This is a genomic window from Marinobacter sp. R17 (genome assembly GCF_003789045.1).
Taxonomy (GTDB): domain Bacteria; phylum Pseudomonadota; class Gammaproteobacteria; order Pseudomonadales; family Oleiphilaceae; genus Marinobacter_A; species Marinobacter_A mangrovi.
The window spans coordinates 1-57,671 of the sequence record NZ_RHGZ01000011.1 but is presented as its reverse complement, the minus strand read 5'-3'; the positions used below and the strand labels follow the sequence as shown (position 1 = coordinate 57,671).

Annotated in this window: 51 protein-coding genes and 1 pseudogene (1 of these 52 running past the window's edge); 14 read left to right on the top strand and 38 right to left on the bottom strand. The window is 62.0% G+C overall.

All coding sequences use genetic code 11. The features are described from left to right. Positions 1-837 carry the 3' portion of a FecCD family ABC transporter permease gene (locus tag EB809_RS09870; RefSeq protein WP_123634648.1) on the top strand. 213 nt of this gene lie to the left of the window's left edge, so only the last 837 of its 1,050 coding nucleotides appear in the window; the start codon falls outside the window, past its left edge; the stop codon is at positions 835-837. Further along, on the top strand, positions 834-1,598 hold the full coding sequence (locus EB809_RS09865; RefSeq protein ID WP_123634647.1) for an ABC transporter ATP-binding protein: 765 nt from the start codon (positions 834-836) through the stop codon (positions 1,596-1,598). The genes EB809_RS09870 and EB809_RS09865 overlap by 4 nt, the downstream gene beginning before the upstream one ends. Positions 1,599-1,610: 12 nt before the next feature. Here the strand turns inward: EB809_RS09865 and EB809_RS09860 are convergent, their stop codons facing one another. Continuing rightward, the gene (locus tag EB809_RS09860; protein ID WP_223807904.1) at positions 1,611-2,495 is read right to left on the bottom strand and encodes a polyphosphate kinase; all 885 of its coding nucleotides are present in this window, start codon (positions 2,493-2,495) and stop codon (positions 1,611-1,613) included. Positions 2,496-2,526: 31 nt separating this feature from the next. Between EB809_RS09860 and EB809_RS09855 the strand changes: the two genes are divergently transcribed. Together EB809_RS09855 and EB809_RS09850 are read left to right on the top strand one after the other, a co-directional pair. Continuing rightward, positions 2,527-3,342, top strand: a complete 816-nt coding sequence (locus tag EB809_RS09855) for a TatD family hydrolase (RefSeq protein WP_123634645.1) — start codon at positions 2,527-2,529, stop codon at positions 3,340-3,342. Between the two features lie 125 nt (positions 3,343-3,467). Next, positions 3,468-4,676 (top strand): HD-GYP domain-containing protein, encoded by a 1,209-nt coding sequence (locus EB809_RS09850; protein WP_123634644.1) that lies wholly within the window; start codon positions 3,468-3,470, stop codon positions 4,674-4,676. 165 nt (positions 4,677-4,841) lie between these two features. Here EB809_RS09850 and choV read toward each other — a convergent pair whose 3' ends face one another. From choV to EB809_RS09770, 15 genes are all read right to left on the bottom strand, one after another. After that, on the bottom strand, positions 4,842-6,023 hold the full coding sequence (choV, locus tag EB809_RS09840) for a choline ABC transporter ATP-binding protein (RefSeq protein WP_123634643.1): 1,182 nt from the start codon (positions 6,021-6,023) through the stop codon (positions 4,842-4,844). Continuing rightward, positions 6,020-6,868: a choline ABC transporter permease subunit gene (gene choW / locus EB809_RS09835; RefSeq protein ID WP_123634642.1), complete on the bottom strand. Its 849-nt coding sequence runs from the start codon at positions 6,866-6,868 to the stop codon at positions 6,020-6,022. The genes choV and choW overlap by 4 nt, the downstream gene beginning before the upstream one ends. A gap of 73 nt (positions 6,869-6,941) precedes the next feature. Then, on the bottom strand, positions 6,942-7,871 hold the full coding sequence (locus EB809_RS09830) for a choline ABC transporter substrate-binding protein (RefSeq protein ID WP_123634641.1): 930 nt from the start codon (positions 7,869-7,871) through the stop codon (positions 6,942-6,944). Positions 7,872-7,994: 123 nt separating this feature from the next. Then, positions 7,995-9,662 carry a choline dehydrogenase gene (gene betA / locus EB809_RS09825; protein ID WP_123634640.1) on the bottom strand — a complete coding sequence of 556 codons (1,668 nt, stop codon included), beginning with the start codon at positions 9,660-9,662 and terminating at the stop codon, positions 7,995-7,997. Between the two features lie 164 nt (positions 9,663-9,826). Then, positions 9,827-11,290, bottom strand: a complete 1,464-nt coding sequence (gene betB / locus EB809_RS09820; protein ID WP_123634639.1) for a betaine-aldehyde dehydrogenase — start codon at positions 11,288-11,290, stop codon at positions 9,827-9,829. Beyond that, complete coding sequence (gene betI / locus EB809_RS09815) at positions 11,287-11,886, bottom strand: transcriptional regulator BetI (protein WP_123634638.1); 600 nt, start codon at positions 11,884-11,886, stop codon at positions 11,287-11,289. The genes betB and betI overlap by 4 nt, the downstream gene beginning before the upstream one ends. Positions 11,887-12,149: 263 nt before the next feature. Next, positions 12,150-13,058 (bottom strand): lysine exporter LysO family protein, encoded by a 909-nt coding sequence (locus tag EB809_RS09810; RefSeq protein WP_123634637.1) that lies wholly within the window; start codon positions 13,056-13,058, stop codon positions 12,150-12,152. A 142-nt stretch (positions 13,059-13,200) separates the two neighbouring features. Beyond that, positions 13,201-13,515, bottom strand: a complete 315-nt coding sequence (locus tag EB809_RS09805; RefSeq protein WP_123634636.1) for a DUF2288 family protein — start codon at positions 13,513-13,515, stop codon at positions 13,201-13,203. Between the two features lie 24 nt (positions 13,516-13,539). Next, positions 13,540-14,109 carry a hypothetical protein gene (locus tag EB809_RS09800; RefSeq protein ID WP_123634635.1) on the bottom strand — a complete coding sequence of 190 codons (570 nt, stop codon included), beginning with the start codon at positions 14,107-14,109 and terminating at the stop codon, positions 13,540-13,542. A 247-nt stretch (positions 14,110-14,356) separates the two neighbouring features. Further along, a complete protein-coding gene (locus tag EB809_RS09795; RefSeq protein WP_123634634.1) occupies positions 14,357-14,746 on the bottom strand; it encodes a response regulator in 390 nt (129 codons plus the stop codon). Positions 14,747-14,807: 61 nt separating this feature from the next. Next, positions 14,808-15,953, bottom strand: a complete 1,146-nt coding sequence (locus tag EB809_RS09790) for an HDOD domain-containing protein (RefSeq protein WP_123634633.1) — start codon at positions 15,951-15,953, stop codon at positions 14,808-14,810. Next, entirely contained in the window at positions 15,953-17,635 is a 1,683-nt protein-coding gene (locus EB809_RS09785) for a diguanylate cyclase domain-containing protein (RefSeq protein WP_123634632.1), read from the bottom strand. The genes EB809_RS09790 and EB809_RS09785 overlap by 1 nt, the downstream gene beginning before the upstream one ends. A gap of 264 nt (positions 17,636-17,899) precedes the next feature. Then, positions 17,900-20,668: an aconitate hydratase AcnA gene (gene acnA / locus EB809_RS09780; RefSeq protein WP_123634631.1), complete on the bottom strand. Its 2,769-nt coding sequence runs from the start codon at positions 20,666-20,668 to the stop codon at positions 17,900-17,902. Between the two features lie 260 nt (positions 20,669-20,928). Then, positions 20,929-22,845: a methyl-accepting chemotaxis protein gene (locus EB809_RS09775; protein WP_123634630.1), complete on the bottom strand. Its 1,917-nt coding sequence runs from the start codon at positions 22,843-22,845 to the stop codon at positions 20,929-20,931. An 86-nt stretch (positions 22,846-22,931) separates the two neighbouring features. Continuing rightward, on the bottom strand, positions 22,932-24,758 hold the full coding sequence (locus EB809_RS09770; RefSeq protein WP_411711064.1) for an ABC transporter ATP-binding protein: 1,827 nt from the start codon (positions 24,756-24,758) through the stop codon (positions 22,932-22,934). A 201-nt stretch (positions 24,759-24,959) separates the two neighbouring features. Here EB809_RS09770 and EB809_RS09765 point away from each other — a divergent pair, with 201 nt between their 5' ends. After that, a complete protein-coding gene (locus EB809_RS09765; protein WP_223807903.1) occupies positions 24,960-26,408 on the top strand; it encodes a hypothetical protein in 1,449 nt (482 codons plus the stop codon). On the opposite strand, the gene EB809_RS09760 is transcribed toward EB809_RS09765, so the two are convergent. Further along, positions 26,399-27,856 carry a rhomboid family intramembrane serine protease gene (locus tag EB809_RS09760; protein ID WP_123634629.1) on the bottom strand — a complete coding sequence of 486 codons (1,458 nt, stop codon included), beginning with the start codon at positions 27,854-27,856 and terminating at the stop codon, positions 26,399-26,401. The two genes, EB809_RS09765 and EB809_RS09760, sit on opposite strands and share 10 nt — an antisense overlap. Before the next feature lie 447 nt (positions 27,857-28,303). Between EB809_RS09760 and EB809_RS09755 the strand changes: the two genes are divergently transcribed. After that, the gene (locus tag EB809_RS09755; protein WP_123634628.1) at positions 28,304-28,750 is read left to right on the top strand and encodes an OmpA family protein; all 447 of its coding nucleotides are present in this window, start codon (positions 28,304-28,306) and stop codon (positions 28,748-28,750) included. Positions 28,751-28,872: 122 nt separating this feature from the next. Further along, positions 28,873-29,283, top strand: coding sequence for a copper resistance protein NlpE (locus tag EB809_RS09750; protein ID WP_123634627.1), 411 nt, complete (start codon positions 28,873-28,875; stop codon positions 29,281-29,283). Positions 29,284-29,293: 10 nt separating this feature from the next. Here EB809_RS09750 and EB809_RS09745 read toward each other — a convergent pair whose 3' ends face one another. The 6 genes from EB809_RS09745 to EB809_RS09720 form a co-directional block, all read right to left on the bottom strand. Beyond that, positions 29,294-29,695, bottom strand: a complete 402-nt coding sequence (locus tag EB809_RS09745; protein ID WP_123634626.1) for an MAPEG family protein — start codon at positions 29,693-29,695, stop codon at positions 29,294-29,296. 67 nt (positions 29,696-29,762) lie between these two features. After that, positions 29,763-30,005, bottom strand: coding sequence for a GlsB/YeaQ/YmgE family stress response membrane protein (locus EB809_RS09740; RefSeq protein ID WP_123634625.1), 243 nt, complete (start codon positions 30,003-30,005; stop codon positions 29,763-29,765). 133 nt (positions 30,006-30,138) lie between these two features. After that, positions 30,139-30,855: a lysophospholipid acyltransferase family protein gene (locus EB809_RS09735; protein WP_123634624.1), complete on the bottom strand. Its 717-nt coding sequence runs from the start codon at positions 30,853-30,855 to the stop codon at positions 30,139-30,141. A 108-nt stretch (positions 30,856-30,963) separates the two neighbouring features. Beyond that, on the bottom strand, positions 30,964-31,254 hold the full coding sequence (locus tag EB809_RS09730) for a DUF6316 family protein (protein WP_123634623.1): 291 nt from the start codon (positions 31,252-31,254) through the stop codon (positions 30,964-30,966). A 62-nt stretch (positions 31,255-31,316) separates the two neighbouring features. Further along, positions 31,317-31,976 carry a class GN sortase gene (locus EB809_RS09725; protein ID WP_123634622.1) on the bottom strand — a complete coding sequence of 220 codons (660 nt, stop codon included), beginning with the start codon at positions 31,974-31,976 and terminating at the stop codon, positions 31,317-31,319. Then, a complete protein-coding gene (locus EB809_RS09720; protein WP_223807902.1) occupies positions 31,973-34,084 on the bottom strand; it encodes a marine proteobacterial sortase target protein in 2,112 nt (703 codons plus the stop codon). The genes EB809_RS09725 and EB809_RS09720 overlap by 4 nt, the downstream gene beginning before the upstream one ends. Positions 34,085-34,271: 187 nt before the next feature. On the opposite strand from EB809_RS09720, the gene pdsR reads away from it, so the two are divergent. The 3 genes from pdsR (at position 34,272) to EB809_RS09705 (ending at position 37,559) form a co-directional block, all read left to right on the top strand. Then, positions 34,272-34,973 carry a proteobacterial dedicated sortase system response regulator gene (pdsR, locus tag EB809_RS09715; protein WP_123634621.1) on the top strand — a complete coding sequence of 234 codons (702 nt, stop codon included), beginning with the start codon at positions 34,272-34,274 and terminating at the stop codon, positions 34,971-34,973. Positions 34,974-34,979: 6 nt separating this feature from the next. Continuing rightward, entirely contained in the window at positions 34,980-37,034 is a 2,055-nt protein-coding gene (locus EB809_RS09710; protein WP_223807901.1) for an ATP-binding protein, read from the top strand. An 81-nt stretch (positions 37,035-37,115) separates the two neighbouring features. Beyond that, a complete protein-coding gene (locus tag EB809_RS09705) occupies positions 37,116-37,559 on the top strand; it encodes a DUF4124 domain-containing protein (RefSeq protein ID WP_123634620.1) in 444 nt (147 codons plus the stop codon). 9 nt (positions 37,560-37,568) lie between these two features. Here EB809_RS09705 and EB809_RS09700 read toward each other — a convergent pair whose 3' ends face one another. Further along, complete coding sequence (locus EB809_RS09700; RefSeq protein ID WP_123634619.1) at positions 37,569-38,288, bottom strand: spermidine synthase; 720 nt, start codon at positions 38,286-38,288, stop codon at positions 37,569-37,571. A 155-nt stretch (positions 38,289-38,443) separates the two neighbouring features. On the opposite strand from EB809_RS09700, the gene EB809_RS09695 reads away from it, so the two are divergent. Then, the gene (locus EB809_RS09695; RefSeq protein ID WP_123634618.1) at positions 38,444-39,088 is read left to right on the top strand and encodes a hypothetical protein; all 645 of its coding nucleotides are present in this window, start codon (positions 38,444-38,446) and stop codon (positions 39,086-39,088) included. Between the two features lie 49 nt (positions 39,089-39,137). Here EB809_RS09695 and EB809_RS09690 read toward each other — a convergent pair. After that, a pseudogene (locus EB809_RS09690) lies at positions 39,138-39,665 on the bottom strand (DVUA0089 family protein); the annotation flags it as partial. A 337-nt stretch (positions 39,666-40,002) separates the two neighbouring features. Between EB809_RS09690 and EB809_RS09685 the strand changes: the two are divergent. Then, entirely contained in the window at positions 40,003-41,310 is a 1,308-nt protein-coding gene (locus EB809_RS09685) for a DUF3422 family protein (RefSeq protein WP_123634616.1), read from the top strand. On the opposite strand, the gene EB809_RS09680 is transcribed toward EB809_RS09685, so the two are convergent. Both EB809_RS09680 and EB809_RS09675 read right to left on the bottom strand, forming a co-directional pair. Next, positions 41,311-42,279 carry a threonine/serine dehydratase gene (locus tag EB809_RS09680; protein ID WP_123634615.1) on the bottom strand — a complete coding sequence of 323 codons (969 nt, stop codon included), beginning with the start codon at positions 42,277-42,279 and terminating at the stop codon, positions 41,311-41,313. A gap of 54 nt (positions 42,280-42,333) precedes the next feature. Beyond that, positions 42,334-43,644: an MFS transporter gene (locus tag EB809_RS09675; RefSeq protein WP_123634614.1), complete on the bottom strand. Its 1,311-nt coding sequence runs from the start codon at positions 43,642-43,644 to the stop codon at positions 42,334-42,336. 274 nt (positions 43,645-43,918) lie between these two features. Between EB809_RS09675 and EB809_RS09670 the strand changes: the two genes are divergently transcribed. Then, complete coding sequence (locus EB809_RS09670) at positions 43,919-44,323, top strand: DUF4332 domain-containing protein (RefSeq protein WP_123634613.1); 405 nt, start codon at positions 43,919-43,921, stop codon at positions 44,321-44,323. A gap of 33 nt (positions 44,324-44,356) precedes the next feature. Here the strand turns inward: EB809_RS09670 and EB809_RS09665 are convergent, their stop codons facing one another. Then, positions 44,357-45,337, bottom strand: a complete 981-nt coding sequence (locus EB809_RS09665) for a nitrous oxide reductase family maturation protein NosD (protein WP_190294864.1) — start codon at positions 45,335-45,337, stop codon at positions 44,357-44,359. Between the two features lie 246 nt (positions 45,338-45,583). On the opposite strand from EB809_RS09665, the gene nfi reads away from it, so the two are divergent. Next, complete coding sequence (gene nfi / locus EB809_RS09660; RefSeq protein ID WP_411711066.1) at positions 45,584-46,282, top strand: deoxyribonuclease V; 699 nt, start codon at positions 45,584-45,586, stop codon at positions 46,280-46,282. Between the two features lie 52 nt (positions 46,283-46,334). Here nfi and EB809_RS09655 read toward each other — a convergent pair whose 3' ends face one another. The 10 genes from EB809_RS09655 to EB809_RS09610 form a co-directional block, all read right to left on the bottom strand. Further along, positions 46,335-47,201, bottom strand: coding sequence for a DNA ligase (locus tag EB809_RS09655; protein ID WP_123634610.1), 867 nt, complete (start codon positions 47,199-47,201; stop codon positions 46,335-46,337). Between the two features lie 87 nt (positions 47,202-47,288). Next, positions 47,289-48,344, bottom strand: coding sequence for a hypothetical protein (locus EB809_RS09650; protein ID WP_148079179.1), 1,056 nt, complete (start codon positions 48,342-48,344; stop codon positions 47,289-47,291). After that, positions 48,337-48,774: a hypothetical protein gene (locus EB809_RS09645; RefSeq protein WP_123634608.1), complete on the bottom strand. Its 438-nt coding sequence runs from the start codon at positions 48,772-48,774 to the stop codon at positions 48,337-48,339. The genes EB809_RS09650 and EB809_RS09645 overlap by 8 nt, the downstream gene beginning before the upstream one ends. An 8-nt stretch (positions 48,775-48,782) precedes the next feature. Beyond that, on the bottom strand, positions 48,783-49,841 hold the full coding sequence (locus EB809_RS09640; protein WP_123634607.1) for a hypothetical protein: 1,059 nt from the start codon (positions 49,839-49,841) through the stop codon (positions 48,783-48,785). Further along, complete coding sequence (locus EB809_RS09635) at positions 49,834-50,148, bottom strand: hypothetical protein (RefSeq protein ID WP_123634606.1); 315 nt, start codon at positions 50,146-50,148, stop codon at positions 49,834-49,836. The genes EB809_RS09640 and EB809_RS09635 overlap by 8 nt, the downstream gene beginning before the upstream one ends. Positions 50,149-50,183: 35 nt before the next feature. Next, the gene (locus EB809_RS09630; protein ID WP_123634605.1) at positions 50,184-51,167 is read right to left on the bottom strand and encodes a tetratricopeptide repeat protein; all 984 of its coding nucleotides are present in this window, start codon (positions 51,165-51,167) and stop codon (positions 50,184-50,186) included. Between the two features lie 206 nt (positions 51,168-51,373). Next, complete coding sequence (locus tag EB809_RS09625; RefSeq protein ID WP_123634604.1) at positions 51,374-52,354, bottom strand: tetratricopeptide repeat protein; 981 nt, start codon at positions 52,352-52,354, stop codon at positions 51,374-51,376. A gap of 17 nt (positions 52,355-52,371) precedes the next feature. Continuing rightward, positions 52,372-55,566, bottom strand: coding sequence for a hypothetical protein (locus EB809_RS09620; protein WP_123634603.1), 3,195 nt, complete (start codon positions 55,564-55,566; stop codon positions 52,372-52,374). Between the two features lie 89 nt (positions 55,567-55,655). Beyond that, positions 55,656-56,486 carry a DUF4123 domain-containing protein gene (locus tag EB809_RS09615; protein ID WP_123634602.1) on the bottom strand — a complete coding sequence of 277 codons (831 nt, stop codon included), beginning with the start codon at positions 56,484-56,486 and terminating at the stop codon, positions 55,656-55,658. Further along, positions 56,473-57,671 (bottom strand): type VI secretion system Vgr family protein (locus EB809_RS09610; RefSeq protein ID WP_123634601.1); only part of this gene is annotated, 1,199 nt, incomplete at its 5' end. The genes EB809_RS09610 and EB809_RS09615, both read right to left, overlap by 14 nt.

Below are 57,671 nucleotides of genomic sequence, written 5' to 3'. Positions count from 1 at the left end.
CGGCTCAGCCGCGCCATCGTCGCCGCCTGCTGCGGCGCCGGGCTGGCACTGACCGGGGTGGTACTGCAGGCGCTGCTGCGCAATGCGTTGGCGGATCCGTTTCTCATGGGGCTTTCGGCCGGGGCGTCGACCGGGGCGGTGGCGGTCACCGTGCTGGGTTTGGGCGCGGGTGCCATCGGCCTGTCAGCGGGCGCCTTTGCCGGCGCGGCCCTGGCCTTCGGCCTGGTGGTGGTGCTGGCCCACGCCGCCAGGCGGGGCATGCAGGCGGCCGGGGCGATCATCCTGGCGGGCATTGCCGGCGCCCAGCTGTTCAACGCGTTGACGGCCTTCATGATTGCCAAGTCGGCCAGCGCCGAGCAGGCCCGGGGCATCCTGTTCTGGCTGATGGGCAGCCTGTCCGGAGTGCGTTGGGACGACGTCGCCCTGGCGGTACCAACCGCCCTGGTCGGGCTGGGGGTGTGCCTGTGGTACATGCGCGCCCTGGATGCCTTCACCTTTGGCGCAGACAGCGCCGCGTCCATGGGCGTAGCGGTGCGTCCGGTCCGGGGCGTGCTGATTGCCGTGACCGCCCTGGTAACGGCGGTGATGGTGTCGATGGTTGGCGCCATCGGCTTCGTCGGCCTGGTGATTCCCCACGCCATGCGCCTGCTGGTGGGCAGCCGCCACGCCCGGCTGGTACCGGCTTCGGCCCTGGCCGGCGCCGTGTTCCTGGTCGGTTCGGACATCCTGTCCCGCATCCTGGTGCCCGGCCAGGTGCTGCCCATCGGCGTGATCACCTCGCTGATCGGGGCACCGGCGTTCGCCCTGATCCTGGTCCGGGGAGCGGGCAAGGCATGAAACTGACCGCCGAACATCTCGGGACCCGCATCCATGGCCGCACCCTGCTGGATAACGTGAGCCTGACCATCCGGCCCGGCGAAACCTTCGCCCTGGTCGGTCCCAACGGCTCCGGCAAGTCGACCCTGTTGCGGCTACTGGCTGGCCTGCGCCGACCGGCCCGGGGCTGCGTTCGCGTGGACGGTCGCCCGCTCGCCGGACTCAGGCGGCGCACCATCGCCCGGTCGATTGCCCTGGTCGAACAACAGGCCGAGACCAGCGACCGGCTCTGCGTGCGCGATGCCGTTGCCCTGGGTCGCACGCCGTTCCTGTCGCCGCTGCGCTTCTGGACGGACGAAGACGACACCCACGTTGACCGGGCGCTGGACGACGTCGATATGCGGCCGTTTGCCGACCGGCTCTGGCACACCCTGTCCGGCGGCGAACGCCAGCGGGTCCACATCGCCCGGGCCCTGGCCCAGCAACCCCGCATCCTGCTGCTGGACGAGCCCACCAACCACCTGGATATCCAGCACCAGTTGGCCATCCTCAGCCTGGTGCGGCGGTTGCCGGTGACCGTGGTGATCGCATTGCACGACCTGAACCAGGCGATGGCGTGCGACCGCGTTGGCGTCCTGGACGCCGGTCGGTTGGTGGCATTGGGGCCGCCTGAAGACGTACTCACTCCGGAGCGACTGTGGCAGACGTTCAGGGTGCAGGCCGACAGCATCGGCGACCCGCAGGACGGGCGGCGGATCCTGCGTTTCCGGCAGGCTCCCTGATCGCCCTTGGGGTCAATCGCCGCCCAGCAGTTTCCGGTAGGCCTTGAGGGTCTTCTCGTCCTCTACTGGATAATCCGGCGCCAGGGCCTGAAGCTGTTCGTCGACCAGGGCGGCCACGATGGACCGGGCAACGGACTTGCGATCGCCGGGGATGATGAACCAGGGCGCCTCGGCTGTGTGGGTGGCGGCAATGGCCTCCCCGGCACAGGCCAGCAACTCCTCCCGGCGCTCGAAGGCTTCCACGTCGGACGGATCGAACTTCCAGCGCTTGCGCGGTTCGTCGAGGCGCTTGATCAACCGACGACGGTGTTCATCGCCGCTGAGCCGGATCCAGCATTTGATGACCGTTGTGCCTTCCCGGGCGAGATGCGTCTCGAAGCTGCGAATGGCCTCGTATCGGGCCTGCCAGTTGTAGTCCTCCGGAGCATGGATCGGCCACAGGCGCTCGGCAATCACCGCCTCGTGATGACTGCGGTTGAAGGCCGCCAATTCACCATAGGCCGGCAGCAACGGGACGACACGCCAGAGGAAGTCGTGTCGGGTTTCCGCTCCCTGCGGCCGGGCGAAGGACCAGGCGTGGAAACCGGCCGGATCCATGTAAGTCGACAGCGTCCGGATCAGGCTGTCCTTACCGCTGGCATCGAGGCCGTGGAGGACCAGCAATACCGCCCGGGACCGGTTGGCCCATAGGCGGCGCTGGTACTCGCCGATGTTCTCCAGACTGGTATCCAGGGACGGAATGTCGTCGTCCCCGACATCAGCCGGGTAATCGTGCAGTGACGGCCGGGTTGGATCGTATCGCCAGCGCTCGTTGAACGGTGTGGTCATCATGGCATGGGCCTCGTCTGCGGATTGGGAGGGGCACTGTCCAAAATGGTAGACTGCGTCAGAATTCATTCCCAGTGACGCCACAGGCAACGTTCCGCTCATGAGCAAGAAACGACGCGACATCCCCGTTTTCGAGCAGCCGATCATCGAAACCCACTGCCACCTGGACTACCTCAAGGACCGCCCTCTGGCGGAAACCCTGGCCGAGGCCCAGCGGGTGAACGTGGAGCGGGTGATCACCATTGCCGTGGCCCCGGACAACCTGGCTACCGTCCGCAAGCTGACCGGCGAGGCGGACTGGGTGTACGGTACGCAGGGCATCCACCCCCACGAGGCGGAAACCTACACCGACGCCGTCGAGGCAGAAATCCGCGAGCACGTGGGCGGTGAGAAGATGGTCGCCGTCGGCGAGATCGGCCTGGATTACTTCTACGACAACGCCGATCGCACCGTGCAGCGGGATGTGTTCCGCCGCCAGCTGCAGATTGCCTGCGACACCGATCGCCCGGTGGTGATCCACAGTCGCGAGGCCGACGACGACACCATCGAGATCCTCAAGGAGTTCGAGGGTACGCTCAAGCGCCGCGGCGTCATCCACAGCTTCACCTCCGGTCCCGGCCTGGCCCGCTACGCCCTGGATCAGGACTGGTGCCTCGGGTTCAACGGCATTTCCACCTTCAACAAGGCGGAAAACGTGCGGGACATCATCCGCATGACGCCGATCGAGCAGCTGCTGCTGGAGACGGATTCACCGTTCCTGACGCCGGTGCCCTACCGCGGCCGGGAAAATGCGCCGTTCTACATTCCGTTCGTGGCGGAGAAGATCGCCGAGGTGAAGGATCTGCCCATCGAGCAGGTGCTCACCACCACCTACGCCAACAGCCTGCGGACCTTCTTTCCGCGGGCTGACATCTGAGGACGCGCCCAATTTAACCGCATTTTACGACCGGTGCCCCATGACAGTCGTCTAGAATCATAGCGAACGGTCCTGACATTTATTGCGTTTCAGGCAATCAGGTTCCTGCATTCCAGTGGGTGAGCATGATCAAGCGGATTCCTATAAAGGCACTGAGGGTCGGTATGTACATCACCGACCTGAACAACGACTGGATTCCCCACAACAACAACCGGCGCCGCGGCGTGATTCGGCGGGACGAGACGATCGAGAAGATCAGCCGGTTGGGTGTTTACCACGTTTACATCGATACGGACAAAGGCCTGGACTCTCCCGATGCCGTGCCGGCCGCCGCCGTTGACCAGCGCAACGAAACCCTGCTCCAGCAGGCCGGTGGCCTCAAGCCACTGATGAAACCCCGCGCGGCCCTGGACGAGGAAATCGTCATCGCCAAACGCATCCATTCCGAGACCCAGAGCCTGGTCGGCAACGTGATGCAGGACGTGAAGCTGGGCAAAGCGATTGATCTGGCCCCGGTGCATGAACTGGCGGAAAACCTGCAGGGCTCGGTGTTCCGAAACGCCAACGCCATGGCGTGCCTCGGCCGGATCCGCGAGAAGGACAACTACCTGCTGGAACACTCGGTCAACCTGAGTGTGCTGATGTCGATCTTCGGCAAGGCGATGAAACACCCGCTCGATGCCCTGCAACAGACGGTGGTCGGCGCCCTGCTGCACGACATCGGCAAGATCCTGACCCCCGACGCCATCCTGCACAAGCCCGGTCGCCTCAGCCCGGACGAGTTCGAGGTGATGAAGCAGCACGCCGTGCATTCCCACGACATCCTGGCCAGCACCGAAGGCATTGGCGAGCTCACCCTGCTGACCGCAGCCCAGCATCACGAACGTATGGACCGCAGCGGCTATCCCGCCGGACTCAGGGGAAACGAAATCTCCCTTTACGGACGCATGGTGGCCATCGCCGACGTATACGACGCCATCACCGCCAACCGGGTCTATCACAAGGGCATGACGCCCACCCAGGGGCTCAAGAAACTGATGGAATGGAGCGGCGATCACCTGGACCCGGAACTGGTCCGCCAGTTCATCCGCTGTATCGGTATCTACCCGGTGGGCTCCATGGTGCTGCTGGAGAGTGGCCGGCTGGGCGTGGTCGTCGAGGCCAACGAGGACGACCAGCGCCTGCCGCTGGTGCGCCTCATGTATCACACCCGTTTCCGGATGCAGATCCCGGTGGAAACCCTCGATCTCGCAGCTCCGGGCAACCAGGACCGCATCGTCCGGGCGGTGGATCCGGCCACCTACAAGATCGATATCCGGCCTTTTATGGCCTGATCAACTGGCCAGGTCCAGGTGTTCGCCGGTCTGGGCGATCGCTCCTTCTCGGGCGATCACCCAGAACGAGTAGAGATGACGGAAATTGAATGTGTTGAGCATTGACGCCTCCGGTGAGCCGGCCCAGTTCAAGCCTAGGCCAAAGCCACCGGAGGCTCCAACGTCTTAGCTGTCGTCCAGGTGCTTGCCCAGCATCGCGTGGTACAGCTCACGATCGCCGATGGCACCGACGATCGCGCCGCCGTCTTCCACCAACAGGCTGTGGCCGGTGAAATAACGGATCTCCACCGCGTCACGCAGCGGCGTGGACGGGGCGATGCAGGTGGGCTTCTGCTCCAGGCTGTCGATGGCCTGGCCTTCCTGCCAGCTCTGGGTCTGGTAGGTCTGCCCCTGGGTGGTCACCACGGCTTCCATCGATCGTTCCGGCGTATGCAGCCAGGTGTCGTAGCGCTTGTTCAGGCAGCGGTTGCCGTCGGCATCGGCCGGTACGTCGTCGATCGGCAGCATCAGCGAGCGCGCCGCCAGCACGTTGAGCGGGTTGGTGCTGGCCACGAAGCTCTTCACGTAGTCGTTCTGTGGCTGCAGCACGATGGATTCCGGCTTGCCGTGCTGGACGATCTGGCCGTCCTTCATGATGGCGATGTGGGAACCCAGCTTGAGCGCCTCGTCCAGGTCGTGGCTGACGAAGACGATGGTCTTCTGCAGCTCGGCCTGCAGGCTCAACAGCTCGTCCTGCAACTGGTTGCGGATCAGCGGATCCAGCGCCGAGAACGGCTCGTCCATCAACAGGATTTCGGATTCGGTGGCCAGGGCGCGGGCCAGGCCCACCCGTTGGCGCATACCGCCGGACAACTCGTTCGGGCGGCGCTTGGCCCAGTCCTGCAGGCCCACCAGTTCCAGCTGGCGCTTCACTTTCTCGCGCCGTTCGGACTTGCTCAGCCCCTGCAGGTCGAGACCAAAGCCGACGTTCTCCTCGACGGTCAGCCAGGGCATCAGCGCGAAGCTCTGGAACACCATGGAGACCCGGCGGGTGCGGATGTCCCGCTGCACGGATTCACTGGCGTGGGTGAAATCCACCGACTCGCCGTCGTGGTCGATGCGGATGCTGCCGCTGGTGACCGTGTTGAGCCCGTTGATGCAGCGCAGCAGGCTCGACTTGCCGGAGCCGGACAGGCCCATCAGCACGCAGATCTCGCCCTTCTTGATGGACAGGTTGGCGCCCTGGACGCCGACCACCAGGTCGGTCTTTGCACGGATGGCCTCGCGGTCCATCCCCTGTTCGATCATCGGCAGGGCGCGTTGGGGCTGTTTGCCGAAGACCACATTGACGTTTTCGAGTTCAATCATGCGGCACTCTCCCCGGGGTTTTTCTGACGGAAGAAACGGTCCATCCAGATCGCCAGCAGGACGATCGCCAGACCGGCTTCAAAGCCCTTGCCGATATCCACGGTATTCAGGGCGCGGACCACCGGCACGCCGAGACCGTCGGCGCCGACCAGGGCGGCGATGACCACCATCGACAGGGACAGCATGATGCACTGGGTGATGCCGGCGCCGATGGAGCTCATGGCGGCGGGCAATTCCACCCGGAACAGCAGCTGGCGGTTGGTGCAGCCAAAGGCCTTACCGGCTTCCACCAGCTCGGTCGGCACCTGGGAAATGCCCAGGTAAGTCAGTCGTACCGGGGCGGCAATCGCGAAGATCACCGTGGAAATCACGCCCGGCACCACCCCCAGACCGAACAGGGTCAGGGTCGGGATCAGGTAGACGAACGGGGGGATCGTCTGCATCAGGTCGAGGATCGGCTGCAGGCCTTTGTACAGCCATTGGTGATGCGCTGCGTAGATGCCCAGCGGTATCCCGATGACCACACACAGGATGGTGGCGTACAGCACCAGCGACAGGGTCGCCATGGTGTCTTCCCAATAGCCCAGGTTCCAGATCAACAGGAAGCTGATCAGGGTAAAGGCGGTCAGGCCCCAGCGGCGGTGGCGCAGGTGGGCGGCCACGGTGAACAGGGCCACCATCACACCCGGCGGTACCCACAGGAGGCCGTCCGTCAGACCATGGATCAGGCCGCCCAGGTTTTCGGAAACGGCATCGAAGAAGCCGCTGCCGTTGTCGATCAGGAAATTGACAACCTCTTCCATGAAGTCGCCGAATGGCAATTGATGCTCGGTTATCCAGCTCATGGTGTCGTGTCTTTTCAGATTCAAAGGCGTTCCTGCCGCCGGCCTTCATGGCCAGCGGCAGGAGGCGAAAGGCTTACTTGAGGCTGGCCTTGACCGCCGGCAGCGCAGGCTGGCCGTCGATGGTGGTCACGCCGTCCAGCCACTTGTCGAGCGCGGCCGGGTTGTTGGACAGCCACTGGTGCGCGGCATCACGCGGCTCCATGCCGTCGTCCAGGATCAGACCCATCACTTCGTTTTCCATGGTCAGGGAGAATTCCAGGTTGTTCAGCAGTTTGCCGACGTTCGGGCAATCCTGGGTGTAGTTCTTGCGGACGTTGGTGTGCACGGTGGCACCGCCATAGTTCGGACCGAAGTAGTCGTCACCGCCGTCCAGGTATTTCAGGTCGTAATTGGCGTTCATGGGATGCGGTTCCCACGCCAGGAAGACGATCCAGTTGTCGCGACGCACGGCGCGGCCCACCTGGGACAGCATGCCGGCTTCGCTGGATTCGACCACCCGGAAATCCTTCAGGCCGAAGGCATCCTTGTCGATCATGTCCTGGATCAGGCGGTTGCCGTCGTTGCCCGGCTCAATGCCGTAGATGCGATTGTCGAACTGGTCCGCGTGCTTGGCGATGTCGGCAAAGCTGTGGACGCCGGCGTCGTAGACGTACTGGGGTACCGCCAGGGTGTATTTGGCGCCGGTCAGGTTGGTGCGCAGGGATTCCACGTCACCGCTCTCCAGGTACGGGCGGATATCCGCTTCCATGGTGGGCATCCAGTTGCCCAGGAACACGTCGATGTCCTTGTTTTTCAGGGACCGGTATGTGACCGGCACGGACAGGACGTTAGCCTTGGCCTTGTAGCCCATGCCTTCCAGCACTTCGGAGGTGAGTGCGGTGGTGGCGGTGATGTCGGTCCAGCCCACGTCGGCAAACCGCACGGTTTTGCATTCCTGATTGGGCGCGGCGACCGCGGCGCCACTCAGCATGAGACTGCCAAGAGCCAGCAAAAACTTCTTCATCGTTATCTCCTTTCTCCAGCTTGAGGCCGCACCGGAGTCTCCCGGCGTGCCTCTTGGTTTTGAAAGTGCTTCTGTTTTTGAAACATCGTCGTTGTCGTTATCGCGCCACTCCGGGCGCTCTGCTTATCGCTGCTTGTTCTGCCAGTCCGGGTGCTCCCAGACGTCAACAGGCATCGGGGTCAGCGGGTCCCGGCCGCGGATGTGATCCGCGCATTTTTCGGCCAGCATGATGGTGGGGGCGTTCAGGTTGCCGCTCACCACGCTGGGCATGATCGAGGCGTCCACCACGCGCAGGTTCTGCACGCCGTAGACCCGGGCCTGCTCATCGACGACCGCCATCGGGTCATCGGCGCTGCCCATCTTGCAGGTGCAGGATGGGTGGTACGCGCTGTCCGAGTACTGACGTACAAAGGCGTCGATATCGGCATCGGAGGTCATGTCGGCGCCCGGGCGCAGTTCCTGGCCGCGGAAGCGATCGAACGCCTTCTGCTGGAAGATCTCCCGGGTCAGCTTGACGCTCTCCCGCATCTCCCAGCGGTCCCGCTCGGTGCTGAGCAGGTTGGGCTGGATGATCGGGTGATCCCCCGGCTTGTCCGATTTCAGGGTCAGGTAGCCGCGGCTGGTGGGCCGCATGGGGCCGACGTGCACCTGGAAGCCGTGGCATTCGGCGTCCTTGCGGCCGTGGTCCAGCACCTGCGACGGCAGGAAGTGGAACTGGATGTCCGGATGCCGCACGCCGGCCTCACTGCGGATGAAACCGCCCGCTTCCAGGTGCGCCGTGCGGCAGGCACCCCAGTCGTGGTTAAGGAACCACTTCACGCCGGCAATCGTCTTGCCCGGCTGGGTGGTGTACTTGTAGAGCGTGACCGGCTCCTTGCACTCGTGCTGGACGTAGAGTTCCAGGTGGTCCTGCAGGTTCTGGCCGACCCCCGGACGATCCACCTTCACGTCGATGCCGTGCTTTTCCAGGTCGGCCGCCGGGCCAATGCCGGACAGCATCAGCAGCTGCGGCGAGTTGATGGCCCCGCCGCTGACGATCACTTCCTTGCGCGCGGCGACGCGGACGGTCTTGCCGTCCTGCACGTATTCCACGCCCACGGCGGTGTCGCCGTCGAACAGGATGCGATGGGTCATGGCGCCGGTTTCGGCGGTCAGGTTGGGCCGCTCCAGCACCGGGCGCAGGTAGGCCTGGGCCGCGCTCCAGCGCTTGCCCTGCTTGATGGTCATGTCCATCAGGCCGACCCCTTCCTGCTGGTAGCCGTTCATGTCGTCGGTGAACGGGTAGCCGGCCTGCTGGCCCGCTTCGATGAAAGCGTCGAACAGCGGGTTGGGCTCGTCGCCGGTGTGCACGTTGAGCGGACCGTTGCCGCCCCGGTAGTCGTCGGCGCCCTTCTCGCGGGTTTCCGCCTTACGGAAGTAAGGCAGCACGTCCTGGTAGCGCCAGCCGCTGGCGCCCTCGTCGTGCCAGCGGTCGTAGTCGTAGGCGTGGCCGCGGATATACACCATCGCGTTGAGGGCGGAACCACCGCCCCAGACCTTACCGCGCGGCCAGTACAGGCGGCGGTTGTCCATGTGTTCCTGGGGTTCGGTGTGGTAGTACCAGTTGTACTTGTCGTCCATGAGGTTGTACATGAGGGCCGCCGGCATGTGGATCTTCCAGGTGTTGTCCTTCTTGCCCGCTTCCAGCACGAGCACCTGGTCCTGGCCATCCTCGGTCAGGCGGTTTGCCAGTACGCAACCGGCTGAACCGGTGCCCACCACCACGTAGTCAAACTCACGATCAAAATTCAAAACAGACTCCCCTGCGGTTTGCAGTCAATAACCGGGTCAGTGGCGACGGGAAGGCTTGGCCGGGACCGTCCGGGGCCTGGATGGCCCCGGTCGAGCGTACAGGGACGTATTCACAGCGTGTCCCGGCCAAGCCATCCCGTCGGCACGTCTTTCAATGGCTGACGTTAGAACGGCGCTTCGAGCGGCGCCATGCCGACGTAAACGGACTTGGTCTGGGTGTAGTGCTCGATCGCCTCGCGACCGTTTTCCCGGCCCAGGCCGGACAGCTTGTAACCGCCCACCGGCATTTCCGCCGGCGACGCGCCGTAGCTGTTGATCCAGCAGATGCCCGCCTGCAGGCGGTGAATCACCCGGTGCGCCTTGAGCAAGTCGCGGGTCATCACGCCGGCTGCCAGGCCATAATCGGTGTCGTTGGCGCGGCGAACGGCCTCGTCCTCGTCATCGAACGGCAACACCGACATCACCGGCCCAAAGATTTCCTCGCGCACGATGGCCATGTCGTCGCGGCAGTCGGCAAACACCGTTGGCGCCACGAAATAGCCGTTTTCGACGCCGGCCGGACTCAGTTCGGTACCGCCCACAACGAGGCGAGCGCCCTCCTGTTTGCCACTCTCGATAAAGCCCATCACCTTGTCCCGGTGATCGGCACTGATCAGCGCGCCCAGGTTGGTTCGCGGGTCCATGGGATCGCCGGCGACGATGTTGTCCTCGGTACGACGGGCCACCGCTTCCAGGAAGTCTTCATAGACGCCGCGCTGCACGAAAACCCGGGTGACGTTGGTGCAGATTTCACCCTGGGTGTAGAAGTTGCCCAGCATGGCGGCGGACACTGCCTGCTCCAGGTCGGCGTCGTCGAACACCACCAGCGGCGATTTGCCGCCCAGTTCCATGGTGACGGACTTGAGTGACTTCGAAGCATCCCCCATGACGGTCCGGCCGGTGGCCGCTTCACCGGTAAAGGAGACCTTGGCGATGGCGGGATCGGCGGTCAGCATCTGGCCGACGCGATAATCGCCCTGCACCACGTTGAACACGCCCGCCGGCACGCCCGCCTCGATGTAGATTTCGGCCAGCTTGATCGCGCCCAGCGGCGTTTCCTCGGACGGTTTGAAGATCATGCTGTTGCCGCAGGCCAGCGCCGGGGCGGATTTCCAGCAGGCGATCTGCAGCGGGTAATTCCAGGCGCCGATGCCGGCGCACACGCCCAGCGGCTCGCGCCGGGTGTAGAAGAAATCGGGGCCGATCGGCTGGCTGATGCCTTCGATGCTGGAGGCCTGGCCGGCGAAATACTCCACCGCGTCGGCGCCGGTGACCACGTCCACCACGCTGGCTTCCTGCCAGGGTTTGCCGGTGTCCAGCACCTCGACACGGGCCAGCTCGTCGTTGCGCTCACGCAGCAGCGCCGCGGCGCGGTTGAGAATTCGACCGCGCTCCAGGCCGGTCAGCGCCGACCATTCCTGGAAACCGCGCTCGGCGCTTTCCACGGCAGCCTGCATGACCGACTCGTCGGCCTGCTCGACCCGGTAAATCACCTCACCGGTGGCCGGATTCACCACGTCGAAGGTGTCACCGGATTGATTGGCCAGGAAACGGCCATCCACAAAAGACGAATAAACGGGAAGGGTCATGCGGGATCTCCATTGTTCGCGTCGATGGCCTGATCGATGTAGGTCTTGCACAGGGCCACGGCCTGGTCCGGCTCGATGCGGCCCTCACTCATGGCGGCACGCAGCCAGAAACCGTCGATCAGGGCGGCGATGGTCTGGGCCGTGCCCAATACCCGTTCGGCAGGCATCAGGTCACGGAGATAGAATTGCAGGTTGGACAGCAGGCGGCGTTCGTTGACGCGCTGCAGGCGCATCAGCGCGGGGCTGTGCATGGCCTGGGTCCAGAACGCCAGCCAGGTCTTGGCAGACTGGGGATCGGTCTGCACGCTGGAAAAGTTGGCGTCGACGATGGCCATCAGGCGCTCGCGCGGGGTGTCCGGGCGTTCCTGCATCAGCCGCTGCACATCTCCGCCCAACGTCGCCAGCAGATGACGCATGGCCGCTTCGAGCAGCCCCTGCTTACCGCCGAAGTAATGACTCACAATCCCCACGGACATGCCGGACGCCTTGGCGATCTTGCCGATCGTCGCACCCTGGAAACCGTGCTCCTCGATGACCTTCAGCGTGGCGTCAATCAACTGCTGACGCCGGATCGATTCCACATCCAGCCTTGCCATACCCACCTCATGAAACGACTTTGAACACTCATTCAATTCATTGAACACTCATTCAATGCGGATAGCTTAGTCATTCGAGCACTAAATATCAAACCGGCTTTCCGGATCCGAATTTGAGTGCGATGCAGAATCAATCAGCCGATATCGGCCGAATTTCAGCGACAACAAGGCCTTGCCGCCGATAACGGCAACCGCCTATTCGATTAGAACTCAATTGATTTGCGCGCGTCCGGAGAGATCGAAGCGCGCCAGCAAGGCCGGCGTCAGCCGGCGAGGAAGAGGCCCATCAGAACGGGCGACAGGAAGGACAGGATGAAACCCGAGGCGATCGCGACGGGCACGGTTTCCAGGCCGCCGCTGCGGCGGATGATCGGCAGGGTGAAGTCCATGGCGGTGGCGCCGCCGTAGCCGATGGCCATGGCTGGCCGCCGGGCGATGATCAATGGAATCAGCACCAGGGCGATGATTTCCCGCAGGACATCGTTGAGAAACGCCACGCCGCCCCAGGCCGGCCCCAACGCATCCCCCACCACGATGCCCGACAGGGAATACCAGCCAAAGCCCGACGTCAGCGCCAACACATGCATCAGGGGCAGATCATAAAACGGCGCGATCGCCAGGCCCGCCAGCAGCGAGGTCAGCGCCAGGGTGACAGCAATCCCCAGACCCTGCCGGTTCATCAGCAGGCGCCGCAGGGACAGACCGGCATTACGCAACTGCAGGCCGATCAGCAGCAGCAGGAGCATCAGCGCCCCGCTGGCCACGTCCTCGATCCAGCTCACTGCGGGCAACAGCCAGTGGCCCAGCGCCATGCCGGCAATCACCGCCAGCAGTGGTTTTGCCGCACCGAGGAACAAACGCCGGTAACCCACATTGCCCTGACTGTCCTCGGCCGCTGCCAGCGTCATTGGCTGCCAGCGATGCCACAACCAGAGGCCGGCAACGTTGGCGATCAGCAATCCGAAAACCAGGACCAGCACCTGACCGGTCATCCGGTTCAATTGCTCCGCCAATCCCTCAAGCTGGCCCAGGCTGATGCCGAGCAGAGCCAGAATGAGATACACCAACGCTTCCAGCGAATGGTTGATCGTTGACAGTACACGGCGATTCTCGACGTGGAAGGCAAAACCGACAAAGAGAGGCACCAGGATCAGCAGCGCGCTGGCAAGCATAGGGCGTTCCTTGGAAATGGACGATCAGGTGTGGCCGGGAAGGAGGCGGGAGTGTAGCAAAAACCGATCAGAAGGTCAGGTTTCGACCACTGGGTGAAGGGCTGCAGAACGACCGGAATCGCATCGTCCTGCAGCTCGGTCGTCAATTACGGGTAGTGCGATCCTGGATCAGCACCCAGGGGGCAACCACAACAGCCCAGACCGGCGCTTCGGCGTCGTACCAGGACTGGGCACGGTCGGCCGGTACGTCGCCGATCGTGCCGTCCGCCATCCACTGCTGGAAGCGGGCCTTATCGTCAGCGGCCAGAGCCTCGGCCACGGCCAGCAGGTCCAGCGACTCGGCCACGAACACCACCTGCCCGCGGGCAAAATAGGTCTGCAGGTCACGCCAGGGAATCTGGGCGGTTTCCAGGTTGAGCTTGTCGCGCAGGTTCTCGGCGGGCTGTTCAGTGGCCATCGGGTCTCCGTTCGGTGATGCGTATCAGTTGGTCGGCTGCTGTTGCTGCATATTCTGCTGCTTGCGCGCCTGGGCCTGCATGAAGTCCATGATTTTCTGCTTGTTCCGTTCGAGCACTTCGCGGTCGTTGTCCGACACCTTGTCGGCGATGTTGCCGAACTGCTGCTTCATTTTCTGACGCGCCTGCTCCGGCACATTGGGGTTGTTCATCATGGCTTCCTGGGTTTGGGCGAGGAAGCCCATCATCACCCGGGCCTGCACTTCCAGCAGCTCTTCCACGGAATCAAAGCCGTTCTTTTCCGCCACGCGGCGCACGTCGGAATCCGCGTCGACCTTCTCCAGCGCTTCCGTCATGCTCTCGGCCATGGCTTCCGGATCGAAATCCTCGGCCCGGGGATCCAGCCGCGGCGGACGCTCGTCTTCCGGCAGCGATGCCAGACGCTGACTCACTTGCTCCATCACCGGCTGCAGCTCGTCCATGGCCCCCAACAGGTTGTCGAGCCGCTCGTCGGTCAGCGGGGCATCCGCCTGTACGGACAGTGTGACCAGGGCCAGCATGACACCGGCCAGCCAACGTCCCATGATTTGCCTCATTCTGCTCTCCTTTTCGCTGTGGCCGGCCGGGATCTCGTTTCTGCTCCAGCACGCAATGATTAGTGTTCGGGCACGTTCCCGCCTCCGGACGGACGTTCCCTGAATCAGGATGCGGTCCATCCTGTTACGCACGCCGGGCAGTCGGGGATTTGTGGACCTGGACCCGAAATCCGGAATTATCCAGACAATGTCCAAAAATTCCCAGAGTCAGCGTGGCATGATTTCCCGGGGCGAACAAGCGCCCGCGTTACCCGGTCGACTGCTCACGCCAGATCGCCCGGACCGATTCCGCCAGCGTCATGGGGTCGAAGGGCTTGGCGATGGTGCCTGCCGCCCCCAGCGCCCGGTAGGCCGCCTGTTCGTCGGGGTCGGCCCGGGCGGTCATGAACACCACCGGCACCGCCGCGACCGCCGGAATCCGGCGCAGCGCAGACAGGGTTTCCGGGCCATCCATGCCGGGCATCAGCACATCCAGCAGGATCAGCTGGGGCGCGTTTACCGGTGCCACCTGCAGCGCTTCCTCGCCGGACGCGCAAACGATCACCTCAAGGCCACCAATGGCGCCGAGGGCGAGCTCGGCGACCGCCCGGATGTCCGGCTCGTCCTCTACACACAGCACGCGTTCAAGGTCCGTCATTGTCGATCATTCCAGCGGTTGTCGTGAGCGCGGCGCATCCTCCGCCATCGGGCCGTCGGGGTCAATGGTCAGCTCCTTCCGACGCGGGCGGCTCGCTACCCAACCGGCGCATCAACGTGCGGTATTCCGGAGACTCCCGGGCCCCGTCGGCAAACAGGGCCGCGGCCCGCATGATCAGCCGGCTCTGGTGGGTGGCTCCGTGGGGCAGGCTGTGGATCGCGCCCACCAGATCCCGCAGCTGAAGCGGCAGGCGCCACTGGACTTTCAGTCGATTGCCCAGCGGCTGGGCCCAGTCCCGGATCAGATCGTCGATGTCGGCGTCGGACAGCTCGCCGCCGGCGCCCAGGTATTGCTGCAGGACGCTGAGCACCGCCAGTTCACCGATCCGTCCCATCAGCCCCGCGGTGTAGCACAGCACCGGATCCTGGCCCAGCTGACGGGCCAACCGGCTGGCCTCCAGGGCGACCCGGTCACTCAGCTCAGCGTAGGTTTTTGCCTTGTCTTGCAGGCGGGGATCGCTGAGGTCGTGGGCATGATCCAGTGCCATGCCCAGAGCAATGTTCAATGCCATGTCCACACCGAGGGTGTTAATGGCATCCCGCAGGGAGTCGACGGACTCGCCGCTGCGGCGATAGGAGCTGCCGTTGGCGACATCAAGAAGGCGCATCACCAGGGAGGTCTCGTCCCGCCAGCGTTCCGCCAGCTGGCTCGGTGAGATCAGGTCGTCCCGATGCATCAACTCCAGCATGCTGGCCGGGTCCAGACTGGTGGGCAGCAGGATCTGCCCCTCCATGGCGTCGGCGAACAGGGGTTCCGGCCCGCCGATGGCATAGCTCGCAGGTTCACCCTCCACCAGTAGGCTCTTCAGGCGATCGTGCACTACCGTGACGTCGAACGGCTTGGTGATAAAGCCATTGATGTGGTGCTTGGCCGCCATCAGGACGGACTGACGGTCGGAACGACCGCTGATCATGACAATGGGCACCTCGGAATCCTGACGTCGGACATGGCGCACAAAATCCAGCCCGGAACCGTCCGGCAGGTTCCAGTCGCAAAGGATGAGATCAACCTTGCCCGGCTGCCACTCGGCGACGGCATCCTGATAGCTGCCCAGGAGGCGGACGCGGCCGTGGGGATACAGGCTCAGGACGATAGTTTCCAGCAGTTCGGCCACCAAAAGATCGTCTTCCAGAATCAGGATGGCCATCAGTCGTTGGCCGTCCAGACGCGCACGTCCTGCTGGGCATCCGGTTGCCGGTCGGCGAGTACCTGATCGGCGGCGGCCAGCGCGGCGTCGGCACTGGCGAACGTCCCCAGCTCCACCAGACCGACACTGAGTGTGGCGCGGAATGACCGGACACCGGACTGGAATTCCAGCGCCGAGAACTGCTCGCAAATCGCCTCGAAAACCCCGCGGGCCTGCTCATCGGTACAGTCCGGCAGCAGCACCACGAACTCCTCCCCGCCGTATCGACCGATCAGGTCGGAACTGCGCAGACGCTGGCGAAGCACATCCGCCAGGCTGCGGATCACGATATCGCCGGAGGTGTGGCCGTAATCCCGGTTCAACTGGCGGAAATCGTCCAGGTCGAGGATGGCCACTACGGAACGACGGCCGTGACGACGAACCTGCGCATGCTCGCGCGCCACCGCCTGGCGGATGCGCGAGGCGACCAGGGTGCCGGACAGGCGGTCCCGGGAAATCTGGCGGGCCATCTGCCGGGCGCGATAACAGCGGGAGCGGACGGCAGTGATCAGCGATCGGTCGGTCAGCGGGCCGGTCAGGACGTCTTCGGTATCCAGGGCGTCCTGGTCGACATCGCCGGGGCCGGCCGTCAGGAACACCACCGGCAGATCCTGCCACTCCGGCTGCAGGCGCACCATCCGGGCCAGCACGGGTCCACTGCAAGGACCAACCCGGGTTTCCAGCAACAGGATGTCCGGTCGGAACGCGGGCAACTGGGCCAGGATGTCGGCGGGCTCGACCACCACCCGGACTTCCATGCCGGCCGACGCCAGCACCGCCTGGGCATGCATCACCCGGGCACGGTCGTCATCCACCAGCATCACGCGGCTGCGCCGGGCCGACTGAAACTCGCCGACGGCCGCCTCGATCCGCTCCACCAGCGCCGGCACGTCCACCGGCCGCAGGAACAGGCCGCCCGCGCCGCTTTCCGCCACCCGGTAACGCAGCTCGAACGAATCCTGCCCGGCCAGGTAGATCACCGGCAGGATGTGGGGGTGACTGGTCATCTCCAGATCCTGCAGCTGCGGTTGCAGCGCCGCGTCCGCCACGACAACGACGGGGCCGTCGTCCGGCAGGCTGGCGCGAATCGCCTGGATTTCCACCGGGTCCTGCACCCACTGCACGTGATAGCCGTGCTCCTGCAGGCGCGACGCCAGGGGCGAGGCCTGCGCCACGTCCGGGTCGGCCAGGATCACACGGGTTGGACTGACCTGGGGAATGTCCGTGGCAACCGGCTCGTCGTCATCGTCCGGCAGATAGGGCTCGCGCGGGTCACCTGCGGCCAGCGGCGCGGTGTCGTCCAGGAAGTCGGACAGACTGTGGATCCGGGCCAGGAAGGCGTCATCCAGTATCTGCTGCAGCTGGTCCGGCAGGCCGGGCGTGGTGATGTCGGCCTCGACCAGTGGCTGCAGCCGGGTTTCCAGGTCCCGCGCCTCTTTTCCCAAGGCATCCAGGCCAAAGGTGCCGGCGCCACCGGCAATGCGATGCAGGATCTGATAAGCCTCGCGCGCGCGCTGGATACCGGCGGCATCGGCCTGGCGGGGGGCCAGCAGGCGCTGCAGTTCTTCCAGTTCACCTTTGACTCGCGCGGCAAATCGGGTCTTCAGAGCCTGAAGCCGGCCTTGTACATCAGGAGCACTCAAAATATCGCCATCCAAGCAGTTGGAGAGCCCTGGACGATCCGGGCTCCAGCCCGCCGCGCAGAGACTCGTCGCAGAACCCCGAAGCCCGCCGTGTCCGCGACGGGCCTCTTTCAAACTCACTATAGACGGCGATCCTACAGAAACAAACTGTCGAAAGGACCGATATTTACGGGACTTTAATCCGAATCCACCGGATTCCGTCCATAAAAAAACCCGCCCTGGCGTTCACCAGGACGGGCCTTACTCAGCGACAGGATGCCGATATCAGGCCGCCTTGATCATCTCCCGCAGCACATAGTGCAGGATACCGCCGTTCACGAAATAACCGGCTTCGTTGACGGTGTCGATCCGGGAGATCAGCTCGACGGACTGCTCCTGGCCATCCGGGTACGTCACGGTCATGGTGACTTTCTGCCCCGGAGTAACCTTATCGCCCGCCATCCCGGTCAGGCTGATCGTCTCCTCACCGGTGAGCTTGAGCGACTTGCGGTCCGTACCTTCCGGGAACTGCAGGGGCATCACGCCCATGCCGATCAGGTTGGACCGGTGGATCCGCTCGAAGGACTCGGCCACCACGGCTTTTACGCCCAGCAGGCGAGTGCCCTTGGCCGCCCAGTCGCGGCTGGAGCCCGTGCCGTATTCCTTGCCGGCAATCACCACCAGCGGCGTGTCGTCCTCGACGTACTTCATGGCGGCATCGTAAATGGCCATTTGTTCACCGGACGGGATGTGGCGGGTGAATCCCCCTTCCACGCCATCGAGCATTTCGTTCCTGATGCGCACGTTGGCGAAGGTGCCGCGCATCATGACCTCGTGGTTGCCCCGGCGTGAGCCGTAGGAGTTGAAGTCTTTCGGCTCCACCCCGTGCTCCTGCAGGTAGCGCCCGGCGGGGCTGTCCGCCTTGATGGAACCGGCCGGTGAGATGTGGTCAGTGGTCACCGAGTCGCCCAGCAGCGCCAGGATGCTGGCGCCCTTGACGTCCTCTACCGGGTCCGGCTCGCGACCCATGCCTTCGAAGAAGGGCGGGTGCTGGATGTAGGTGGACTTGTCGGACCACTCGTACACCTTGCTCTCCGGTACCTTGATGGACTGCCAGGTGGCGTCGCCGTCGAACACCTCGGCGTATTCCTTGCGGAACATGTCGGTCTTGACCTTCTCCACCGCCTGGGCAATTTCGTCCTGGGACGGCCAGATGTCCTTCATGTAGACCGGGTTGCCGTCCTTGTCGGTGCCCAGCGGATCCTTGGTCAGGTCCAAGCGGACGTTGCCGGCCAGCGCGTAGGCCACCACCAGCGGGGGCGACGCCAGCCAGTTGGTTTTCACCAGCGGATGCACCCGGCCCTCGAAGTTGCGGTTACCGGACAGCACCGAGGCCACGGTCAGATCGCCCTTCTCGATGGCTTTCTCGATCGGATCCGGCAGCGGACCGGAGTTACCGATGCAGGTGGTGCAGCCGTAGCCCACCAGGTTGAAGCCGAGTTGGTCCAGGTCTTCCTGGAAGCCGCCGGCCTTGAGGTAGTCGGTGACGACCTTGGAGCCCGGCGCCAGCGAGGTCTTCACCCAGGGCTTAGTGGTCAGCCCCTTCTCCAGTGCCTTCCGCGCCAGCAGGCCGGCGGCCATCATGACGCTCGGGTTGGAGGTGTTGGTGCAGGACGTAATCGCCGCGATCACTACCGCGCCCGGGTCCAACCGGAATTTCTGGCCGTTGTGCTCGGTGTGCTGACTGGCGGCGTGTTCGTAGCTCTCTTCAACACCCACTGCCGACTGGCCGCCTTCGGATTGCAGCTTGCCGTCCTCGGTGCCGCCGTTATTGGTCGTGTCGCTGGTGTTCATCAACAGCTCGAAGGTGGACTTCATGTTGGTCAGCGCGACCCGGTCCTGCGGACGCTTGGGACCGGCCAGACTGGCTTCCACGTCGCCCATGTCCAGTTCCAGGGTATCGCTGTAGACCGGTTCATGGCCCGGCTCGCGCCACAGGCCCTGGGCCTTGGCGTAGGCTTCCACCAGCTCGATCTGCTCTTCTTCACGGCCAGTCAGGCGCATGTAGTTCAGGGTCTGTTCGTCCACCGGGAAGAACCCGCAGGTGGCGCCGTATTCCGGCGACATGTTGGCGATGGTCGCGCGGTCGGCCACCGGCATGTCTTTCAGGCCGTCGCCGTAGAATTCCACGAACTTGCCGACCACACCGCGCTTACGCAGCATCTGGGTGACCGTCAGCACCAGGTCGGTGGCGGTGATGCCTTCGCGCAGCTTGCCGGTGATCTTGAAGCCCACGACTTCCGGAATCAGCATGGAGACGGGCTGGCCCAGCATTGCCGCTTCCGCTTCGATACCGCCGACACCCCAGCCCAGGATGCCCAGGCCGTTGATCATGGTGGTGTGGGAATCGGTGCCCACCAGGGTGTCCGGATAGGCGTAGGTCTTGCCGTCCTGCTCTTTGGTCCAGACGGTCTTGCCCAGGTACTCGAGGTTGACCTGGTGACAGATGCCGGTGCCCGGCGGCACCACACGGAAGTTATCGAAGGCCTGTTGGCCCCAGCGCAGGAACTCGTAGCGTTCCTGGTTGCGCTCCATTTCGATGGCCACATTGTCCTTGAAGGCGGAGGCGTCGCCGAAATGATCCACCATGACCGAGTGGTCGATGACCAGGTCCACGGCGGACAGCGGTTTGATTCGGGCCGGATCTTCGCCGGCAGCCTTCATGGCGTCGCGCATGGCGGCCAGATCCACAACACCCGGTACCCCGGTGAAATCCTGCATCAACACCCGCGCCGGGCGGTACTGGATCTCGGTGTCGGAATGGCGCTTGTCCAGCCACTGGTGCATGGCCTTGAGGTGGTCTTCGGTGACGGTATCGCCATCCTCGTTGCGCAGCAGGTTTTCCAGCAGCACTTTCAGTGAGAACGGCAAGCGGGATACGTCGCCGAGGCTGTCGCCCGCCTTGGGCAGACTGTAGTAGTGGTAGGTCTTGCCGCCGACGTCCAGGCTGGCAAGGGTATTCAGACTGTCGTGACTGATACCTTCTTTCGACATGTAACGCCTCCTTTCCTTATCGCATTCGAAGTGTCAAAGGGCGTGGCAGGGCGCTTCTGACCATTCCCGGCCTCCAGAACCTGTCAGAAGCTCCCGCGATCTCTCTCATCAGATGGCTTATTAGCCTGCGCCAGATAAACCCGCTTGACCAGTTACTCCTTACTATTGCATTGATTTGGGCGACTTCAACCGCGTTTCCATGAATGTTCAGCATAACGACGGTGAATGCGGGCGGCGCGCCGACACCCCATTGACGGCCTCTATTTATCCAGCCGGAACGCCTTCATCTGGCGCGCCAGATCGTCCGCCATGGCGCGCAATGCCTCGACTTCCCGATTGGCGGCCGTCATGTCCTCGCTGGAGCGTGCGCTCAGTTCCGAGATGTTCTGGACGTTGCGGCTGATGTCCTCGGTCACCGAGCTCTGTTCCTCGGTGGCGGCGGCCACCTGGTGGCTCATGCCGACAATCCGGTCGACGCTTTCGCCGATCTCGTCGAGGGATTCGCCCATGCTTCGGGTGGCGTTCACGGTCGCCTCCGTCGCCTGTTCCCCGGCCTGCATGGCCTTCACCGACCGGGCCGAGCCCTGCTGCAGGCGTTCGATGATGGTCCGGATTTCCTCCGTGGAGCTGTGGGTCTTCTGCGCCAGACTGCGCACTTCGTCGGCCACGACCGAGAAGCCCCGGCCATGCTCCCCGGCCCGGGCCGCTTCGATGGCCGCGTTCAGGGCCAGCAGGTTGGTCTGGTCGGAGATGGCGTTGATCACATCGATCACCCTGCCGATGTCCTCCACTTCCCGCGCCAGCTGCTGAATGGCCGCCGCCGATTCACGAATATCGTCCGCCATGCCGCCCACCTGGCGGATGGATTCAGACATCGTCTCGCGGATGCGGCCGGCATGATGGCCCACCTGCTCCAGTTGATTGGCGGTTTCCGTCGCGTTCTGTGCAATCTCCTGTACGGTGGTTTCCATCTCATAGACCGCCGTCGCCACGGATTCGGTCAGGTGACTCTGCTCGCCGGCCCGGGTGGTGTTGGACGCCATCACGTCGGAAATCTGCTCCACGAACCGCTGCAGGCGCTGGGCGGTTTCCAGCAATCCCCGGATCATATCCCGCTGGGACCGCACGAACCCGTTGAACCCGGTCGCCAGTTCACCCAGTTCGTCCTTGCTGTCGACCGTCAGTTCCTGGGTCAGATCGCCCCCGCCCTTGCCGATTTCGGTCAAGGCTCCAGTGATCCGCTTCAGTGGCCGGGTCATGCGGGTGGCCACCAGCGCTACAATCCCGAGGAACAGCAACGCCACCAGCAGGCCCACCACCAGTGAAATGGTATTGGCCCGGTTGGCGGCGGCGTAGATCTCACTCGCCGGTACTTCGGCGACGATGCGCCAGTCGGTCATGGACAGCGGCAGACTGGCGGCCAGGTAGTCCGTGCCGTCCCGGGAGAACTCGCTGACGGTGTAGCCTTTCCCGGATTGCAGAGCCTTCGCCGTATCAGGTGTCGTGACGGACGACAAGGTCTGTCCGGTCTTGTCCAGATCCGGGTGAATGTTGATATGCCCATCGGACGACACCAGGTAGACGATCCCGGTGTCGGCAAAGCGGAATTTGCGGATGCGCTCGGCCATCTGGTCCAGCCCCAGCCCAATACCCGTGACCGCCACCGGCTGGCCCTGATTCTCCATGCGCACGTTGATGAACAGCATGGGCTTGCCGGTGGTCTTGTCCACGTCCAGCGACAGTGCGCGCTTTTCACCACTGTCGAGGAAGCTGTAGAACCAGTCGTCCTGGCCGCGCTTGATCACGCGTTCAATGCCGTCCTGGGTGTAGTAATTCTGGGTTTCGGCCGAGACGAAGTGAGCCGAGACGGCATTCTGGCGACTGCGGACATTGCCGAGGAAGCGCTTTACCGGGCCCAGGCTGTCTTGCGGCTCACCGGCGGCAATCCAGTCTTTCAGGTAGCTGTTGTCGGCAATCATTTCCGAGGCAGTCAAGGGGGACTGCAGGTCGCGCTCCACCGAGCGGGCGATGGACTCCACGCTGGCCGGCAGCGCCGTGTCCAGCAAGTAGCGGTCCAGCAGACCGCGCATCTGCACGATATTGAGAGCAATCAGGACAAAGGTGCTGACGAGTAATGCCGCGCCCATGCCGACAATCAGCTTCAGACGAATGCCCATCGGTGGCGACTCCTGGAAAACCGTTTCGAGCTTTTTTTGAGGTGAATACTGCCCTTACAGTCTAGCAGGCCTGTGAAAACAGAGGGTTAGTGCTGACGATCCCCGTAGAGCTGGGCGTATAGCCCCTGCCGGGCGATCAGCTCGTCGTGATGGCCCTCCTCGATGATGCGACCATCCTCGAACACGTAGGCCCGGTCGGCCTGTTTCACAGCGCTGAGGCGGTGGGCGATGATCAGGGTGGTGCGCTGTTTGAGGAAATCCTCCAGCGCCTGATGCAGCTGGTATTCGGTTTCCGCATCCAGCGCCGAGGTGGCCTCGTCCAGGATCACCACCGACGGGTCCGAGAGCACCATGCGGGCAATCGCCAGCCGCTGGCGCTGGCCGCCGGACAGACGCACGCCCTGGCGGCCAATCCTGGTTTCCAGCCCCTTGTCCATGGCCTGGATGGTGAGGTCCAGTTGCGCGATCCGCAGGGCATGCCACAGCGCCTCGTCGCTGTGCTCGCGCCCCATGGTCAGGTTCTGGCGCACGGTGTCGTTGAACAGCGCGGGATGCTGAAGCACCGTGGCCACATGCTCGCGCAGGCACTCCAGCCCGATACGCCGAACTGGCACGCCGTCGATCAGGATCTCGCCCTGGGTGGGCGTGTACATGCCCAGGATCACCTGAACCAGGGTGGATTTTCCGCCACCGCTGGCGCCGACAATGGCCACTTTCTCGCCCGGCGCTACATCCAGGTTGATGTGCCGCAGCACGTCTTCTTCGCCGTAGCGGAACGAGACGTCGCGCAGGGCCAGGCTGACGGTGTGGCGGTTCTGGAACGGGTTCTCCAGCGCCGGATAGCGCGGCTCTTCCTTCAGCTGCAACAGTCGGTTGATCCGGGCCAGGGCGGCGTTGGCGGCGTAAAACGCGTACTGCATGTTCAGCATTTCCTGCACCGGCGTCAGCATGAACCACAAGTAGCCGAAGATGGCGAACATCATGCCGATGCTCAGGTCACTCAGCAGCACGGTGATCATGGCGGCGGCACGGAAGCTGTCCACGCCGAACTGGAACAGGGTAAAACTGGCGCGGGTGGCGGCGTCGCTGCGCCACTCGAACTGCACGGCGTGATCGCGTACGCCGCGGGCCCGGTCGACCAGATGGCGCAGATAGTGCCCTTCGCGATTGGCCGCACGCAACTGGTGGATGGCGTCGAGAGTTTCGGTCAGGTCGCCCTGGAACACCTCGTAGGCGCTGTTCTCCCGCCGCTTGAGTTCCTTCACCCGCTTGCCGATCAGCATGGTGCAGAAGATCACCAGCGGATTGAACAGCAGGATCAGCAGGCCCAGCTCCCAGTGGACCCAGAGCAGCACACCCCCCGTCCCCAGCACCGTCAGGCTGGCCACCAGGAAACGGCTGATGGTGGTGCCCAGGAACTTGTCGATGGTGTCCAGATCGGTGATGAAGTGGGCGGTGACGGCGCCGGACCCGAGGGTTTCGTATTCCGACATGGCGATGCGCCCGAGCCGGCCCAGCAGACGTTCACGGATCCGGAACACCACGTCCTTGGAAATGATGGAAAACTCCCGCGACTGGGCCACGTTGAAGGCCAGCGCCAGGACGCGCATCAAAAACGCCAGGAGCACCATGGACGCGATGTAGACCGCCGGCATCTGCCAGCTTTCCGGTAGCACCGAGTTCATCACCGGCAGCACCGGGCCCGGCTTGTCCAGCAGCACCTCGTCCACCAGCACCGGCAGCAACAGGGGCAATGGCACGCTCACCAGCGTCGCCAGCACGGCAATGATATTCGCACGCACCAGCCGGCGCCGGTGGGTCAGCGCGAAGCGGGCGATCTGGCGCCAGGTGTAGGCCTCGTGAGGGGCTGTCGCGGTCTCCACGGACCGGAGGTCGGGCTGGTGTCGGGTCAATCATGCCTCCCGGGCCCGGAGCGGCCTGCAGTCACCGGCCGGGCAAGAATGAATCGTCTGTCTCTGTATTCTAACGGAACCGCGTCGCCCGCCGTGTCCGCAATTTTACGAAAAGCCAACATCCTGAGCGCCACCGGCGCTGGTCCCGTCTCCCGCCTTCTGCCATGATTGTTGGCCAGATCAACACCTTAGCAGCGCGACGTGAAACACTACTGTCATTACCATCCCAATACCGCCGCCAAGTGGCACTGCAATCACTGCCAGCAGGAATTTTGCCTGGTGTGCATGCCCGACGCCGACACCCATCGCCGGCACGGCACCTGCCCGCACTGCAGCCAGACCATGCGCTACCTGGGCGCGGCAACGCAGGTGGAGCCGTTCTGGAACCGGATTCCCGCGTTCTTCCGCTATCCGTTCCATTCTGATCCGCTGATGGTTGTGGGCATCTGTACGTTCGTGCCACTGCTGCTGGATCGCAACCTGATCGGCCTGGTAGTGAGCCTGCTGTTGCTGCTGGCACTGTTCAAGTACACCTACGCGGTCATCCGCCACACCGCCGACGGCCACATGACGCCTCCGCCGCTGGCGACCGCGTTCACCGGCTCAGGGTTCGGCATCGTCCTCCTGCAGTTGCTGGTGTTTATCCTGATGGGGGCGCTGGTCTACAGCGCCGGCCTGGTCGGGGGGCCGTTGCTGTCACTGGTGGCCATGGCCTTCGTCATCCTGGTGCTGCCGGCCAGTGTGATGATCCTGGGGATGGAAGAAGCGGTGGGACCGGCGGTGAATCCGGCCCACCTGATCTCGCTGATTTCCCGCATTGGCTGGCCCTACTTCGTGCTGTACGGGCACCTGGTGCTGATGATGCTGGCCAGCGCCGCCGTGCAGGAGTTTGCCGTTAACCATTTCGCGCCGATCGTCGCCCAGCCCCTGTCCGGCTTTATCAGCAGTACCTTCACCCTGATTTTCTTCCACATGATGGGCTACCTGCTGTTCCAGTATCAGGAAGAACTGGGCTTTGCCAGTGACCTGCAGGACGATGAGACCGTGCGCCGGGAGCCGGACCGCTCGCTGCGGCTGGACGCCGACATCGATATGAACCTAAAGGACGGCAACTACGAGCGGGCGCTGAGCCTGATCAAGTCCGGCCTCAAGAGCCATCCGAGCCACCCCCAGCGTCTGGGCCAGCTCTACCGCTTGTTGGTGGCCCTGAACGATAACGGCGAACTCTACCGGGCCCATCCGCGGCTGCTGCAATGGCTGGCCGATCAGCGCGATGCCGAGGGTCTGGCGGACTTCCTGCAGCGACTGGAGAAAGTGGAACCGGGCTTTCGACTAGACGATCCGGCCCTGGCCGTCGCCTGCGCCCGGGTCCTGAACCACTATGGGCAGCACCGCGAGGTGCTGCGTTTACTGCAGGATTTCCACAAGCGATTCCCGGACAATGACGAGCTGGCACCGGCCTACCTGCTGGTGGCGCAGTCCCTGGCCCAACTGGGGCAGTGGGAAAAGGCCTCGGCCTTTCTCAACTTCATCCAGAAGCGCTGTACCGGCCACGCCCTGCATGCGTCGATCGACACCTACCTGGAGCAGGCGCGCAACCAGCAACCGCTGCGCGGGCCCGCGGCCCGTTTCGGGACCGATCAGGCCTGACCCAATTGCCCCAGCAGATCGCGGTAGTGACGCGCCTTGGGCGTCATCTGCCGCTTCTCGAACTCGGCCGCCAGCATACGGCAGGCTTCCTCCACCAGTGACAGGTCTCCGGCGGCCCGCAGGCGTTCGAACACCCTCTCCGCCGTTTTCAGGTCACCGCTGCGCAGGCCCGCAAAGAAGACCCGGTTGTGGTCCTCCGCCGCCAGCGGATGATGCGGCTGCCCCTTGCCCTGGTATTCCTGCCACACCGCCAACATGCGCTCGGGCTGATGGCGGGCCTGGGTGGCCTGCATCAGTTCCCGGGCTCGGTCGCGGTAGGCTTCACTGTCCGGACGCAGCTTGGCCAGCTGGTACAGGTGCTCGAGCAGGACGATCCGCTCCGGATGCCGCTGCCACAGGGCCTCGAACTGCAGCCGGGCCTGCTCGAAATCCAGCGCGCTGATCCGGCCCATGGCCTGGCTGTAGGCGCTGCGGAAGCGTTCTTCCTGTTCGTCCTCTTCCGGTTCGTAGAACGTCTCACGGGGCTGTAACCAGCTGCGACCCAGCAGCCAGACCAGGCCCGCGCCCACCGCCAGGCCGCCGGCGTGGGCAATGTAGGCCACACCCGTGGCGCCGGCGAAGAAGTGATCGTAGATTTCCTTGCCGATCCAGACGGGCAACAGGGCCAGGGCTGGCGCCCGGAAATAGTCGAAATAAACGCCGAGAAAGTAGAAGAAGCGGATGCGCTGGCGGCCGAACAGCGCCACGTACATCCCCATCAGGCCGGCAATACCGCCGGAAGCCCCCACCAGCGGCAGGTACTGCCCCCAGTTGAAGCCCGCCCACACCAGCCCCGACACCGCGCCGCAGAACAGGTAAGCCAGCAGGAATTTCACCGGACCCAACGCGCGCTCCACGGTGAAGCCCAGCATGAAAAGCACCAGCAGGTTGCCGATGATGTGCATCCAGCCACCGTGCAGGAACTGGTAGCTGACCAGGTCCGCCAGCGACAGGTCGGCCGGCACCACGCCGGCGGCCATGGCGGAGACATGGCTGACGTAGTCGTCCTGAATGGGGATCCGGTGCTCGGCCCAGTAGGTGCGTTGCTCCGTCGACCAGATCACGGACTGGTTGTCCCGCAGGTAATGGTAGAAACCGGCGTCGCTCAGCAGCACCTGGGCCAGGACAATGCGCTGGTCCTGGGCGATCAGGTCCCGCACCGAGCCCAGTCGTGCGGTCAGGCCGGTTTCACCCTCCAGCCGGATGCGGCGTTCCAGATAGGTTTCGTAGGCCGGCGCCTCCAAACGGTCTAAGTCGGCATCCAGGTACTGTTCGATGGCCGAGCCCATCAGGTGTCTGTCACCGGATTGGTAGAACAGGAACACCAGCAGGCAGGTGAGCATGATGCCCAGCGTCATCCAGGGCGGGCGGCGCCAGTCCACGGCGCGTTCGACGGGAATTATCAGCATAGTACGTCCATGGCTACGGACAGCCGTCGCAGGTCCTGCCCGATTTCATCACATTTCATCCGATCCGGTCTGCTTTTTACCACAGCGGTGCCAGATTATCGCGCTGAAATAGATCCTGAGAGACAGAGACGGGGCCGGCGCCCCCAACCGACGATCAGGAGTTTTTCCATGCCACAGCGTTTGTCATACCCCTTTCACACAGTCCGCATTCAATCTGAGGCGGGCCGATGGCGGTTCGCCGCAGGCGCCCTGCTGCTGGGCGTTATCAGCGGCTGCGCCTCCAGCGGCGGACCGGAAAACGAGGCGACCACGGCGACTCCGGCCCAGCCGGCCGTCGCCGACACCCGTCAACACATCGACCAACGGCCAATTGCGACACAGGCAGCAGCCGACAATAGTGAGCCCAAAACGGATGATCGCATCGCCGATGCACCTGAGGAAAAAGATATGACCGTTCTCGTCCTGGACAACCCGGAACTGATGGCCCACGCGGCCCAGGTACAAGCCAGCAACGCACAGGTGAATGCGATGGATGACAGCCCCCGCAAGCCGCACCAGATGAAGTTCTACTTCGGCTTCGACAAGCATCGTCTGTCGGAGGAAGACCAGGCCATCCTGCGCAAGCACGCCGCCTACATGAAGGCCCACCCGGAAGTGACCGTCAGCATCAACGGCCATACCGACAGCCACGGTCCGGAAGAGTACAACGCCTTCCTGTCCCGCCTGCGGGCCAACAGCGCGGCCAAGATCCTCAAGAGCGAAGGCATCGACGAGAGCCGCATCGAGGTGGTCGGCTGGGGCAGTCACAAGCCGCTGACCAACCCGGAAGACAGCGCCGCCAACCGCCGCCTGGATCTGGACTACCACAGTGAGCAGATGGCGAAGGCCCAGTAATCGATTCTCCCTGCCTCCTCTCAATCCGGCGTGTCGCCTGATACGCCGGATTGAACCCGCCCAGCGAACCTGCGATTCTTTCCCCTTTCCTGACCCGCTACCCCTTGCCAAGGAGGCGACCCATGCGCCCAATGACGCTCAGTGCCCTGATGACCGCGGTTCTGCTGACCGGGTGTGCCAGTCAGACACCGGAAACGGAACGCTCACCGTACGGCGTCTGGGAAGGCACCCTGCCCTGCGCGGATTGCCCGGGGATCGAGACCCGCCTGACCCTCTACCGGGAACCGGACACCTACAAACTGACCGAGACCTATCAGGAGCGCAACGGCGATGTCACGGAACGGGAAGGTCAGTGGCAGGTCCTGCCGCCCACCGATCCGATGGATCTGGGGCGCATCAGCCTGCAGGGGGACAATGGCAAGGTCGTCCGGATGTACCGCCGGCTTCCGGAAGGGGATCTGGAAATGCTGAACCGCGACGGCGAGCGCATCCAGTCGAAGCTGAACTACACCCTCCGCCGCAAACGGCTCTGAGGATACCGGGTTAGAGGGAAACCTGGACCACGTTAAGCAGCGTCAGTGCCGCCATGACCAGGATCGACAGCCAAGTGAACAGCGTGCCGAACATGCGGCTCAGCGCATAGCCACCGCGACTGCGGATAAAGCCCCAGGCGTGCAGCAAGCGGCCCACAATGAACAGCATGCCGATGGCGTAAACGTAAATCACGTAGACCCCGTTCAGCTCACCCAGCCCCATCAGGATCAGTGTGATCGGGGCGTATTCCACCAGATTGGCGTGGGCACGGATCGCCACCTGGATATCCTTCTGACCACCATCGCCCATACCCACATTGAGCTTGCGACGGAACAGCGACACCCGCAGGGCGAGGAACAGCATCAGGATGGCCGTGATGGCGGCAAAGACGGCGGTAACCGGTACGATCATTCTCCAGGAATCTCCACAACGGCAGTGAGGGAGCCCCGGGACATTCCCGGAGGCTCCATGGCGGCGTTCACGCCTTCTTGATGGCGCTCACGATCCATAACAATACGATGGCCCCCACGGTTGCGGTCACCAGCGAGCCGATGGTGCCGTGGGAAGACAGCCCCAACAGACTGAACAGGAAGCCACCGATCAACGAGCCGACAATACCAATGCCGATATTGGCGAGTACGCCAAAACCACGCCCTTTCATGATCAAACCGGCCAGCCATCCGGCGACGCCGCCAATGATCAGAAACAGAATCAGATTCATCGCATCACTCCCTTTCGCCACTCTGAAGCCGGACACCGTGACCCGGCTGCACCTTGCCGCCCCATGCGACAATCCCCCACATACCGAAGGAAAAGCGCTGCGAAGTCAAGCAGTCACGACGAAGGTAAAGACCTCACGCCCATTCCCCGGTTCCCATCTCGTGGATGGCCTGGCTCATCTCTCGATGGCAACGGGCCATCAGTTCGGGAACATCGTCGGAGGACAGGTCGCGGGTTTCGACGGGCGGCAGCACCCGTAACCGCACCGGGCGGCGTCGGCCGAGCAGTCCCCGGGTTTCCGAGCGGTAAGCCTCGGCACAGACCATGGTGATGGGCGCATTGGCGGCGATGGCCGCGTAGAAGGCCCCTTTCTTGAACGGCTGCAGGTTTTCACCGTGGCTGCGTGTGCCTTCGGGAAAGATCCACAGGCTCTTGCGTTCCCGGGTCATCGCCTCCGCCGTGGTCTGGATCACGGCGACAGCGCGGCTGGAGCGCTTGCGGTCGATCAGGACATTGCCGCCCAGCCAGAACACCTGCCCGAAGAAGGGAATCCAGCGCAGGGACGCCTTACCGATCGCCACGGTGCGCGGCGGCAGCAGATCGCCCATCAGGAACAGGTCGTCGTTGTGCTGGTGGTTGGCAATGATCACGGTCGGCCGGTTCAGGGGCATGTTGTCGTAACCATCCAGAGGGCGCTCCAGCCCCAGCAGACAGCGGCCGGTGCGGGCGAGCGCCCAGCCCAGGATACGGGTGTTATCGGGATTGAAAGGCCGCGCCAGGCAAAGAAACAGGCCCAGCAGGCAGAGGACAGGCACCGACAGCCACGCCAGCAGTGCTCGTAAAAAACGCATCGGGACAGACTCCACAGCTCACCAAACGGCGCACACCTGTGCGCCGGACCGCATAGGATATCGATCCGGGTCGTTTATTGGAACCGTGATAAACAGGCCAGCAGCCCGTCAGGACAGGAGTCGGGCCATTTCCCGGCACTGCTGACAATGGGCGGCGGTGCAGGTTTCATAGTCGTGCAGAACGACGCCGTAGCTGTAATCCACAGAAGCCCCCCGGCGATGGGCGTCCACATCTTCGATGTAGGCCTTCACCGATTGCTCCGCCTGTTCGAAAGACTCGAAAGGCCCCAGCGTGGTTTTTTCCCGCGTCGTGAAATACCAACGTCGCCCTGCCGCGAAATAGCGGCTTGACCGGGGCGGCAATGGCCCGTGCTCTCCTTGCCGTTTCTGCAGGAACATGACACTGTCTCCGATTAGTGTGCATCAAATGTGCGCCGGAATCTGACTTTTGTCAAACAATGTCAAAGTCCTACGTTGGCAGAGGTCAATAGATCACTTCCGGGCGGGTTCCTTGCCTGCTTTTGGGCCGGCCTGACGGCGATCTGGCTGTCTGTTTTCAACCCCTCCAGATCCTCAGCTTCAATAACATAACGCAGCGGTCCGTGGGGATCGAGTGCGTCGAACGGGTAGCAAGTCACCAGGATCAGCCGATTGGTGCCATCCGGCCGGTAATCCAGGCGTGACCGCCGGGAATCCACCACCCGTTCGTTCACCACCCGATAGCGATGCCAATCGCCGTCGAGGCCCTGCAGCGCCAACCGATCCCCCACCCGGATTTCCTGCAGCACACTGAAATGGGTATCGCGGTGGCCGGCCAGAATCACAGTGCCGGCATGGCCTGGCAGCGCCGAAGCGGTGACGTGGCCCGGCCCGAAGGCCAGGCTTTCGCCGCTGGTGCCCGCCAGCACCACCATGGGGTCGTTCCCATCCGGCAACCGCAGCCGTCCCACGGGCCAGGTATCCGCCCAGGGCCAGGGCCGGTTGCGGGCCTGTTCGGCCTGGCTCTGGGCCCAGGCCATGTTGAGCAGTTCCTGGGCCAGCTGCGCTTTCAGGGGAATCCAAAGGCCGACCACCAGGGTGATGGCGGCGGCGACGGTCAGCGTCATCAGCGCGCGCATCATCCGAAGACCCTCCGCCGGGCCAGGAACACGCCAAACGCCGGCATCAGGCCCGCCAGGCCGATCAGGATCAGCAGCGACGAGGGCGTGGCGGTTTGCGGGTAGCGCAGCATGCCCGGAGTACTGCCCGCCGGCAGCAGGGTCGGCACGGACTCGGCTTTCAGCTTGTCTTCCCGGGTCCGGACCGGTGTCTGATCCACGGCCACGAAACTGGTATAGGGCGTCACCAGACCGTGGGCGAGCGCCAGCGGCGTAACTTCGGCACGGATATCCGCTTCGGAGGCTCCGTAGATGCGCTGGTCACTGATCTGGTCGATTTGCTGACGCGCCCAGTAGCGATGCAGGCCCTGGCCGGGTGCCGCAGCGTCCAGTTTCAGGGCGCGTTGCCAGGGCGTGCCGTCCGGCAACTCGCCGCTCAGCTTGAGTTCACCGACCGGCGCCTGGCCGCGGGCCACCAGTACCAAGGGCTCCCCTTGGAACAGATCGCCGGGACGTTCGGGAAACGCCGTCGGCTGGTTCGGCCAGCTCGCCGAGAGATGGCCCAGCACCGGAGCGGCCATGCGATCCAGCAGGCTCCCCAACTGGCTGCCGATTTCAGCGCTGCTGCCTACCGCGGTGAACGTCCCCCGGCCGAAGCGGGCCGCCTCGCGCATAAAGTGCATATTGGGGGCCGAACCGATGCCCACGGTGAACAGTCGAGTGCCGCCCAACTGGTCGTGAATCTGCTGGAACAGCGCCTGCTCGTTACCGACGGCACCGTCGGTCATGAACAGCACCTGGCGTACCTGGGTGGACGGTTTTTCACTGGCGGGCCCCTGCTGGCGCAAGGCCCGGTCCAGGGCCGGTGACATTTCCGTTCCGCCGTTGGCCGACAGGTTGGCCGCGTACTGACGCGCCGCTCGCAGTGAGTCGGCGCTCACGTCGCGAGCGCTGCCGAACAGGGCCGACGTGGTGCTGTTGAACTGGATGATGTTGAAGCGGTCCCCGGGTTTCAGCGTTTCCAGCCCGGCCAGCAGGGCCTCACGCGCCTGGCGGATGGATTCACCCGCCATGGAGCCGGAGGTGTCCACCACGAAGATCAGCTCCCGCGATAACGACTGTCCGCCGTTCAGGCCGGGGACGACCATCGCCAACAGATAGTCTTCGCCGTCGTACTGTTCGTGGAAGACGGCCGCGGAAGGCGTCTGCTCCCGCTTCGGGCGCCAACGCACCACCACGTCCCGGTCCATGGTGACGCCGTCGCCCTTGGGGCTCACCTCCACCTGCTGGCCGCGCCAGACCGAATCCAGCGCGTGACTGGGGCTGACCACCTGCTCGATCGGCAGGCCGGCGTTCAGGGTCAGGTGCACCTGGGCCCGATGACTCCCCGCCGGCACATCGCCGGGATTGACGGTGTAGGGACTGATGGCGTCGGCATCCGGCACCTCGGTGGTGGGCACCGCCCAGCCCTGTTGCCAGGCGACCGGTTTGGGATCATCCACCAGCGGTTCGCCCGGCATGTAACGGGGCGTCAGGGTGGTGGGCAGGCGCAGGCTGAATTCGCCATCCCGGTAGGTCACCCGCTGCTGGTAGCGCAGTTCCACGGTGACCGTTTCGCCCGGCGGGATATTGGCCACGCGCGTGGTGAACAGGTTGGGCCGTTGCTGTTCCACCTGGGCGGCCTGCTTGCCTTCGGACTTGGCCTTTTCGTAGGTCTTGCGGGCGTCCTCCCGGGTCTTGATCTCGCCCACGATGACCCGCTCACCGATATGCAGGCGCATGGCGTACACGCTGGCCTTCTCCGGTAGGGGGAAGACATAGGTACCCTCGCGCCAGTCGTCGCTGGTGTTGCGGAAGGTCTGTTTGAGGCGGGTATCGGCCAGTAATGCGCTGACGTTGACGCGATAATCGGTGTTCAGCGCCAGCGCCGTTTCGATTTGCCCTGACGGCGTCATCAGGCGCAGTTCGCCGGTACCGGGCGACTCACTCGCCCGCGCAGCCGCCGATTGCAGGACGAAAAACAACGCCACCGCCAGCCACAGACTGATGCCTTCCATCACCCGCAATAAACGGGGCCGGGAGGTCGTTTTCGAGCGCAGGCCACGGGGCCGAGACAGGGTCAGGTTTTGCACAGCATGTCCTCTTTGCCATTCGATTTTTGGCTATTACATCGTCCGGGAAAGGCAAAGCCGTGGGAGAACCTGTCGGGATTGCGGGTCAATCGTGATCAATTGTGGCAAATGGACCGTCAATGCTTGCGAGGGGCCCCCGGCATGTTTAAATAGCCGTCAGTCTTTAGGGAAGCTGTGAGCCGGATGTATGAAACGCCATATCGTGCTAGTCGAGGACGAACCCGCGATCCGGGAAAATTACCGGGACGCCCTGCAACGACGGGGGTACGAGGTGACGGTCTACGCCGGCCGCCCGGAAGCCCTGGAGGGTCTGAAAGGCCCGCTGCCCGACCTGGCCATCATCGACGTGGGCCTGGGTGAAGAAATCGAGGGCGGTTTCGACCTCTGCCAGGCCCTGCGCCAGCGTTCGGCGCTGCTGCCCATCATTTTCCTGACCGCCCGCGACAGCGACGCGGACTCGGTTGCCGGCCTGCGCCTGGGCGCGGACGACTACGTCACCAAGGACATGAGCCTGGACCATCTGTTCGCCCGTATCGCCGCCTTGCTGCGTCGGGCGGACGCCTGGTCCCAGAGCAGCCAGCAGGCCGATGAGAAACTGCAACGGGGCCGCCTGGCGCTGAATGTCGACCGCATGACCGCGGAATGGGACGGCCAGGCCGTGGAGCTGACCGTCACCGAATTCTGGATGCTGCACTCGCTGGTCCAGCACCCGGGCCACGTTCGCAGCCGCACCCAGCTGATGGAGGCGGCCAACACCGTCCTCGACGACAACACGGTGACCTCCCACATCAAACGCATCCGGCGCAAATTCCAGCAGACCGATCCGGCGTTCGACGCCGTGCAGACGGCCTACGGCTTCGGCTACCGCTGGAACGCCCATGAATCCTGAGTCTGCATGGTCCGCCTGACCCTCAAACGCCAGCTGCTGATCGCCTGCCTGCTGGTGTTGCTGATTCCCTGGGCGGGCCTGCAGTTCGTGCTGGAGCTCGACTCGGCGCTGCGTGCCCAGGCCACCGAGCAGCTGGCCCGGCAGTCCGCCCGGCTGCAGCACCTGATCGAGAACGACCGCGCCAGCCTCAACGCCCTGCCAGCCCCGGACCAACGGCTGCTGTACGCCCAACCGTTGACCCGGCACCTGTTCATCGACGGTTACGGCGACGACTGGCCCAGTTGGGACGAGGACACGGATTCCGCCTACGCCAGCCCGATCTCGGCAGACGATCCGGTGCAGTGGCGCGCGGCCGTGGACGGCCAGTCCCTGTATCTGCTGATCCGCGTACGCCAGGCGCCGGGCCGCTATTTCAATCCGGGTGATCCCGAGGCGCCCCACGCTCACCTGCGCCTCTACCTCAACGACAACGGCCACGCCATCACCCGTGAAATCCGCACGCCGGCGCCCGGCCCGGTGGTGGGCGCCGCACCCGATGGCGGCCCCGGCGACTACCGGGTCACCGGCGTCTGGCAGGCCACGGCGCAGGGTTATCAGGTGGAGCTGCGAATGCCCCGCCCCGCCCTGAACAGCGAAATCGGCTTCGAAGTCTGGCACCCGGACCCCAGCCTGAGCGGCGGCTACCGCCTGCTCGGGCATATGGGTTACGACGCCGGCCACCACCTGCCCCACCTGCTGTATCCGCTGACCGTCTTGGGCGGCGAGATCCAGCCATTGCTGGGTTCGGGCCAGCGGGTGCTCTTGCTGCACGACAAGGGCTGGGTCCTGGTGGACAGCCACGGACCGCTGCAGGAAGACACTACGGATTTCGACAGCCTGGGGCCCGGGCAGATCGTCGAACAGATCGCCCTCAATGGCCTGCGCGCCCTGCTGCGTCGCTTCCAGCCCGATCCGGCACCGCTTCCGGAGGCGTCGCCGCGTTACGCGGTGCCCACCATCCCCGAGCAGGGACTGGTGCGTCACGGTGACGAGGAGTCTGCACTGGTGTATCGGCGCACCCTGACGACACCGTCCGGCGCGCCGGTCACGCTGGTGCTCGAACAATCGCTGAAGGACATCCTGGCCCTGTCCGGCGATACGCTGGGCCGGGTGATCGTCCGCAGCGTGCTGTTCGTGGGCCTGCTGGTGCTGACATTGCTGGGCTACGCCAGCTGGCTGTCCTGGCGGATCACACGGCTGCAACGCAGCGTGGCGGCGACGGTGGACGCCGATGGACGCCTGCTCAAGCGGATTCCGGAGAGCCGTGCCGGCGATGAACTGGGCGAGCTGTCCCGCCAGTTCAGCCGGCTGATCGACAACCTGCACGGCTATACGGACTATCTCGAGAGTTTTGCCCGTCGCCTGTCCCACGAGCTGAAAACACCGGTGGCGGTGGTGCGCTCGTCGCTGGAAAACCTGCGCCACGATAACCCGGAGGTGGCCAACTCGCCCTACATTGACCGGGCCAACCAGGCCACCGACCGCCTCAGCCAGATCCTGCAAGGCATGAGCGAGGCCGCGCGGCTGGAAAAGAGTTTCGAGCAGGCCGAACGGGAATCCTTCGACCTGGCCGACGTGGCCGCCCAGGCCACCGCGGCCTACCAGAGCCTGGATCCGGACCACAACATTCGTTACGAGGGACCGACATCGGGCTGTCCGTTTGAGGGCTCACCGGAACTGCTGGTCCAGTTGCTGGACAAGCTGGTGGACAATGCCCGGGATTTCACCCCGACCGGCGGCCTGATCGAAGTGCGGCTGGAGGATCGGGACGCGGTCTGGCACCTGCAGGTGTTCAATGCGGGAGCGCCGCTGCCCGCTCACCTGACCAGCGAAATCTTCAGCCCGTTTGTCTCCCTGCGCGAAGGCCAACAGGATGGCCACCTGGGCCAGGGGCTGCAGATCGTGCGGCTGATTACCGACTACCACGGCGGGCACATCAGCGCCCGCAACGTCAGCGATCCCGACGGGGTGGTGTTCGACCTGCTCCTGCCGCGTCACCGGCCCCATCCACCCCAGAGCTGACGGGCAGCCACCGGTCCTTTCTGGTAGGCTGACGCGTTCAGAGAACAACCAACGCCCACGGATCGGGCAGGAGAACGCAGGATGCGCACGTCCCTACTGATACTCATGCTCGGTATGGGTATCTGTCCGGCGGTGTCCGCCGCCATCTATCAATGTCAGGGTCCCAACGGCCAGGTGATCTTTTCCGACTCGGCTTGCTCGAAGCATGCAAAAGAGGTCGAGGTCCATCCGGTGACCACCGGCGGTCGACTGGATACCGGCACCGACGTTGAAGTCTGGCAACCCGCCCACCACGCCAGCCGCAAGACATCAACCAATGGCTGCGATCTCGGTTACATCCAGTCGACCCAGCTGCGCACCTGGCGGGCGCGGCGGCAAGTCAAGGCGGGGATGAGCGCTCAACAACTCAATTACGTGCTGGGGGATCCAGACCACAAGGAAGGCCAGTGGTGGGTCTACGAGCGCCGCGGCAAGGAAACCGGGCGCTACAGGGTGCGCGGTGGCTGCCTGGTGAGCTGGCGCTGAACCGATCGCTCAGGCCGGCTGGCGGGCCAGGTAGACGGTGTTCGACGATTCGCCGTTCTGGAACGGATTGAAGAAGCTGACGACCTTCGCTTCCACATCCGTGAAGACGGCCCCCAGATCCGCCATGAAGGCGTCTGCCGGCGGCTCATTGGACCAGACCGCGAAAATGCCACCCGGCTTGAGCTGCCGGCTCATCAGGCGCAGGCTGTCCGGCTGGTAGAAGCTGGCGTTGCCCTCGTCCAGGAAATCGCTCGGGGAATGGTCGATGTCCAGCAGGATGGCATCGAACTGGCGCCCGGGTTGCGACGGATCAAACCCGCCCTCGACGGCCAGGTCAAAGAAGCTGCCGTTCACGAAGCGGCAGCGATCGTCCCGGTTGAACACGGCGCCCAGCGGGACTTTTTCCTGCTGGTGCCAGCGGATCACCGGTTCCAGCATTTCCACCACCAGCAGCTCACCCACGCGCTTGTCGCGCAGCGCGGCGTCGGCGGTATAACCCAGCCCCAGACCGCCCACAACCACTGCAAAGTCATCGCCGGTCAACGCACCCAGGCCCAGGTCCGCCAGCGCCATTTCGGCGTCCACGAACATGCTGGACATGAGGAATTCCTCGCCCAGTTTCACTTCGTAGATATCGCGGTCGCCCAACGCCGGAATGCGTCGCCGCCGGAGTGTGATCTCGCCGATGTCGGACGGCTGGCTATCAATCTCTTCGAAGAGTACGCCCATCTCGATGTCCCCGTTAAATAGCCGTACAGACTATCATTCGTAGACCAGGAAAGCCCTTCGGCCGGCCTTGCTTGTCGTCGAATCGATGAAAGTTCATGCTGGACGGTTTCGAAGGCAACGCCCGCGCGGGGCCCATCAGGACAAGGAGAGCGTCTTTGATTGACTGGCTCAACCAACACAGTGGCGTATTACAGGTCATCACCAGCGTCTGCACGCTGGCCATCTGGCTGTTCTACGCGCAGCTCCTCTACACAACCTACCGGCGGGATACTCGACCGCGCCTGCTGATCAACAAGGGCGTGGGCAAGGACGATCTGGATTCCCCCTGCCTGATCTGCAACATGAGCAAGGAGCCCATCTTCATCCAGTGCCTGGTGGTGGAGCTGGAAACGTCGGAAGGGGTTTTCTGCACCACCGCCACCGATCCGGACGAAAGCCTGGACGATGACGAGAACCGCAAACCCGTCCGCGAACGCACGCGGCAAGGGCCGCTGCACAATGGCGCCTGTATCGAGGTGAAGAGCTTCCGGGAGTTGATCGAGCGGGCCGCGGTTGCCGGCGGTGTCCAGGTGGACAACGGGTTACCCCGGAACCGGGAGGTGGACTTCCTGTCCCTACGGCTGACCATCATCTCCATCTACGGACCGGAAGACCACCCATTCGGTGCAGCACGGACCTTCAGCCTGGACTGCAGCGATGTACAATGCCCACAGATCCAGCCGATGTCACTGGATACCGAGCGCCTGACCTCGCGCAAGGACAAGCGTCTGGTCGAGCAGTGGCTTTGGGAGTATATCTAGGAAGATGCTGTAAGCGAGCTGGCGTTCTGTCACGCCAGCTCGCAGGGACTCAACCGCGACGGGCGCGACGCAGTCCCAGGCCCAGCAGACCCAGCCCCAACAGGGCGACGGAGGACGGCTCGGGGACGGACGCCGCATCGTCCGGGTTGGAAGCGCTGTCGACACCGTCCAGCCAAAGGCTCCAGTTCGGCCCCATGCCCTCGTGACTGGCGGGCTGATCCCATTCGGCCAGGGGAATCGGATCCAGGCCGTCGTATGCGAACCCGTCGGACAGCATGTTGCCTTGCGCCGCGTTGTTGTAGGTGGCGATGGTAAAGATGTAATTCCCCGCCGCCAGGCTGCTCAGTGAAAACCCTGAGTCATAGCTGGTCTGGGTCGACGGATTGATGCCACTGTTGTCGTCGTTTTCATCAATCAGTGACCCGTCTGCATTCCAGAGTGCCGTGATCGGATCAAAGTTGGTTCCCCCCTGATACGAATCCGTCCAGATGCGCACGTCGTCCGCGTCGTTATCCAGGGTGAAGTAGGTGTAGACGACATCGTTGTGGTACTCGATGTTACCGGTGAAGTGAATCGTTGCGGCGCCGGCATTCGCCGCCATCAGGCATCCAGCCAACAACACTGCTCCCGTCTTCATAACAACTCCTTATCGTTAGAATCCTGTCCATATCCATGGGCCCATCCGGGCCGACGCCGACAGCAGCAAGATGCGATCCACAAACGGAATTCATGCCCTAAATCAGTCGCTTTAGGTGAAAAAATCACTGAATATTCAGAAGCATGAACAAGATGTGTGAATTTTTTCGACACATACTCATGATGATCGACCTACTCCCATCGTCGCCTTCCCGGTAACACTGCTTTGGCCTAAGGTCATCACAGGACCGTCATAAAACCCGTTGAGGAACATTGCCTTGCACCCGTCACTTGGCCGTCTCGATTTGCACCCGCTGCGCGATGAGCTCTACAACGAGCTGCATTCACGGCCGTTCCAGGTGTTGTCCTGTCCGGCCCGGGTAACTCATATCGCGCTGCTAACCACACCGGGCCAGCGTCGCGAACAGTTCCGACACCTGCAGCACCTGCACCGCCTGTTGGGGTTCGAGGCGCCCGTCCATGAAGTCAGCTGCTACGAGAAGGATTTCGGCACCCTGCGCATCCGGCGGGAAATGCACTTTGAATTTGCCTCCTACACCTTCACCAGTCGGGCCGATCCCGAGGCCGATCCGTTTACGTCGACCGGCATCACCCATCTGCCCAAAGGCTGGCTGGAACAATTACAGGGAACCGTTGTTGCGGCGTTTCACCTGGACGTGCAGCAGGTGGCCGGCGGCCCGGACGTCGACCTGGCGCGGGTGCGGCCGTGGTTCGAAGAGCTGCGGCTGGTGGGCAGCAGCCCGCAGGAAGGTGCGGCCCGGATCTGGGGGACGTTCCGGCTACACAGCGATGGCTTCGGCCGTTTCATGATTCTCAACCACCACATGTCCGACAGCCAGCTGGGGCGGCTGACCCAACGGGTCATGGAAATCGAGACTTATCGGTTGATGGCGCTCCTGGCGCTGCCCCTGGCCCGGGACATCTCGCCCGGCCTGGCGGATATGGATCAGACCCTGGCGGCCATCACCCAGACACTGGCCGACAACGCGGACGTGGACGAACCGGCGATTCTGGCCCGACTGACCGACATCGCCGCCCGCATCGAGGCCTTCCGCGCCCGTTCCACGTTCCGGTTTACGGCAACACGGGCCTATCACCAGTTGGTGCTGTCCCGACTCGCCGCCCTGCGGGAAGACGAGTTGAGCGGCCACCTGACCCTCACCGAATTCATGACGCGGCGCCTGACCCCGGCGGTGGAGACCTGCCAGTCCGTGGGCGACCGGTTGGAGGATCTGTCTCGTCGTGTCGATCGGGCGTCAGAGATGATGCGGACCCGGGTCGAGCTGGCCATCCAGAGCCAGAACCAGGAACTGCTGAGCTCCATGGACCGGCGTTCGAAAATCCAGTTGATGATGCAGCACACGGTGGAAGGGCTGTCGGTGGTGGCGATCAGCTACTACCTGATCGGCCTGTTGAAGCTGGGCCTGGATGCGGCCTACGACAACGGCTGGACGTTCAACAAATCGCTGGTGCTGGGAATCGCCATACCGGTTGTACTGGGCGGTGTCTTCCTGGGGGTTCGGCGGATCCATCACCGTTTCCTGAAGATGGCCCGTCAGCAGTGATCAGTCATCCAGGCAGCGCTCGACCTGCTCCAGGTCCAGATTGGCGCCGGTCAGCACCAACACGGTATCGCCGGCAACCGACGGCAGACGATGCTCGATCAAAGCCGCCAGGCCAACGGCGGCCCCCGGCTCCACCATCAGGTGGCCGCAGGAGAGCAGGTATCGCGTCGCCTGTCGGATCGACGCCTCGCTGACCGTCAGGATGTCGTTCACCACCTGCCGGCTCGCGGCGTAGGTGTTCTCGCCCACCACCGCCGGCGCCAGGCTCGCCGCCCAGGTGTCGACCTGATCCAGTGCGGCGGCGGCATCCTGGCAATCCCAGGCATGGCGCATGGTCGGCGCACCCGCCGGCTCCACACCGATCAACTCAATCTCTGGCCGGGCCGCTTTCAACGCCAAACCCAACCCGGAAATCAGCCCGCCGCCGCCGATCGGGCACAGCACGCGCTTCATGTCCGGACACTGACGCAGCAGCTCCAGACCCACGGTGCCCTGCCCGGCCATCACGCGCGGATCGTTATAGGGGTGGACCAGCGTCAGCCCGGACTCGTCGCGCAGGCGATGGCAATGAGACACCGCCTCCTGGATCGTGCCCTGGACAATCACCGTCGCCCCCAGCGCTTCCGTACCGCGGACCTTCAGCGGGCTGGAGCCTTCGGGCATCACTACCGTCACAGGTACCTCACGCTTCGCCGCGGCCCAGGCCAGTGCGAGAGCGTGGTTGCCGGCGGAGACCGTCACCAGCCCCCGTCGCAACTCTTTCGGTTCGGCCGTTAGAACCCAGTTGAGGGCACCGCGAGCCTTGAAGCTGCCGGTTCGCTGCAGGGTTTCCAGTTTGAGGTGGAGCGGCGCGCCCATCACGGCGTCCAGGTCGGGCACCCGGAGCAGGGGCGTTTCGGACAGGTAAGGCCGGATACGGGCTTCGGCATCGTGGATGGCCTGCGCATCCGGTATCGGGGCCTGAGTCATGTGGGCCCTCCGGAATCGTGCACACCTCCAGAGTGAACGCTCGGCAGGCGGGTATCAAGCCGCCGCTTCCGCCTTCACGCGGTCGGCCGGCGGGACGGTCAGCATCAGCAGGAAACCGATCAACAGGAAAGCCAGGATCGTCGCCATACCCCAGCGTTGACTGCCCGTTGCAGCGGTCACCGCGCCCACCAGCAGCGGCCCGGCGAACGCCGTCGCCTTGCCGGAGAAGGCAAACAGGCCAAACATTTCCGTCTGCAGATGTTCCGGCGCGATGCGCGCCAGGAACGAGCGGCTGGCGGATTGCAGCGGCCCCACAAAAATCCCCAGAATCATCCCCCAGGTCCAGAAGCCGGCCACGGACTCCACCACCAGGATCGCCAGCGCGCTGGCCCCCAGGCCCACCAGGGACAGCAGCACGGTGTTGCGCCCGCCAATGGCATCGTCGACCCAGGCAAAGCCCACGGCGCCCAGCCCGGCGGTGATGTTCAGGGCGATGGCGAACTGCAGAACCTCGGTCTGCTCCATCCCGAAGGTGCCCGCGGCATAGACGCCGCCAAACGTGAAGACCGTCGCCAGGCCGTCGGTATAGATCATGCGCGCGATCAGAAAACGCAGGATGTGCCGGTACTGGCGCACGTGCCGGATGGACTCGGCAATCTGGCGCAGCCCCGCGCGCACGGCCTGACCCGCCGGTATTCCGGTCGGCGGACGATCCGGTGTGAGGAAGAAAATCGGCAGTGAAAACACCAGATACCAGATCGCGACCAACACGAACGTAGCCCGGACCGGCTCCGCCTGCGTTGCGTCCAGCCCCAGCCAGGCCCCTTCCGGCTCGATGAAGGCGTAAAGGGCCACCACCAGACTGAGCACGCCGCCCACATAACCCAGGCCCCAGCCCCAACCGGACCAGCGCCCGACATGATCCGGCGACGCCAGTTCGGGCAGCATGGCGTTATAGAAAATGAAGGCAAACTCGGCGCCGAGGACACCCAGGCCCACCCAGATCGCCGCCGGCCAGAACTGATCGGCACTCGGAGTGATGAACCAGAGCATACCGCTGGCGAACACACACAGCAGGGTAAACGTCACCAGCCAGGGTTTGAGCCGGCCGGACTGGTCCGCAATGGCCCCGAGAATCGGCGCCAGGACCGCTATAAACAGGCCGGAAATCCCTATGATGTTGCCCCATGCCTCGGTGCCGGCCACATCGTCCTGAACCACGGACTGACTGAAATAACGGGCAAACACGAAGGTGAGGATAATGGTAAAGAAGGCGCTGTTGGCCCAATCGTAGAAGGCCCAGGACCAGAGGGCGCGCCGACTCCCGGCGGTGGGTACTGCAGTCGGACTGGCTTCGGATGGCATCGCAATTCCCTGGCGGTGCGTCGATTATCAAAAGGTTTTCAGGAGATTAGCACTGGCCGATACCCCCGGCCAGTTACCGTCTGGTTACGGCGTAATCACGGCCTTTCACTTTGGCCGGCGTCGGCTAAATTTAAAATGCGGTATTAGGCCAGATGGGACACTTGGCTTCGCGGTCACTCGGCTGCCTGGTGGACGCCCCGTCGCGGATACCCGCCCGTTGCAGCCGGTTTGCGGACTGTCAGAACAGTCCAGCGACTGCTACGGGAGCAATACCATGAGCAAACTTTCCGAAATCGAGGGCATCGGCGAGACCTACGCCGGCAAGCTGGAACGGGTCGATATCCATTCCCTGACCGATCTGCTGAAGACCTGCGGCGATCCCAGGGGGCGCCGGGCCACCGCCGAGCAAACCGGCATCAGCGAAAAACTTATCCTGGGCTGGGTGAACCGGGCGGACCTGGCGCGGATCAACGGCATCAGCACCCAGTATGCCGACCTTCTCGAATACGCCGGTGTCGATACCGTCCCGGAACTGGCCCAGCGCAAGGCCGACAACCTGCACGCCAAGATGGCCGAGGTGAACGAAGAACGGAATCTGGTCCGCCAACTGCCCGGAATGAGTCAGGTGGAAGACTGGGTTAAACAGGCCAAGGCGCTACCGCGGGCCGTCCACCACTGAACATGTGTTGAGCCGGAGTCTGGAGCCGTTGGGCTACCGGGCCCCGGCTTCCTTTTGACTGACCGTTTCCACCGCCTTGCTGCCGTCGTAAGCGAGGCAATGCCCGTACTCCTCCCAGGCCGGCTCGTGATTGGGGCTGTCCACAAAGGTATCGCCCCGGGATACGTTTGGAGGCGATGGGAAATCCAGACAGTTCGCCGCCTTGTCCACCGCCACCTGGTAGCCGAAGCGGTTGTGCTCGAAGCGGTTATCCACAAACGTGTTGTCCCGGCTGAAACTGTTGTCCCAGCACAGCACCGGATCGCGATCGCGAACCGAACAGGTCAGGAACACCCCGGCCCCGGCATTGGTCCGGATCATGTTCTTCTCAAACCGGTTGTGCTCGGCATCCGCCAGATAGAGGCCGTGGGAGCCGTTGTTGGCAATCACATTGTTGCGGATCTCACTGCCTTCCATAAATTCCACAGTAATCCCGGCTGCCGTGTTGTTCTCGATGGTGTTGCCGATAATCCGCGTCGGCCCGGCCCGGTTGAGGGAGATGCCGTCCCATTCCGCGCCGCTGACGTGGTTGTTTTCCATCAGCACGTCCTTGCTGTGGTATTCCGTCAGCAGGCACGCGCTGCGGCAGTCATTCAGTTCGAGGTTACGCAGCGTGATCTGCTCACCGCGACGGACAATCAGGCCACTGTTGCTCAGGTATGGCAGGTCCGGCCGGAATTCACTGTCGCTGTGGCCGCCGCCGTGAATGCCCAGGCCTTCGACGATTACCTGACGAATCGGGCGCTGGGGTTCCTGGTGATGGGCATCGCCCAGGACCAGCACCGGACTGGAGACCCCGGAGGCCATCTGCAGGATCGTCTTGTCGGGACCGGCCCCGCGAAGCGTCAGGTTGTTGCGATTTAGGACCACCATGTCCTTCAGGTGAAACGTGCCCGCATCGAGACAGACGATTTGGTGACTGCCGTTTTCCGGCAGGCCGTCCAGGGCGACCTGGAGATCCTCGCCCGTCGTCACTCTGCGGCTGCACGCGTTTCGGCTGTCGGCCCAAGCCATTGAATTCAAGACGAACAGGCCCAGCAGGATCAAAACAAACCGTTGGCCTGTCTTTCTGATTGCGCCAGCATCCGCCATCGCGGCACACTCCTTTGATTGCTGATCGGGATTCCCCGGTTCCGACACGATCGAAGCCGGGCAAGAGCCTGATACTCTGTCGGATTTTCGATCAACGCGCCATTAACGAATCGTCAAGGAGTGGTCATGCTGCCGGATCTCAGCGCCGAGTGGGCCGATCTCACGCCCAAGGATGCGATTGCTTTGCAGCGGTCGCTGCGTGCCCGAGTCACCACGGACGACGACCTCCCCGAGGTCCGGACCGTGGCGGGCGTGGATGTGGGGTTTGAGGACCATGGCCAGACGGCACGGGCGGCCATCGTCGTGCTGGATCGGGAAGACCTGACGCCGGTCGATTACGCGCTGGCCCGATTGCCGACGCGGTTTCCCTACGTGCCGGGCCTGCTCTCCTTCCGGGAGTGCCCGGTCATTCTGGACGCGTTAAGGCAGTTGAAGACCATGCCCGATCTGCTGCTCTGCGACGGCCAGGGCATCGCCCATCCCAGACGGCTCGGCATCGCCACCCACATCGGCCTGCTCACCGGATTACCCAGCATCGGCGTCGGCAAAAGCCGCCTGACCGGCACCCACGGCACCGTGCCCGACACCAAAGGCGAATGGACGCCACTGGTCGATGGCGACGAGACCATCGGCGCGGTCCTGCGCACTCGCTCGGGTGTGAAGCCGCTCTTCATCTCATCCGGCCACCGCATCAGCCTGCCCACCGCCATCGACCACGTCATGGCCTGCATTACCCGATACCGGCTCCCGGAAACCACCCGCTGGGCGGATGGCCTGGCCTCAAACCGCGGCCAGCAATGGCTTAAAACCCTGGAAGGACTCAAATAAAGCAAAACGCAGGATGCCGGTGAACCCAGCGAACCGCATCGGGCCCCGTCTCCTATTCCGCCACCGGCTCCTCATCCCGAACCCGCATAAAACTGGCGAACCGCGGCAACCCGGTCGACGTCAGGCCATAGTATTTGTAGGTCACCGTCGCCCCGATCGCCGGAGGAACCGCACGCTGCTCATCACTGAACCCGCTACCCAGCTTGAACCGGCGGCCATCGGAACGCTCCACCACCAGCGCGCCCAGCATGCCCTCGTATTTCCCCTGCCCCGGCGAATAGCCCACCACCGTGGCCTCGGCATCCTGATACCGCTTCACCTTCAGCAAATCGTCCGAGCGGCCGGCTTCATACAGGGCGCCGCCCCGATGCAGCATCAGCCCTTCACCACCCTCATCAACCACTTCGTCCAGACGCGCCATCAACGCCTCCCGCGTGGTTGCCGGCGTCTGTTCGATCATAACGAGGTAGGGTGATGGCGAAGGCTTGAGCAGCGACCGCATGCGAGCCACCCGCTCCGAAAACGGGCGATCGCTCCCGGGCAGATCAAAAATCTCGTAATGCACCTGCCGCCACTCGCTGTCCACCGGCTCCAGCTTGCGTACCACCCCGGACAACTCGGAAAAGGTCCCGCGTCCCATCCACAGCTCGCCATCCAGAGGTACCTCCGGAAAATCCCGGGTAAACCAGGTCGGCGGATGAAACGCATGACCCTGACGCGAAATCAGGTGCTCACCGTCCCAGTAGGCCCGCACACCGTCGAGTTTTTCGCTGACCCAGTAGCCTTTGAGGGCATCGCCCTTTTCGTAGACCTGGGCGAGGGTGAGTTGCGGTTTTTCGGCGTGGAGGTCGGAAGCGGGGAATAGCAGGGCAAGGCCAAACAGAATTGGCAGCCAGCGCTGGTACAGCGGGGTGGGCATTTCACGGTCCTTGTGGTGAATTAAGGATTTGCTTGCATTTCAGCTTCCCTTCCCTGGGAAACCACTCAACGTTGAACTGTGTACTGGCTAGTAGCTCGCGTAAACCGTCTTCTCGGCCATGATGTTTGGCCGACCCAGGGTGCTTAGCGCTCGGACCCTGTTGTGCATCTCCCGTTCACAGGCCTTGAAGGTATCGTCGTCCATATCGCGCCAGTAGCGTTCCGGGCGATTGGTTTGCCGGTCGTGCTCGGCCGTGACCGGGTCCAGGTGGCGGTGGGCTTCCCAGATCGGGATATCGGGCAAGGGCTGGGTCACGTCCATGTAGTTCTGGACGAAGTCCCAAAGGGCGTAGCAGGGCTCAGGCATGCTGGTAGCTCCACCGACAGCCCCCACACCTGCTTCGCACTTGCTGTAACGATGGAACAGATGGAGGCGATTCAGAACCCCAGCCCGGTCACCACGGGTACTGACCCAGGCGTCAAATTCGACAAAAGGCGCTTTAAAGACTTTTGGCTCGCCACGGGGAATGAAAGGGAATTTCGGAGGGTAAGTCCAAACCGTGACCATACCATTGCGGCGGTTAAGCTCCCACAAAGGGCCTTTTCCGGCTTTTAGAAACCAACCTAAGAAAAGTTTCCCCATGATCCATGAAACTAACCAAGTTCCCGCCGGGATTCCTATGAATACAGCAAAAAAAAACCAGTCATCAACAACGCTCTGCCAGTAATCACGATCTGATGTAGCAAACGACATGACAACTAACGTCAGGGCTAGCAATGGGCCGAATACGAGCGTTATAAACTTGGATATTATTTCAGCCAGATTTAAAACCTGAAAACGCTTGGCGAGCGGAGCATATCGAAAACACTCATGATCCATCTGCCCCTGATAGCCAGTTCCCTCCAGGGGATCCCCATATTTTTCATGCCTACGCAGTAGTTTTGGAGGGGCCTTCGCGAAAATAGTAATGGGAACAACCGGTTCCGTATGCCCCCACGGCAAGCGCGCGGTGCCAAAACGCTCCAGCGCGGATTGGTTGTGGTCCTCATGTTGGGGTGATTGCGCCGGTATCCGATCCGGTCGATAGGCAGTATCGGCATAATAACCAGTTGTCTGCCTCGGCATTTCTACAACACTATCCACGTTGAACCACCTTTTCATCAAACCAGAAAACCCTGTTCGTTTCAGAGAAATCCGGCTTGGTGTGTTCTTCATTGTTTCTATCGTACGTTAATGAAGAGTCCGGCAAGGGCGCAGGGAAAACCATCAGGTCGTCCTTCCTGCCAATGCGGATCTGGACACGGGCGCTCCACGAGTACTTCACGATCTCCCGACTGACCACGTTTCCGAACAGGCCCTTTTGCTCCTCCATATGGACCCCGGGCGCTTCCAGATAAAAAAGGTACCCATTGTCGGTTGGCTCGCTGTATAGAATGCTTTCCCTGGTTCTTGGAATATCCAGCGGAAATAGTCGCCAGAGCTTGACCATACCCGGCCCCAAATTGACCGGCGACCGCATTTCCACCATGCGCGGGTGAGATTCGACCACCAGCGGATCCTGATTCTCGAACAACTTGAGTGCTAGTAGCTCGCGTAAACCGTCTTCTCGGCCATGATGTTTGGCCGACCCAGGGTGCTTAGCGCTCGGACCCTGTTGTGCATCTCCCGTTCACAGGCCTTGAAGGTATCGTCGTCCATATCGCGCCAGTAGCGTTCCGGGCGATTGGTTTGCCGGTCGTGCTCGGCCGTGACCGGGTCCAGGTGGCGGTAGGCTTCCCAGATCGGGATGTCGGACAAGGGCTGGGTCACGTCCATGTAGTTTTGTACGAAGTCCCAAAGGGCGTAGCAGGGCTCAGGCATACTGGTCGCTCCACCGACAGCCCCCACACCTGCTTCGCACTTACTGTAACGGTGGAACAGATGCAGACGATTCAGGACCCCGGCCCGGTCGCCACGAATGCTGACCCAAGCGTCAAACTCCACGAACGGCGCCTTGAAGATCTTTGGCTTGCCACGGGGGATGAATGGGAATTTAGAGGGGTAGGTCCATACGGTGACCATGCCGGTGCGGCGATTCAGCTCCCATAAAGGACCTTTTCCCGCCTTCAAAAACCACTTCAAAAAAAACTTAATCAAAATTTTTGAAATTAACCAGATTCCAATTGGAATACCAAACACTAAAACTGCCGATACCCATTCATCATTTATCAAACTCTGCCAATAGTTTTTTTTATATGTAAAAAATGATCCAATAATCAACCCTAATACCATCAAAGGACCGAATATGAGGATCAGAAACCTAGTGAAAATTTCTGTTAGATTTAGAATCTGAAAACGCTTGGCTAATGGTGCATATCGAAAGCACTCATGGTCCATTCGTCCCTGATAACCGGTACCTTCCAACGGATCCCCATGCTTTTCATACCGACGTAGTAGGCTTGGCGGCGCCTGAGAGAATAGGGTCGAAGGAATAACAGCCTCGGTGTGCCCCCATGGCAACCGCGTTGTGCCAAAGCGTCCCAAAGCGGATTGGTTATGGTCCTCATGTTGGGGAGGTTGCTCCGGTATCTGATCCGGTCGATAGGCGGTATCGGCATAAGACCCAGTTGTCTGCCTCGGTATTTCTACAACACTATCCACGTTGAACCACCTTTTCATCGAACCAGAAAACCCTGTCCGTTTCGGAGAAATCCGGCTTGGTGTGTTCTTCATTGTTTTTATCGTACGTCAATGAAGAGTCCGGTAGAGGCGCTGGGAAAACCATCAGGTCGTCCTTCTTGCCAATGCGGATCTGGACACGGGCGCTCCATGAGTACTTCACGATCTCCCGACTGACCACGTTTCCGAACATGCCCTTTTGCCCCTGGTGATCTGCTCCCGGATACTGCAGCGAGGGAATGTCCAGCTTAGCCGGTGCCTTGCAAGATCGCTTTTCGAATTCGTCCAAGCTCAAGACAAAAGGCGCGGGAACAAGCCGTAGAGTCAGAGACCGAACTTCGGGTCGTAGTAAATGATCGGCTCGTCGACCAGAAGATCACCCACCATGGATTTGGCTTGGATCAAAGAATCACTGGAAATTTTATCTTTATAAAAATCGGCAAAATCATTCGCTACGTCTGAATCTGTTTTTTGTTTCAGCTCCAAGAACAGAGCGTATCCTTTAGCTTCATCTTTGCTTGGTATCTTAAACTTTCCTTCAGGGCCTTTTATCAGGGCCGCCGCATACTCGTAGATACCACGTATATAATTTGTATTGCTTGCCCTTTCGAGCCAGTTCCAAGCACCTTTCAGATCGCCCTGATCTTTAAGCAACAAGGCAAGCTCGACCATGGCTCTCGGAAAACCGCCTTCTGCAGACTTTCGCATCCATTTAATCGAGTCTTCTATTCGACCGTCTTCAGTCCAATAGAACCCTTTTCCTTTCTCTATTAAGTACGACAGCCAGTACTGGGCAAATAGATGTCCATTAGATGCAGCCTTGTTCAGCCAGCCCCAAGCTTCGTCGTCGTCGCCCATTACACTGTATATTACATACAGATCATTCATTGAATCGATATTGCCAGATTTTGCTTTTGGCAATGCTATATTCAATGCTTTTTGGAACCACTCGTCCTTATCGATATCGCAGTCACCGAGCCCTGCACAAATATCAGCATTGGCCAAGCGAACCATCGCATACACATCACCACCAGCGGCCGCCTGTCGATACCATTTTTCGGCTTCTTTCGTCATGAAGGTATGAGAGAGCCGTTCCAGTTCGCCGACATAATAAGCAGCCTCAGGCTCACCTGCCTTTGCGGCCCGCTCAAATATTTCGCGAGCAGCGCCATAGTGCCGTTGCTGATAGAGAATGTAACCTTTTTCGTAAAGCGCTTCGCCATCGGTTTCCTTTGCTGCTGCATTTGCTCCGAATGCAACCACCGCTAGCAGAATCGTTAACCATAAGGCTCTCATCATTTCATTCACTACTATCTATCAATATCGACGGCCAGAAGCTTTGTAGGCCCTCTATAGTCTCGGACGATTCACACAATGGAATGCCCGGTCTGACAATCAATTTCTGGGCGATGTTCGAATTCGTTGGGACTCCCGATGATTAGGAGTGGATTAGGCTGACTGTAATGAAACCATTAGTGCTTCCATACCTAACTCATCACTTCCAAAAAAACTTGTCAGAGTCCAAATTTCGGATCGTAGTAAAGAATCGGCTTATCTGTGAGTAAATCCTTTGCGCGTGCTTCTGCCGCATCCAAAAAGTCAGCCGATAACTTTTCCCTACCCCGCTGCAGCATGCCTTTTAGGGAGTTGTCGTTCGTTTCTCTGTAGAGGGCGATTATAGTTGCAAAACCCTCAACCTTTCGATCATCGGAAAACTTATACATTCCTTCTGAACCGAAATATAGAGAATACCCGTAATTAAAAATACCAACGTAATAATCTGTCTTCCCTGCCTGCTCAACCCAGTAGCGGGCTTTCTCGAGATTGTCTTGATCCTTATACAAATATGAAAGGTCAACCATTGCTTTAGGGAAGCCTGCTTCGGCTGATTGTCGCATCCATTTAATGGCGTCCTCCATTCGCCCATCATCAGTCCAATAGAATGAATAGCCATTCTTTATAAGATGAGAAACCCAGTATTGAGAAGAAGCATTACCATGCTCCGCTGCTTTCTTTAACCAGTACCAAGCATTATCCTCATCTCCCATCTTGCCATAAACGGAGTAGAGCGCATCCATAGCAGCAACATCCCCAGACTTCGCTTTAGGCAATGCTATATCCAATGCTTTTTGGAACCACTCGTCCTTATCGATATCGCAGTCACCGAGCCCTGCACATATATCAGCATCGGCCAAGCGAACCATCGCATAAACATCACCACCAGCGGCCGCCTGTCGATACCATTGCTCGGATTTTTGCGTCATAAAGGTATGAGAAAGCCTCTCTAACTCGCCTAAGTAATACGCAGCTTCTGCACAGCCTTTACTCGCAGCCTGCTTGAGCTTGCTTGTTGCATCACGATATTTATGCTGCTGGTAATCACTAATCCCATCCTTACACAGCGACGAGGAGTCAGAATTTATCGATTCAGAAATCGCGCTTCCGGAAGTCAGCCCTAACGTAACAATCAATACAACTCTGAAAATATTTATCATACACAATCAAATCCGCATCATTTAATATGGTAAGCGAGCTTTTGGCGAATGGCTCTGTAGTCTTGGTTGCTTCGTGCACTCTCAGGAGTGTTTCCGCCTTGCATAAACTGGTCTAGTTTCCCAAGGCTTTCGCGGACCATTTCACCCACATCCTCCGTAGGCTTGGTGCCCTGCATGTTCATGCGCTTGAGCGACTTCTCGAACTGCTTCTGAATGGTATTCGGCTTTGCTTGCCGGTACGACTCCGGTTTCGTCTGCTCTGCGTCTTTCATCCACGTCAGGCAATTCACGATGGCCTCTTGCTGCATTTGCAACACCTCAGTTTCCGATTTTCTCTGACCATCCGGTGTGTCGATGGCTTCCGGTTCAGACACAAGGTGATTCAACAACGGCCCAATCGCCTCCGGCTGCAGTCGTTGGAACCACGCTCGGTACTCATCGTCCGATAGCCCCTGGCTACCATTTCCGCCCGTCAGGCGCCAGGCCACCAGGCCCGCTCGCTCACTGGCGTTGAGCTTGCGGAATGCCGTCTCCACAAAGTCGTAGCCCCGCATCGCCAGGAAGGTCAGGCTCAAGCCGGTCGTCAGGAACAGGTAGGCCAGCCAGCTCAGGTATTCGAAGGCTTCCGGGTCGATCCAGGCCACGTAGCTGTAACCGTTGTCCTGCAGTTCGTCCTGCAACAGTCGTATCCAGTACGGAATCGTGTCCAGCGCCAGCTCGAAGCCCAGCGAACACTTGCCTCCAAATCCGGCGGTAACGCCTCCGCCGACCTTGAGCGCTATGCGACGCTTTTTCAGCGTCAACATAAACTCCCGGTTGGCACCCACACCGTATCGACCCACCAACTCAGCGTTGAGCAAGCCCACCGACAGCCACTCTGGCGGGGCTTTACCCAGGTTCCGGTAGGTTTCGGTGCGCCGCAGCGACTCGGGCATGGCCCACAACAGTTCGGTTTGGGCGAAGACTCCCGCCTCGCCTCCGGCAAAGGCGTCCAACTGGGCGCCCTGCACCGTGTGCACCTTGTTCTTCTGGCCCGATCCGTTCGGGTTGTCGTCTGCGCCTTGCTCTTCTTTGCTTTCAACGCCCGTAATCGCAATGCCTTTGCCCTGTACCGCCTCGACACCAATTGAACGGGACAGAGCGATGCGCGCCCCGATGAAGCCCCAGCACTTGGCGGTCACCGAGCAGACGAAGCGCCCGATGTCCAGCGTTTGCGCCCCGTTCTCGGTGTGGTATTCGATCTGGATCGGCTCGGCCTTCTCCGGTTTCGGGTACTTGACGTCCAGCAGATCGATCTGTCCTTGGCGAAACGCCAGGTTCGTGCCGATCTTGGCTTCCGCAACCTGGTAACCCACCTTGTGCTCACCCTTTTTGGGCTCGCTCGATCCTTTTACTGACGAATCCGGACCGCTCAGGCTATCCAGCATTTCGATCCTGGAATCCTCGGAGAGCGACTCACCCAAATCCCCCGGAACACCGCTGAGCACAAGGCGCATGAACTGTGAGGTGTAGCTTTCGTCCAACAGGGTAATGTGGCGCTTGGCGCTCTTGTCGAACAGGATACCGCGCAACGATTCGCCCCACTGTCGACGGGCTTCGGCATCCTGTAACGCGTCGACCCGCTCACCGGCAATCGACTCGAAGAATGCCTCGGGTTCAAACAGGCCGTGCTGATCGAACCAGGTGGCCTGGATCGACAAGGGCTTACAGCCCAGATCCGTCAGGAGAGTTTCCAGAAGCTTGTCGTCGCCAGGCTTTTGCGCCGCTTTCATGGCCGCGGCGATCGCTTTGGGCGGCTGGTCGCTGTAATGCGGGTGGTCCTGCAGTAAGTGTTCCTGCAGGTGCTTCCCGGCGCCGCCCAGGTCCAGAATTGAGAAGTGCTGGAGCGTGTCTCCTCCGACCTCCGAATATTCGCGCAACGGGATGCCCGGCTTGACGAGTGATTTGTAGGGGCGCTGTTCGAACTCGTTCGGGTTCCAGACAAACAGGCGGGGAGGATCAAGCCGCTCGGCGGTTTCTTTCGCCTGGCGACGCAGTTCGTTCTGATCGTCGTGGCATTTGTCGATATCGGCCTGATACTTATAAAGCGCGGCCTTAGGCACTGGGCCCGCATCGGCCAGTACCTCAAGCCAATCCTCGGCTTCTTCCTCCAACTTTTCCGTAATCCTTTGAACCTCGAAGTCGAGGCGTCGATGGTCGGCCAGTTTCAGGACACCTCGTTCTACCGATTCCTGACCGTTGGCCAAAGCGTATTCCGGCATGGCGACGCCCCTGTTCGCCAGCGCCAAAACGCTCTCGAGGTAAGGCTGGATATCGCCAATCATCTGATTCCACTCGGTCAGGTACTCCTCGACCCGGTCGATATTCAGATCGCTTTTTCCCGCCTCGTAATCCTGCAACTCTAGATTCAACCGGCATCTTTTCAGGAAAATATCGGTTTGGTCGTAATCCTCCATTTTTTCGGACTCGTACGCTTGGCGAGCTTTTGAGTACTGTTGCATCAATTCATGCAACTCAACCTGCTCGTCCGAGAAAAGCTGACCCTCTATGAGATTAAAGCCTGCCGTCTTCGCCGCATTTTCACCACGCTCGCGCAACTCGTCGATGGTCGCCTGACGCTCGTCGATGGCTTCGTTCAGTTGGTGTATTTCCTGTCGTTTTCCTAAATACCAGGATCTCCATTCAGCACCTGCCTGCTGCAATTCAAAGCTGAATCTTTCACCATGATCCAGCGCTTCCATTCTTTTCTTGTGCTCAATGCGCGCCTGATCTATCTCGTCGTCAATCTCCTGAATCGACTCTTGGTCAGCCGCATTGGCTCCGAGCAATTCTTCCCATCGCTTCTGATCATTTGCCGGGAGGAAACTTTTGGCCGTTGGTGGCACGAATAGATCCGACAACCCAATGTCTTTGAGGGCATCAATACGGTCGCTGGCTTTTTCCTTGGCAACAGCCCCCTTAAGCTTGGCGGCACTGCTCGAGATGGCGTCTTTGGCCTCCTGGGTCAGTAACCAGAAACGCTGATGCCCGGTGACGTAGATCGCCGAGACGAACGTCTCCTGCTGGCACTGCGTTGCTCCGGAAGCGCAAGAGGACTGGTCATCCGCTTCGAATTTAGATTCCGGCAAAGAGGGCGATTCTGCATTGATAGCGTTCGCCGCTGCTTCGTCTTGTGCATCCACATTGCTGTCAATCCGTTCGTACTGCGACATCGTTTTCTCCCAAACGCCATCCATGGCCCAAACCATTCACCGCTGATCGATAGAGATCTTGAAGCCCCTCGTCCAACGAAGGTAATGATCTATGCGCTTTCGTGTTCCAGTTGATTGAGAATGTCTTTAGCATCCAAACCGGTTTTCTGAAGCCTTTCCCAGCCCTCAGACTGCTCCAGGGGGCCCTTGGCAGCAATCGCCATACGGATCCAGCGTTCGAGGTCCCGGTAGCGCTCAATACCATTCGCGGCAGCTACACGCACCTGTGTCTTCACAAAGCCCAATGAATCCGATGCAGGGATGTAGTCCCGATAGTGCGTATGCAGCCCTTCCGCGACGCGATCCCTCTTGCGCACTTCCAGCTCGCGCAGTTGGCCCTCACTGATGACCGGGGGAGCTCTTTGATCTTGTTCCGGGCGTTGCACTCCATTTGGCAACAATTGCATCTGCCATCCGCCGTCGTTAAACCAGAACCACTGCTGGCTGGAACCCATGAGGTGGACAATCTGGTGCTCCTCCAGCACTTGAAACAGTGCGTCGAGGCTTCGTGGATCGTAAAAGCGAAAAAGTGCATCGCCGTTGGCCACATGAATCGTGAGGTTCATGCGTAGCTGTTCGGTTAGCGTCGTAAGGTCTGCATCGCCGGCTTTCACCAGAACACCAATGGGCTGCCTCTGGGCACGCCCCTGAAACGCCTTGATAAAACCTTCATGCCCACGGCATTGAATCAGGATGGGCCCCACTTGCCAGCTTTCCTCGTGGACAGTTTCAGCGTATAGCGGAGACCAATCCAGGCTCGTCGTCGCTGTCGTCTCGTAGAACCAGGTAAGGAGCGTATCGTCCTGGGCAAGGTCCAGGATGGCGAAATCCGCTCGCTCCAGCGGTGTTTGAGGCACTTTCAGGCTTTCATGAATGGTCATGGAGCAAACACCGGTCCTGCTCGTCGAATTCACAACCTGACACCACAGAGGCCCCTGAACGCGCCGTCCGTTTCAGGGTGCGGCTATCCGGGGAGGCTGCGGACTCGGCAGACGCCCTCGCTCCGGTCGTTGCCAGTTTCGCAGGTTCAACCTTCTCTCCCGTATGCGCTGCCAACACCTGAGGCACCTCCGGCATAGTCACTCCCTGCCCAGACCCACTCCCCGGCGAGCCACCGGCATTAAGGTTAATCGCCGGACCACTCAGGGCGACGCCACCGGGGTCGATCTTGACGAAGCTGCCGCCGCCTTTGAGGGTGATTTCGGCGCCGGCTTCGATGACGGCTTTCTGGCCCGCCTTGATGTGCAGTTCCTGGCCGGATTCGCTGAGCCAGGCGGTGCCGGCTTTGAGGTGGATCGTTCCGGTGACGTCGAAGCTGTGGTCCTGGCCCACCTTCTCTCGCTTCTCCCCATCGATGGTGCTGTGGTCGTTGGCCTTGATGTGGGCGTAGCGATCGTTGTCGACGGTGAGGTGGCTGTCGTGGTGAATCACCTCGGTGCGGTCGTTTTCGGTCAGCAGGTCCAGGTCCTTCTGGGCGTGGACGTAGATCTGTTCCTTGTCCGCCTCGTCCTCGAAGCGCAGTTCGTTGCTGCCCTCGCCCTTGTGGGTCTGGGTCTTTAAGGTCGTGCGGGTCTTGTGCTCCGGCAGCGGGTAGGGCGGCGTGTTGGTGGCGTGGTAGGTGCGCCCGGTGATGATCGGCTGGTCCGGATCGCCATCGAGGAAGGAGACGATGACCTCGTGCCCGATGCGGGGTAACGCCATAAAGCCGTAGCTGCCCCCGGCCCAGCCCTGGCTGACCCGCAGCCAGGCGCTGCTGTGCTCGTCGTTCTTGGCACTCTCTACCTCGCTTGGCCGCAGGCGCCGGTCCCAGGGGAACCTTACCTTGACCCGGCCGTGTTCGTCGCAGTGGATCTCCTCGCCCTGGGGGCCGGTGACGATGGCGATCTGCGGGCCGTCCATGATCGGTCTGGCGGGCGGCTCCGGCCGCCAGGCGGTGTCGCCCGGCACACTCTTGAAGGTGTTGCTGTAGGTGGTGGGCTCGGAACCGCCTTCCTCTTCCAGCGCCTGGGGCTGCTTGCCGGTGTGTTTGACCGTCGTGATCAGCCAGTCCCGGTTGAGGCTGTCGG

Bases quoted from the DNA above. Each gene is read 5' to 3' on its own strand.
- choW (WP_123634642.1), bottom strand. From the start codon at position 6,868: ATGAGCTGGATAACCGAGCATCAATTGCCATTCGGCGACTTCATGGAA.
- EB809_RS09710 (WP_223807901.1), top strand. From the start codon at position 34,980: ATGGTCCGCCTGACCCTCAAACGCCAGCTGCTGATCGCCTGCCTGCTG.
- EB809_RS09865 (WP_123634647.1), top strand. From the start codon at position 834: ATGAAACTGACCGCCGAACATCTCGGGACCCGCATCCATGGCCGCACC.
- EB809_RS09615 (WP_123634602.1), bottom strand. From the start codon at position 56,486: ATGACCATTCATGAAAGCCTGAAAGTGCCTCAAACACCGCTGGAGCGA.
- EB809_RS09750 (WP_123634627.1), top strand. From the start codon at position 28,873: ATGCGCCCAATGACGCTCAGTGCCCTGATGACCGCGGTTCTGCTGACC.
- EB809_RS09795 (WP_123634634.1), bottom strand. From the start codon at position 14,746: ATGACGGACCTTGAACGCGTGCTGTGTGTAGAGGACGAGCCGGACATC.
- acnA (WP_123634631.1), bottom strand. From the start codon at position 20,668: ATGTCGAAAGAAGGTATCAGTCACGACAGTCTGAATACCCTTGCCAGC.
- EB809_RS09790 (WP_123634633.1), bottom strand. From the start codon at position 15,953: ATGGCCATCCTGATTCTGGAAGACGATCTTTTGGTGGCCGAACTGCTG.
- EB809_RS09670 (WP_123634613.1), top strand. From the start codon at position 43,919: ATGAGCAAACTTTCCGAAATCGAGGGCATCGGCGAGACCTACGCCGGC.
- EB809_RS09625 (WP_123634604.1), bottom strand. From the start codon at position 52,354: ATGATAAATATTTTCAGAGTTGTATTGATTGTTACGTTAGGGCTGACT.
- EB809_RS09705 (WP_123634620.1), top strand. From the start codon at position 37,116: ATGCGCACGTCCCTACTGATACTCATGCTCGGTATGGGTATCTGTCCG.
- EB809_RS09745 (WP_123634626.1), bottom strand. From the start codon at position 29,695: ATGATCGTACCGGTTACCGCCGTCTTTGCCGCCATCACGGCCATCCTG.
- betI (WP_123634638.1), bottom strand. From the start codon at position 11,886: ATGGCAAGGCTGGATGTGGAATCGATCCGGCGTCAGCAGTTGATTGAC.
- pdsR (WP_123634621.1), top strand. From the start codon at position 34,272: ATGAAACGCCATATCGTGCTAGTCGAGGACGAACCCGCGATCCGGGAA.
- betB (WP_123634639.1), bottom strand. From the start codon at position 11,290: ATGACCCTTCCCGTTTATTCGTCTTTTGTGGATGGCCGTTTCCTGGCC.
- EB809_RS09740 (WP_123634625.1), bottom strand. From the start codon at position 30,005: ATGAATCTGATTCTGTTTCTGATCATTGGCGGCGTCGCCGGATGGCTG.
- EB809_RS09810 (WP_123634637.1), bottom strand. From the start codon at position 13,058: ATGCTTGCCAGCGCGCTGCTGATCCTGGTGCCTCTCTTTGTCGGTTTT.
- EB809_RS09830 (WP_123634641.1), bottom strand. From the start codon at position 7,871: ATGAAGAAGTTTTTGCTGGCTCTTGGCAGTCTCATGCTGAGTGGCGCC.
- choV (WP_123634643.1), bottom strand. From the start codon at position 6,023: ATGATTGAACTCGAAAACGTCAATGTGGTCTTCGGCAAACAGCCCCAA.
- EB809_RS09755 (WP_123634628.1), top strand. From the start codon at position 28,304: ATGACCGTTCTCGTCCTGGACAACCCGGAACTGATGGCCCACGCGGCC.
- EB809_RS09775 (WP_123634630.1), bottom strand. From the start codon at position 22,845: ATGGGCATTCGTCTGAAGCTGATTGTCGGCATGGGCGCGGCATTACTC.
- EB809_RS09860 (WP_223807904.1), bottom strand. From the start codon at position 2,495: ATGAATTCTGACGCAGTCTACCATTTTGGACAGTGCCCCTCCCAATCC.
- EB809_RS09855 (WP_123634645.1), top strand. From the start codon at position 2,527: ATGAGCAAGAAACGACGCGACATCCCCGTTTTCGAGCAGCCGATCATC.
- EB809_RS09800 (WP_123634635.1), bottom strand. From the start codon at position 14,109: ATGAGGCAAATCATGGGACGTTGGCTGGCCGGTGTCATGCTGGCCCTG.
- EB809_RS09620 (WP_123634603.1), bottom strand. From the start codon at position 55,566: ATGTCGCAGTACGAACGGATTGACAGCAATGTGGATGCACAAGACGAA.
- EB809_RS09805 (WP_123634636.1), bottom strand. From the start codon at position 13,515: ATGGCCACTGAACAGCCCGCCGAGAACCTGCGCGACAAGCTCAACCTG.
- EB809_RS09655 (WP_123634610.1), bottom strand. From the start codon at position 47,201: ATGCCCACCCCGCTGTACCAGCGCTGGCTGCCAATTCTGTTTGGCCTT.
- EB809_RS09850 (WP_123634644.1), top strand. From the start codon at position 3,468: ATGATCAAGCGGATTCCTATAAAGGCACTGAGGGTCGGTATGTACATC.
- EB809_RS09730 (WP_123634623.1), bottom strand. From the start codon at position 31,254: ATGTTCCTGCAGAAACGGCAAGGAGAGCACGGGCCATTGCCGCCCCGG.
- EB809_RS09735 (WP_123634624.1), bottom strand. From the start codon at position 30,855: ATGCGTTTTTTACGAGCACTGCTGGCGTGGCTGTCGGTGCCTGTCCTC.
- EB809_RS09680 (WP_123634615.1), bottom strand. From the start codon at position 42,279: ATGACTCAGGCCCCGATACCGGATGCGCAGGCCATCCACGATGCCGAA.
- EB809_RS09675 (WP_123634614.1), bottom strand. From the start codon at position 43,644: ATGCCATCCGAAGCCAGTCCGACTGCAGTACCCACCGCCGGGAGTCGG.
- EB809_RS09700 (WP_123634619.1), bottom strand. From the start codon at position 38,288: ATGGGCGTACTCTTCGAAGAGATTGATAGCCAGCCGTCCGACATCGGC.
- EB809_RS09725 (WP_123634622.1), bottom strand. From the start codon at position 31,976: ATGATGCGCGCGCTGATGACGCTGACCGTCGCCGCCGCCATCACCCTG.
- EB809_RS09760 (WP_123634629.1), bottom strand. From the start codon at position 27,856: ATGCTGATAATTCCCGTCGAACGCGCCGTGGACTGGCGCCGCCCGCCC.